53 protein-coding genes (1 of these 53 running past the window's edge) are annotated in these 57,671 nt (G+C 35.7%); 31 read left to right on the top strand and 22 right to left on the bottom strand.

Going from position 1 to position 57,671, the window contains the following annotated elements:
• From IV57_RS07470 to IV57_RS07460, 3 genes are all read left to right on the top strand, one after another.
• A protein-coding gene (locus IV57_RS07470) for a hypothetical protein (RefSeq protein WP_057880891.1) crosses the window boundary here: on the top strand, nucleotides 1-177 show its end. It extends 225 nt beyond the left edge of the window; the window shows 177 of its 402 coding nt (coding positions 226-402); the start codon falls outside the window, past its left edge; the stop codon is at nucleotides 175-177.
• A 79-nt stretch (nucleotides 178-256) separates the two neighbouring features.
• The gene (locus IV57_RS07465) at nucleotides 257-1,363 is read left to right on the top strand and encodes a low temperature requirement protein A (RefSeq protein WP_057880890.1); all 1,107 of its coding nucleotides are present in this window, start codon (nucleotides 257-259) and stop codon (nucleotides 1,361-1,363) included.
• An 84-nt stretch (nucleotides 1,364-1,447) separates the two neighbouring features.
• Nucleotides 1,448-1,837 (top strand): hypothetical protein, encoded by a 390-nt coding sequence (locus tag IV57_RS07460; RefSeq protein WP_057880889.1) that lies wholly within the window; start codon nucleotides 1,448-1,450, stop codon nucleotides 1,835-1,837.
• Between the two features lie 116 nt (nucleotides 1,838-1,953).
• Here the strand turns inward: IV57_RS07460 and IV57_RS07455 are convergent, their stop codons facing one another.
• The 6 genes from IV57_RS07455 to IV57_RS07430 all read right to left on the bottom strand — a co-directional run bounded on the left by IV57_RS07455 (nucleotide 1,954) and on the right by IV57_RS07430 (nucleotide 6,741).
• Nucleotides 1,954-2,703 (bottom strand): amino acid ABC transporter ATP-binding protein, encoded by a 750-nt coding sequence (locus tag IV57_RS07455; protein WP_057880888.1) that lies wholly within the window; start codon nucleotides 2,701-2,703, stop codon nucleotides 1,954-1,956.
• The gene (locus tag IV57_RS07450; RefSeq protein ID WP_057880887.1) at nucleotides 2,703-3,398 is read right to left on the bottom strand and encodes an amino acid ABC transporter permease; all 696 of its coding nucleotides are present in this window, start codon (nucleotides 3,396-3,398) and stop codon (nucleotides 2,703-2,705) included. Before IV57_RS07450 ends, IV57_RS07455 begins: the two co-directional genes overlap by 1 nt.
• 29 nt (nucleotides 3,399-3,427) lie before the next feature.
• Nucleotides 3,428-4,210: a transporter substrate-binding domain-containing protein gene (locus tag IV57_RS07445; RefSeq protein WP_057880886.1), complete on the bottom strand. Its 783-nt coding sequence runs from the start codon at nucleotides 4,208-4,210 to the stop codon at nucleotides 3,428-3,430.
• Nucleotides 4,211-4,286: 76 nt separating this feature from the next.
• Nucleotides 4,287-5,210 carry a cysteine synthase A gene (gene cysK / locus IV57_RS07440; protein ID WP_057880885.1) on the bottom strand — a complete coding sequence of 308 codons (924 nt, stop codon included), beginning with the start codon at nucleotides 5,208-5,210 and terminating at the stop codon, nucleotides 4,287-4,289.
• Between the two features lie 13 nt (nucleotides 5,211-5,223).
• Complete coding sequence (locus IV57_RS07435) at nucleotides 5,224-6,018, bottom strand: homoserine O-acetyltransferase/O-succinyltransferase family protein (RefSeq protein ID WP_057880884.1); 795 nt, start codon at nucleotides 6,016-6,018, stop codon at nucleotides 5,224-5,226.
• A gap of 261 nt (nucleotides 6,019-6,279) precedes the next feature.
• Nucleotides 6,280-6,741 (bottom strand): hypothetical protein, encoded by a 462-nt coding sequence (locus IV57_RS07430; RefSeq protein ID WP_057880883.1) that lies wholly within the window; start codon nucleotides 6,739-6,741, stop codon nucleotides 6,280-6,282.
• Between the two features lie 130 nt (nucleotides 6,742-6,871).
• Between IV57_RS07430 and IV57_RS07425 the strand changes: the two genes are divergently transcribed.
• From IV57_RS07425 to IV57_RS07405, 5 genes are all read left to right on the top strand, one after another.
• Nucleotides 6,872-8,224 carry a hemolysin family protein gene (locus tag IV57_RS07425; protein WP_057880882.1) on the top strand — a complete coding sequence of 451 codons (1,353 nt, stop codon included), beginning with the start codon at nucleotides 6,872-6,874 and terminating at the stop codon, nucleotides 8,222-8,224.
• 106 nt (nucleotides 8,225-8,330) lie between these two features.
• On the top strand, nucleotides 8,331-9,908 hold the full coding sequence (locus tag IV57_RS07420; RefSeq protein WP_057880881.1) for a peptide chain release factor 3: 1,578 nt from the start codon (nucleotides 8,331-8,333) through the stop codon (nucleotides 9,906-9,908).
• A 408-nt stretch (nucleotides 9,909-10,316) separates the two neighbouring features.
• Entirely contained in the window at nucleotides 10,317-11,330 is a 1,014-nt protein-coding gene (locus tag IV57_RS07415) for a glycoside hydrolase family 73 protein (protein WP_057880880.1), read from the top strand.
• Nucleotides 11,331-11,460: 130 nt separating this feature from the next.
• Nucleotides 11,461-12,798: a branched-chain amino acid transport system II carrier protein gene (brnQ, locus tag IV57_RS07410; RefSeq protein WP_057880879.1), complete on the top strand. Its 1,338-nt coding sequence runs from the start codon at nucleotides 11,461-11,463 to the stop codon at nucleotides 12,796-12,798.
• Nucleotides 12,799-12,802: 4 nt separating this feature from the next.
• Nucleotides 12,803-13,552 (top strand): HAD-IIB family hydrolase, encoded by a 750-nt coding sequence (locus tag IV57_RS07405; protein WP_057880878.1) that lies wholly within the window; start codon nucleotides 12,803-12,805, stop codon nucleotides 13,550-13,552.
• 51 nt (nucleotides 13,553-13,603) lie between these two features.
• Here the strand turns inward: IV57_RS07405 and IV57_RS07400 are convergent, their stop codons facing one another.
• On the bottom strand, nucleotides 13,604-14,548 hold the full coding sequence (locus IV57_RS07400) for a sugar-binding transcriptional regulator (RefSeq protein WP_057880877.1): 945 nt from the start codon (nucleotides 14,546-14,548) through the stop codon (nucleotides 13,604-13,606).
• Nucleotides 14,549-14,720: 172 nt separating this feature from the next.
• On the opposite strand from IV57_RS07400, the gene IV57_RS07395 reads away from it, so the two are divergent.
• From IV57_RS07395 to citG, 8 genes are read left to right on the top strand one after another with little or no spacing between them, the layout of a single operon-like run.
• Complete coding sequence (locus IV57_RS07395) at nucleotides 14,721-15,869, top strand: NAD(P)-dependent malic enzyme (protein ID WP_057880876.1); 1,149 nt, start codon at nucleotides 14,721-14,723, stop codon at nucleotides 15,867-15,869.
• A gap of 45 nt (nucleotides 15,870-15,914) precedes the next feature.
• A complete protein-coding gene (locus IV57_RS07390) occupies nucleotides 15,915-17,201 on the top strand; it encodes a 2-hydroxycarboxylate transporter family protein (protein ID WP_420806323.1) in 1,287 nt (428 codons plus the stop codon).
• Between the two features lie 11 nt (nucleotides 17,202-17,212).
• A complete protein-coding gene (gene citC / locus IV57_RS07385) occupies nucleotides 17,213-18,223 on the top strand; it encodes a [citrate (pro-3S)-lyase] ligase (protein WP_057880875.1) in 1,011 nt (336 codons plus the stop codon).
• A complete protein-coding gene (gene citD / locus IV57_RS07380; RefSeq protein WP_057880874.1) occupies nucleotides 18,213-18,506 on the top strand; it encodes a citrate lyase acyl carrier protein in 294 nt (97 codons plus the stop codon). Before citC ends, citD begins: the two co-directional genes overlap by 11 nt.
• Entirely contained in the window at nucleotides 18,506-19,408 is a 903-nt protein-coding gene (citE, locus tag IV57_RS07375; RefSeq protein ID WP_057880873.1) for a citrate (pro-3S)-lyase subunit beta, read from the top strand. The genes citD and citE overlap by 1 nt, the downstream gene beginning before the upstream one ends.
• A complete protein-coding gene (gene citF / locus IV57_RS07370) occupies nucleotides 19,398-20,939 on the top strand; it encodes a citrate lyase subunit alpha (RefSeq protein WP_057880872.1) in 1,542 nt (513 codons plus the stop codon). The genes citE and citF overlap by 11 nt, the downstream gene beginning before the upstream one ends.
• Nucleotides 20,940-20,949: 10 nt before the next feature.
• Nucleotides 20,950-21,492: a citrate lyase holo-[acyl-carrier protein] synthase gene (citX, locus tag IV57_RS07365; RefSeq protein WP_057880871.1), complete on the top strand. Its 543-nt coding sequence runs from the start codon at nucleotides 20,950-20,952 to the stop codon at nucleotides 21,490-21,492.
• Nucleotides 21,483-22,295, top strand: coding sequence for a triphosphoribosyl-dephospho-CoA synthase CitG (gene citG, locus IV57_RS07360; protein ID WP_057880870.1), 813 nt, complete (start codon nucleotides 21,483-21,485; stop codon nucleotides 22,293-22,295). Before citX ends, citG begins: the two co-directional genes overlap by 10 nt.
• Nucleotides 22,296-22,452: 157 nt before the next feature.
• Here citG and IV57_RS07355 read toward each other — a convergent pair whose 3' ends face one another.
• From IV57_RS07355 to IV57_RS07335, 5 genes are all read right to left on the bottom strand, one after another.
• On the bottom strand, nucleotides 22,453-23,208 hold the full coding sequence (locus IV57_RS07355; RefSeq protein WP_057880869.1) for an SLAP domain-containing protein: 756 nt from the start codon (nucleotides 23,206-23,208) through the stop codon (nucleotides 22,453-22,455).
• Between the two features lie 192 nt (nucleotides 23,209-23,400).
• Nucleotides 23,401-23,724, bottom strand: coding sequence for an SLAP domain-containing protein (locus IV57_RS07350; protein ID WP_057880868.1), 324 nt, complete (start codon nucleotides 23,722-23,724; stop codon nucleotides 23,401-23,403).
• A gap of 204 nt (nucleotides 23,725-23,928) precedes the next feature.
• Nucleotides 23,929-24,357 carry an SLAP domain-containing protein gene (locus tag IV57_RS07345; protein WP_057880867.1) on the bottom strand — a complete coding sequence of 143 codons (429 nt, stop codon included), beginning with the start codon at nucleotides 24,355-24,357 and terminating at the stop codon, nucleotides 23,929-23,931.
• Between the two features lie 201 nt (nucleotides 24,358-24,558).
• Nucleotides 24,559-27,594, bottom strand: a complete 3,036-nt coding sequence (locus IV57_RS07340; protein ID WP_057880866.1) for a SpaA isopeptide-forming pilin-related protein — start codon at nucleotides 27,592-27,594, stop codon at nucleotides 24,559-24,561.
• Nucleotides 27,595-27,975: 381 nt separating this feature from the next.
• Nucleotides 27,976-30,543: a YhgE/Pip domain-containing protein gene (locus IV57_RS07335; RefSeq protein ID WP_057880865.1), complete on the bottom strand. Its 2,568-nt coding sequence runs from the start codon at nucleotides 30,541-30,543 to the stop codon at nucleotides 27,976-27,978.
• Between the two features lie 150 nt (nucleotides 30,544-30,693).
• Here IV57_RS07335 and IV57_RS07330 point away from each other — a divergent pair, with 150 nt between their 5' ends.
• The 3 genes from IV57_RS07330 to IV57_RS07320 all read left to right on the top strand — a co-directional run bounded on the left by IV57_RS07330 (nucleotide 30,694) and on the right by IV57_RS07320 (nucleotide 33,896).
• Nucleotides 30,694-31,284 (top strand): TetR/AcrR family transcriptional regulator, encoded by a 591-nt coding sequence (locus IV57_RS07330; RefSeq protein WP_057880864.1) that lies wholly within the window; start codon nucleotides 30,694-30,696, stop codon nucleotides 31,282-31,284.
• A 158-nt stretch (nucleotides 31,285-31,442) separates the two neighbouring features.
• On the top strand, nucleotides 31,443-32,726 hold the full coding sequence (rpoN, locus tag IV57_RS07325) for an RNA polymerase factor sigma-54 (protein ID WP_057880863.1): 1,284 nt from the start codon (nucleotides 31,443-31,445) through the stop codon (nucleotides 32,724-32,726).
• Between the two features lie 240 nt (nucleotides 32,727-32,966).
• Nucleotides 32,967-33,896 (top strand): AEC family transporter, encoded by a 930-nt coding sequence (locus tag IV57_RS07320; RefSeq protein WP_057880862.1) that lies wholly within the window; start codon nucleotides 32,967-32,969, stop codon nucleotides 33,894-33,896.
• Between the two features lie 178 nt (nucleotides 33,897-34,074).
• On the opposite strand, the gene IV57_RS07315 is transcribed toward IV57_RS07320, so the two are convergent.
• Nucleotides 34,075-35,100 (bottom strand): MucBP domain-containing protein, encoded by a 1,026-nt coding sequence (locus IV57_RS07315; protein ID WP_057880861.1) that lies wholly within the window; start codon nucleotides 35,098-35,100, stop codon nucleotides 34,075-34,077.
• A gap of 312 nt (nucleotides 35,101-35,412) precedes the next feature.
• Here IV57_RS07315 and IV57_RS07310 point away from each other — a divergent pair, with 312 nt between their 5' ends.
• The gene (locus IV57_RS07310) at nucleotides 35,413-37,380 is read left to right on the top strand and encodes a hypothetical protein (RefSeq protein ID WP_057880860.1); all 1,968 of its coding nucleotides are present in this window, start codon (nucleotides 35,413-35,415) and stop codon (nucleotides 37,378-37,380) included.
• Nucleotides 37,381-37,467: 87 nt separating this feature from the next.
• Here the strand turns inward: IV57_RS07310 and IV57_RS07305 are convergent, their stop codons facing one another.
• Nucleotides 37,468-39,672: an ATP-dependent Clp protease ATP-binding subunit gene (locus IV57_RS07305; protein ID WP_057880859.1), complete on the bottom strand. Its 2,205-nt coding sequence runs from the start codon at nucleotides 39,670-39,672 to the stop codon at nucleotides 37,468-37,470.
• Nucleotides 39,673-39,998: 326 nt separating this feature from the next.
• Between IV57_RS07305 and IV57_RS07300 the strand changes: the two genes are divergently transcribed.
• Complete coding sequence (locus IV57_RS07300) at nucleotides 39,999-40,265, top strand: phosphocarrier protein HPr (protein WP_041500491.1); 267 nt, start codon at nucleotides 39,999-40,001, stop codon at nucleotides 40,263-40,265.
• The gene (ptsP, locus tag IV57_RS07295; protein WP_057880858.1) at nucleotides 40,265-41,986 is read left to right on the top strand and encodes a phosphoenolpyruvate--protein phosphotransferase; all 1,722 of its coding nucleotides are present in this window, start codon (nucleotides 40,265-40,267) and stop codon (nucleotides 41,984-41,986) included. The genes IV57_RS07300 and ptsP overlap by 1 nt, the downstream gene beginning before the upstream one ends.
• A gap of 87 nt (nucleotides 41,987-42,073) precedes the next feature.
• Here ptsP and IV57_RS07290 read toward each other — a convergent pair whose 3' ends face one another.
• Together IV57_RS07290 and IV57_RS07285 are read right to left on the bottom strand one after the other, a co-directional pair.
• Nucleotides 42,074-42,379: a type II toxin-antitoxin system RelE/ParE family toxin gene (locus tag IV57_RS07290; RefSeq protein WP_057880857.1), complete on the bottom strand. Its 306-nt coding sequence runs from the start codon at nucleotides 42,377-42,379 to the stop codon at nucleotides 42,074-42,076.
• Nucleotides 42,366-42,638, bottom strand: a complete 273-nt coding sequence (locus tag IV57_RS07285) for a plasmid mobilization protein (RefSeq protein WP_057880856.1) — start codon at nucleotides 42,636-42,638, stop codon at nucleotides 42,366-42,368. The genes IV57_RS07290 and IV57_RS07285 overlap by 14 nt, the downstream gene beginning before the upstream one ends.
• A gap of 155 nt (nucleotides 42,639-42,793) precedes the next feature.
• On the opposite strand from IV57_RS07285, the gene IV57_RS07280 reads away from it, so the two are divergent.
• The 5 genes from IV57_RS07280 (at nucleotide 42,794) to IV57_RS07260 (ending at nucleotide 46,383) form a co-directional block, all read left to right on the top strand.
• Nucleotides 42,794-43,129 (top strand): hypothetical protein, encoded by a 336-nt coding sequence (locus IV57_RS07280; RefSeq protein WP_057880855.1) that lies wholly within the window; start codon nucleotides 42,794-42,796, stop codon nucleotides 43,127-43,129.
• Nucleotides 43,130-43,196: 67 nt separating this feature from the next.
• The gene (locus IV57_RS07275; RefSeq protein WP_057880854.1) at nucleotides 43,197-43,547 is read left to right on the top strand and encodes a hypothetical protein; all 351 of its coding nucleotides are present in this window, start codon (nucleotides 43,197-43,199) and stop codon (nucleotides 43,545-43,547) included.
• Nucleotides 43,531-43,779: a hypothetical protein gene (locus tag IV57_RS07270; RefSeq protein ID WP_057880853.1), complete on the top strand. Its 249-nt coding sequence runs from the start codon at nucleotides 43,531-43,533 to the stop codon at nucleotides 43,777-43,779. Before IV57_RS07275 ends, IV57_RS07270 begins: the two co-directional genes overlap by 17 nt.
• Before the next feature lie 92 nt (nucleotides 43,780-43,871).
• Nucleotides 43,872-44,657, top strand: coding sequence for a YajG family lipoprotein (locus tag IV57_RS07265; protein ID WP_057880852.1), 786 nt, complete (start codon nucleotides 43,872-43,874; stop codon nucleotides 44,655-44,657).
• Between the two features lie 103 nt (nucleotides 44,658-44,760).
• Complete coding sequence (locus tag IV57_RS07260) at nucleotides 44,761-46,383, top strand: APC family permease (protein ID WP_057880851.1); 1,623 nt, start codon at nucleotides 44,761-44,763, stop codon at nucleotides 46,381-46,383.
• A gap of 903 nt (nucleotides 46,384-47,286) precedes the next feature.
• Here IV57_RS07260 and IV57_RS07255 read toward each other — a convergent pair.
• Nucleotides 47,287-48,117 carry a peptidoglycan recognition protein family protein gene (locus IV57_RS07255; RefSeq protein ID WP_236704338.1) on the bottom strand — a complete coding sequence of 277 codons (831 nt, stop codon included), beginning with the start codon at nucleotides 48,115-48,117 and terminating at the stop codon, nucleotides 47,287-47,289.
• 274 nt (nucleotides 48,118-48,391) lie between these two features.
• The gene (locus IV57_RS07250; protein WP_236704337.1) at nucleotides 48,392-49,108 is read right to left on the bottom strand and encodes a peptidoglycan recognition protein family protein; all 717 of its coding nucleotides are present in this window, start codon (nucleotides 49,106-49,108) and stop codon (nucleotides 48,392-48,394) included.
• Between the two features lie 426 nt (nucleotides 49,109-49,534).
• Here IV57_RS07250 and IV57_RS07245 point away from each other — a divergent pair, with 426 nt between their 5' ends.
• The 3 genes from IV57_RS07245 to IV57_RS07235 all read left to right on the top strand — a co-directional run bounded on the left by IV57_RS07245 (nucleotide 49,535) and on the right by IV57_RS07235 (nucleotide 50,946).
• Nucleotides 49,535-49,867: a hypothetical protein gene (locus tag IV57_RS07245; protein ID WP_057880849.1), complete on the top strand. Its 333-nt coding sequence runs from the start codon at nucleotides 49,535-49,537 to the stop codon at nucleotides 49,865-49,867.
• Nucleotides 49,868-49,932: 65 nt separating this feature from the next.
• Nucleotides 49,933-50,421, top strand: coding sequence for a hypothetical protein (locus IV57_RS07240; protein ID WP_057880848.1), 489 nt, complete (start codon nucleotides 49,933-49,935; stop codon nucleotides 50,419-50,421).
• Between the two features lie 33 nt (nucleotides 50,422-50,454).
• Nucleotides 50,455-50,946: a hypothetical protein gene (locus IV57_RS07235; RefSeq protein WP_057880847.1), complete on the top strand. Its 492-nt coding sequence runs from the start codon at nucleotides 50,455-50,457 to the stop codon at nucleotides 50,944-50,946.
• A 659-nt stretch (nucleotides 50,947-51,605) separates the two neighbouring features.
• Here the strand turns inward: IV57_RS07235 and IV57_RS07225 are convergent.
• The 4 genes from IV57_RS07225 to IV57_RS07210 form a co-directional block, all read right to left on the bottom strand.
• Nucleotides 51,606-52,889, bottom strand: coding sequence for an ArnT family glycosyltransferase (locus IV57_RS07225; RefSeq protein WP_236704336.1), 1,284 nt, complete (start codon nucleotides 52,887-52,889; stop codon nucleotides 51,606-51,608).
• 247 nt (nucleotides 52,890-53,136) lie between these two features.
• Nucleotides 53,137-54,294 (bottom strand): glycoside hydrolase family 73 protein, encoded by a 1,158-nt coding sequence (locus tag IV57_RS07220; protein ID WP_057880844.1) that lies wholly within the window; start codon nucleotides 54,292-54,294, stop codon nucleotides 53,137-53,139.
• Between the two features lie 139 nt (nucleotides 54,295-54,433).
• Nucleotides 54,434-55,189 (bottom strand): LytR/AlgR family response regulator transcription factor, encoded by a 756-nt coding sequence (locus IV57_RS07215; protein ID WP_057880843.1) that lies wholly within the window; start codon nucleotides 55,187-55,189, stop codon nucleotides 54,434-54,436.
• Entirely contained in the window at nucleotides 55,189-56,358 is a 1,170-nt protein-coding gene (locus IV57_RS07210) for a sensor histidine kinase (protein WP_162261217.1), read from the bottom strand. Before IV57_RS07210 ends, IV57_RS07215 begins: the two co-directional genes overlap by 1 nt.
• 391 nt (nucleotides 56,359-56,749) lie before the next feature.
• Here IV57_RS07210 and IV57_RS07205 point away from each other — a divergent pair, with 391 nt between their 5' ends.
• Nucleotides 56,750-57,586 carry a helix-turn-helix domain-containing protein gene (locus IV57_RS07205; RefSeq protein WP_057880841.1) on the top strand — a complete coding sequence of 279 codons (837 nt, stop codon included), beginning with the start codon at nucleotides 56,750-56,752 and terminating at the stop codon, nucleotides 57,584-57,586.
• The last annotated feature ends 85 nt before the right edge of the window (nucleotides 57,587-57,671 follow it).

Here is a 57,671-nt window from a genome sequence, read left to right as displayed (position 1 = left end):
TTAATTCAAGGCAAGATTCATGAGAGATTGGGGAATTGGGGGTATTCGATTGGTTTTGTAATGATACTGGGTTTACTTTACAAGGGCAATCAGACTTTAGGGATGTCCAATTTTAGTCTGGGGACTATTGCTTGGGTAATTATACTTGTTTTGATATGTTACAAAGAGATGGTTTAAGACAATGCTTTAATAAAACGATAACTGTCACAGTATAATATAATTAAAGTAATTATATGGGGATCGTGAGGGTTCAAAAATGAAAGTAATTCCAAAGAAGGTTCAGCTAACAGAGCTGTTCTATGACTTAGTATTTGTTTATGCCATTTCACAGGTAACGGGTTTGATTCATCATTTGCCAAAGGGAGCAACTTTTTTTCAACAATTTATTATATTTACGATTGTTATGGTCGTTTTTATTAATACTTGGATGGTGGAAACGGTTTTTACTAATCGCTATGGTAAGAATTCAATCGGCAATATCATGTTCTTCATGGTGGATATGGGGATTCTATTGTTCATGTCGAATAATTTTGTAGGCAATGTTCAGAACTGGTTTCAACCATTTACTATTGCGACAGCTTTTTTATCAGGAACATTGGTTTTACAGTATTTGTGGGTTCATTTAACAACGCACAATAAAAAAGATAAACGGATCTCCAAGCTATTTGTTTCTATTCTATTGTTGCGGACGGTTTTTCTCTTAATAGGTGCCTTATTGCCATTCAGATTTGGCGTCGTCGTAGCTTTGATCGGTATTCTATCAAGTTGGATCTTACCAGGAGTTTTTACCGAAAATATGAAGGGGCATCCAATCAATTTTCCACATTTATTAGAGAGATTAACTGCTTTAGTCATCATTACGATTGGTGAAACCATCGTGGATATAGCGCATTATTTTGATCTCAAGGATTTTAATGTCTATTCAATGTTTATCTTTGTAATTGTCTGTGCGTTATTTATGACTTATATTACACAGTTTGATCATTTCATTGATGAGAATAGGGCCAATGAAACCGGAAATCGTTTAATTTATTTACACTATCCGATTTTATTTGGAATCAGTTTGATCACGGTGTCTTTGAATTTCATTGAAGAAGAATCAATGTCGAAAACTTTTGCAGTAAATATCTTATATGCGGGGATCCTATTATTTTATGCTGGATTATGTTTGGCAGATTACTATAACAAGGCAGGGATTAGTAAAATATTGATAGTTCGAATCTGCTTTGTGGTTTCAACGATTGTGGGTTATTTGATTAGTTTAACAACACAATCATTTGAAATTATTGTATTAGCAACTGTTTTAGTAACGGTCATTAATTCATTTGTATTATCTTGGAGTATGGTCAAACAAACTAATTAAGTCGTAAACTTTACAATAAATTTATTAAAACTTTACATACGGTTGTTATCCTTATATTTGTCTGTTGTCAAAAGGAGGAAGCCAATGGAGTTTTATAATTTAGCGTCAGATTTTAGTTTATTATTAGCAATTCTGTTATCAACAAGTAAATCCGCACGGGTTTTTGATTATAAAGGTATAATTTCGTATTCATTTATTTTCGCTGCATTTTTAATTAGTTATGGCAAACCATGGCTGTGGTCAGGGTACAATGTTTGGTTGGCTCTGATCTTAGTGATTTTTTTAAATAATAGTTTTCAAGGTCGTGAGTTTATGGAGAGAATCAAATCATATCTTGGTCTGTGGCGTTATATGTTATCAATTTTTCTGTGTCTAGTAGCCATTCATATGATGTATGGAATTGCTCATCTCTTGATTCCAGCTTTAGTAATTTTAATTATGCTATTTTTAATTGCAACCAAAAGGGCCAATTAGCATTAAAGGCTTCTTTTTAAAAATGAGAAAAATATATTTTTAAATCAAAAATCCCGTATTAACTGATATATACTACTTCAGTCAATACGGGATTTTACTGATTTTTAGAGCAATAATTATTTTTCAGTATCGTTAAAAGTGATTCCGGATAGGAAATCTTTAATTCTAGTTGTAGGATGATTAAAAAATTCATCCGGAGTACCGTCAAAGAGGATATCGCCATCTTCAACAAAGATAATCTTGTCGGCAACTGAACGAGCAAATTCCATATTGTGGGTCACTAGAATCATTGATTGTCCCATTTTGCTCAAATCCTCAAGAATTAATAAAACTTGAGTTTCCAGTTCAGGATCTAAGGCACTAGTTGGTTCATCCAGAAGAACATACTCAGGATTCATGGCGACTGCACGACAGATAGAAACACGTTGTTGTTGTCCACCAGATAGTTGACTAGGATAACGATCTGCATATTCAGCCAAACCAACTTGGGCTAGATACTGACGAGCTTCTTGTTCAGTCTGTTTCTTGGGACGTTTAAGGACGGTAATTGGCGCCGTAGTGACATTCTGTAGCACGGTTAGATTTGGAAAAAGATTCCAGTTTTGAAAAACCATGCTAGTTTTTTTACGAATATCAAAACTTTGTTTCTTGGAAACTGGTTTTGAATAGTCTAAGGAAATATCACCAAAGTCAATTGTGCCACTCTCAGGTCTAACTAAAAGATCCAGTGATCGTAGTAAAGTTGATTTACCAGAACCAGATGGTCCTAAGATAACCGTAGTTTTTCCATCAGGGAAATCGACTGACAGATCCTTTAGAACTGTTTTATCATCATATGTTTTAACAACATTTTTTAATGTGATCATTAGGCTTCACTTCCTTTAACGTATCTTGAAGTTCTGCGTTCTAAGTAATGTTGGAGGAAAGTAAGTAAGGTACAGATCACAGCATATAGGAAAGCAGCCAATGAATACATTAATAATGGTTGATAATTTTTAGCGGTAATTTGTTGACTGACTTGAAACATTTCCAAAATTGTAATTGAACTGGCCAAAGAGGTATCCTTCACCAAACCAATAAAAGAATTGGATAGTGGTGGTAGAGCAATTCTAACAGCTTGTGGCAACACGATCTTCATCAATGTTTGTCTAGTCGTGAAGTTCAATGTATAAGCAGCATACCATTGATCCTGTGGAACTGACATCAAGGCTGAACGGATTGTTTCTGAGGCATAAGCTCCAGTGTTTAATGAAAATCCGATCACAGCGGCAAGAAATGGTGCCAATTCGATTCCCGCACTAGGAAGACCAAAGAAGATGATAAACAATTGAACTAGTAATGGAGTGGAACGGAACAACCAAACGTAGAAGTTAGCAATGGCACGAAGCACTAACCAAGGATAACGAACCAACTTATTTTCGCTTGGTTGAATGAATTTAATTAATGCAGTTAAAACGGCTAGAATCAATCCAAAGATGAATGAAATGATTGCCAACGGAATGGTATATTGCAACATTGCAGATATCATTTCCGGCAATGACGTGATGATTATATGCCACATGAATTAGAACCCCCTCAATGAGTTAATGATTATTTTTTAGTAATGTCTTCACCGAAGTACTTAACAGAAAGTTTCTTCATAGTACCATCTTTGAATAATTCGTTAGTAGCTTTGGTAACTTGTTTGCTTAATTTAGTTGATTTTTTATTGAAGATTGGAGCAATTTTTGAAGCAGCTAGCTTGTTTTCAGGAATAGTGATGTATTTAAGATCAGTACTCTTGTGATCTTTCTTCCATGTTAAGAAAGCTTCTTTAGAGTTGAAAGCACCCTTAACACGTCCTTGATCGATCATTGACATTGAAGTTTGGAAATCACTTGATGGAACTACATCAGCTTTAAATTTCTTAGCATCGTTAAAGTTGTCGGTACCAGTACCAGCAGCAATTTTTTGACCCTTGATGTCATCAACTGAGTTGATACCTGAACCATCTTTAGTAATGATAACTGATCTTGAGTAAATGTAAGGTGTTGAGAAGAGATATTGTTTCTCACGTGATGGATTCTCAGCAACGTTATTGATAACAACATCAAAGGTATTTGAGTTTAAACCAGCAATCAATGAATCCCACTTTGTAGGAACAAATTTAGCTTTCAAACCAAGTTTCTTAGCAACGGCCTTACCGTATTCAACTTCGAAACCGTCAAGCTTACCATTTTCACGGTATGAATATGGAGCATAAGTTCCCTCCAAACCAATTGTTAAGGTACCAGCAGTCTTAGTATCGCTAGCACTCTTGTTACTTGAGCAACCTGTTAGAACCAAGATTAAGGCCACAAGTGTAGTTAATATTAAAGCAATGCGCTTTTTCATTATATAAATCCCCCTATTAAAATTCATCATTTTCCATTTTCTCATAAATTAAAGATTGTTAGAAAGAATATGTCTCCTAAAATTTAAATAAATCAGTAGAAAGATATCTTTCCCCATTATCTGGTGCCACGGTAACGACGGCTTTGCCTTTACCAAGTTTCTTAGCAATTTCAATAGCACCAAAGATATTAGCACCTGATGAAATTCCAGGTAAAAATCCTTCCTTGTGGCTAACTTCTTGGGCCATTTTGATTGCTTGATCACTAGTTACTTCTATTATATCTGAATAAGCATTCTTATCGAGCGTATCTGGAATGAAACCGGCTGAGATACCTTGAATTTTGTGGGCACCAGTTTTGCCTTCTTTTAATAGAGGAGACTCCGCAGCCTCTAAGGCATAAACTTTCACATCTGGGTAAGCTTTAGTCAAAGCATGGCTAACACCTGTGAGGGTGCCACCAGTACCAACGCCGGCGACGAAACCATCAATTGGAGTGTCATCGAAAGCATCAACAATTTCTTTACCGGTTGTAGCTTCATGAATAGCAGGGTTAGCTGGATTTTGGAATTGCATGGGCATGAAATAACCATTCTCGTTGGAAAGATCAGTTGCACGTTTGATGGCACCACCCATACCTTCACTACCAGGTGTCAAAATTAATTCAGTTCCGTAGCCTTGCATCAACTTGCGACGTTCGATACTCATCGTTTCAGGCATAGTGATGATCAAATGGTAACCTTTAGCAGCAGCGACTAATGATAATCCGATCCCTGTGTTACCAGAAGTTGGTTCAACTAAAGTGTCACCGGGTTTGATCTTGCCAGCCTTTTCAGCGGATTCAATCATTGATAAAGCAATCCTGTCTTTAATAGAACTACCAGGATTAAAGAATTCCAATTTGACATAGACGTCAGCAGCACCTTCAGGTACGACCTTGTCTAACTTAACAATAGGTGTGTTTCCAATAAGTTCAGTAATATTTTGGGCAATTTTTGTCATAATAAATTTCTCCTTAGCAAGTAGTTAATTTATGTTCATTGACTGTTTGGAGCCAATTTTTGTAAAAATTTTCTTGAGTCTGTTTCCAAAAAAACATTGGTCTGTGATCGAGTGGTGAGTAGTAGTTGCTGGCAGGAAAAGCGCCATGAACTTTAGGACTATTCAATTCACGTTGATACTCTTTATCAAGACCATCTCGCTGATATTCTAAGTGAGAAAAGATAAAGGTTTGATGTTTTTGGGTTGATTCAACCAATGTCAGTAATCCGTTTTGACTGATTGAATTGACTTTGAGGGTAGGTTCGGATTCTAGCTGTTCATGATCCATCTCCGCAAAACGGGCGTGGGGAGCTGGAAAGTTATCACTGATATTTTTGAGTAAGGGTGTTTCAGCTAAAATCTGGTTTTGGAAAACGCCAAAGGCTTTGTGTGGTAGGATTTTTTTATCAATATCATATAAACGATTCAAGGCGGCCATGGCGCCCCAACAGACATAGAGTTGAGGGATGTTTAATTGATCCAGTAAATCGATCAGCTCATTGATTTCATCAAAGTATGAAACTTGAGGAAAATCTAATTTTTCAACGGGGCTGCCGGTAATGATAAAACCATCTAAGTCTTTTACTTCGCTTAAATCTAATGGCGACATGCTGTTGGTAATATCTGAATTAAGTTGCCGATTAAGATAACGAGTAGCTGAATAATAAAACTTTAATTCAACATTATCACCTAAAACATTTTGAAAGTTTTGCATAGTTTCTAGTTTGTTTTGCATTAAATTTAAGATACCAATTTTGATTTGTTCCACAAGTAACTCCTTTCTAAGTAGTTCTAAACACAAAAAAACGGAGCTGACTAATGTCAACTCCGTTTGATATTTATAGTTTTCACTACTTGATTATCAATTGAGTGGTATTAGGCATGTTGAAATAGCATAGTAATGTTCATTCATTACTACGCAACAACATGATTTAATTTGTTTTTGATTAAAGTTCATATTTAACATGTCCAATTCCTCCTGCAATTAAGTTGTCTAAAATTTACAATTAAATAATTAATAAGTCAAGCTTTATTTTTTCTTTTCGGTATAAATCGATAATGATTCAAATTCTAAGTATGAGGCTAGAGTTAGTGACAATACTAAGATCAAGACTAACCAACCGAGGGTCCTACCTAGGATGACTGTTAACGGCATAAATTTAGCAACTAGATAAATACTAGCCGTTGAAAGGCAGAAATCGACTAATAAATTAGCACTGATAACAAATCGACTTCTTTCCAAAATAAAGAAGTTGAGTAGCCCTTTGAGAACTTTTTGAGTGGAACTGCGATACATTATCAAAACGGGGCGTTGGGCGATAACCTTGACCGCAAACATACCAAATGCTCCGATAATTCCACCAACAACAATTCGCCACGTCAAAGCGTGAAGGACAAGTGAGTTATACGAGACCCCAATAATCGATAAGCAAAGGATGTAAGGGATGATAAAGAAGAATAGGTAAATCACAGCAATTTTTTTATTAGACATTTTTGAATACTCCCTATATACTGATAGTCTTATTTTAGCATTAAAAAGCTGTATTGTTGAATACATTAACACCTGTTATAATTGTTTTGTTTATATTCTAATTTTACTAATGAAAGAGAGTGCGAGTTAAATGAGTGGTGACCCTTCTGGAGCGTCGCTTTCCGGGCAGCTGATATTAATAATTGTTTTGACAATTTTAAATGCTTTTTTTGCAGCAGGCGAGATGGCGATTGTATCCGTGAATAAAACGTCGGTTGAAGAAAAGGCGAAAAAAAGTAAAAAGGCCAAGAAGATTCTACAATTGATCAATGAACCAAATAAGTTCTTATCAACGATCCAAGTGGCAATAACATTAGCAGGTTTCTTATCATCTGCAAGTGCTGCAATGACGTTGAGTGCAAGTTTGGAATCAGTGATTGGTAATTTTCATGGTAGCCGGGAAGTATCAGTAATAATCATAACGATAGTTTTATCGTTTATTACTTTAGTTTTAGGGGAATTGTATCCTAAAAGAATAGCGTTACAACGTCCATATGAAGTGGCAAGCTTTACACAACCATTGATTGGTTTGTTCAGTAAGATTCTTAGTCCCTTTGTTTGGTTGTTGAATGCCACAATCAATTTATTGATGAAAATCACACCAATTGATTTTGATAAAAAGGACCAACCAGTCACTAGAAATGAAATGATTGCGACTCTTAAGAAATCCAGAAATAACGGAACGATTAATTCTGATGAGTATCAAATGTTACAAGGAATTATTCGTTTTGGTGATAAAACTGCTCGAGAAATTATGGTTCCTAGAACCGATGCCTTTATGATCGATATCAATGATTCAGTCGATGAAAATATTGATGCTATCCTAGGACAACCATATTCTAGGATTCCAGTTTATGGTGCTGATAAAGATAATATTATTGGTATTATTCATATTAAGGATCTGCTAAAGAAATCTCGTGAAGTTGGTTTTGATAATATTAGTCTTAAATCAATTATGAAAGAACCATTGTTTGTTCAAGAAGGTACTAATATCGATGGTTTATTATTAAAAATGCGTAGTACTCAAACTCAAATATCAATGGTGGTTGATGAGTATGGTGGAATCGTTGGGTTAACCACAATTGAAGATATCTTAGAAGAAATTGTTGGTGAAATTGATGATGAATACGATCCAATAACCAAGAATTTCCAACGATTAGGTGCTAATAAGTTCTCAATTATTGGACGAATGACCATTGAAGATTTTGATGAATTATTTGAAGAAGAAATTCAAGTTGATGATGTTGATACAATTGCGGGTTATTTAATCATGAATCTTGGTGAAATACCTGACGCAAAACATCCGAAATCGTTTAAACTAGAGGATGGTATTATTATTACATCTGGAGAATTGAATGGCTCAAGAATTGAGAATGTTATTGTGACAGTTCCTGATGCCAAATTAAAGAATGTAACTACTAACATGTACAAAAAGGAATACTAGTCGTATTTCTTTTTTTTCGAGGAAAATTATGTTGTAAATATATTAATGAATTAGCTCGTATTTATGGAATTGATTATTTTCTAAATCTAGAAAGGAAACATGCAAAATGGATAAAAATGAATTAAAACAAGAAGTTAACAAACGTAGAACTTTTGCAATTATCTCTCACCCGGATGCTGGTAAAACTACTATTACAGAGCAAATGCTTTACTTTGGTGGGGTTATTCGTTCTGCCGGTACCGTTAAGGCTAAAAAATCTGGCCAATTTGCGACATCTGATTGGATGGAAATTGAAAAGAAACGTGGTATTTCCGTTACCAGTTCTGTTATGCAATTTCATTATCGTAACAAGGATATCAATATTCTGGATACTCCAGGACATGAGGATTTTTCTGAAGATACTTACCGGACTTTGATGGCAGTCGATGCTGCGGTCATGGTAATTGATTCTGCCAAGGGTATCGAACCACAGACCAAAAAACTTTTTAAAGTTGTTAAGAAACGTGGAATTCCTATCTTTACCTTTATGAACAAACTTGACCGTGATGGTCGTGATCCACTTGATTTGATTGCCGAATTAGAAGAATTACTAAATATTGAAGGTTGCGCCATGAACTGGCCTATCGGTATGGGTAAGGAACTAAAGGGTCTCTATGATATGCGTAACAATCGTTTGGAACTTTATCGTAAGGATGGCGATGATCGTTTCTTACCATTAAATGACGAAGGTAAGTTAGCTGAGCATAATCCAATTGAGGACGAAAGTGTTTACGACCAAGCCCTTGGTGAAGTTGAATTGGTAAAAGAAGCTGGTAATCAATTTGATCGTGATAAGATCATGGCTGGTAATCAAACTCCAGTTTTCTTCGGTTCAGCTTTGACAAACTTTGGTGTGGAGACATTCTTGAATAGTTTCTTAGATATGGCTCCAGCTCCAGCGGCACATAAAGAACAAGATAGTGATGAAATTGTTCAACCTGATGATCCAGAGTTCTCAGCCTTTGTCTTTAAGATTCAGGCTAATATGAATCCTAATCACCGTGATAGAATTGCTTTCGTCCGTATCTGTTCAGGTGAATTTGAGCGTGGAATCGACGTTACCTTACAGAGAACTGGGAAAGTCTTACGTTTGAATAATGCGACTGAATTTATGTCTGATCAAAGAGAAACTGTTAAAACCGCTGTGGCCGGTGATATTGTTGGATTATACGATACTGGTAATTTCCAAATTGGTGATACTATCTATACTGGTAAAAAGTCAGTTCAGTTTGAAGACTTACCACAATTTACTCCTGAAATGTTCATGGAAGTTCAGGCTAAGAACGTTATGAAGCAGAAGTCATTCCACAAAGGGATGCAACAATTGGTTCAAGAAGGTGCCGTTCAATTGTATAAGAAATATACAACTAACGACTATATCTTGGGTGCAGTTGGTCAACTTCAATTTGAAGTGTTCCAATTTAGAATGAAGAACGAATACAATTGTGATGTTGTGATGAATCCAATTGGATCAAGAATTGCTCGCTGGGTCGATCCAGAACAACTTGATCAATCAATGTCGTCAACTAGAAATATGTTAGTTAAGGATCTAGACGATAAACCATTGTTCTTGTTTGAGAATAGATTTGCCGAAAACTGGTTTGTAAGTAAGTATCCAGATGTTAAGTTAAGTTCAAAATTATAGGAAATCGCTGAATAGCGGTTTTTTTTATTGTAAAATTTTGATGGTAGTGTAAAAAAATCACAATAAAAGGAGGGTCAAAGTGAACATTCAACAGAACTCAGATAGTGTAATATAAGGGGATTCGTTTCAGAAATTGTAAAAATATAATTCTAACTACCGATTATTTTTTTGATTTATAAAAATAATATTTTTATAATCATTTACGGAAAATTATTGAAAATTAAGTTAAATTCCGTAATCAAGTATAAGAATTCTTTAAATTCTTAAGAAATTCTTTAAGTCAAGTAACAAAAAATTACAATTTATTTTCGAATGTTTAATTCTTGTTACAAATCGTGAGTTTTGTTGAAACTACTTTTTTTAAATAGTAGTCTATAAATAGATTATTTATTAAGGGGAAACCATTCTATGTCTAAAAAAAATCTAATCACTAGTGCCTTAGTACTTGGCACATTAGCTGCAACCGCTACTCCTTCAGTAGTATCAGCTGCAACAACTAACGATGCTCTTGATGCAACTGCATCACAAACAAGCACTGAACAAGTAAATAACAAATCACAAGATAATAATTCAAATGTAATTGCCGGATCAACTGTAAAAAAGGCTGATACAACTATTGCTAACTCAGCAACTGTTCAAGCAGCTAGTGAATCAGCAACTAATGCATCAAATACTACAGCCATTATTCAAGCTGCTTCAGGTATCACTGCTGCTCAACAACAACAATTTTTAAATGATGCTGTTCCAATGGCTAAAAAGGCCGCTGCACAATATGGTGTTTACACTTCTGTTATGTTGGCACAAGCTATTCTTGAAAGTGCATGGGGTACTTCAACTTTAGCTACACAAGGTCATAACTTATTTGGTATTAAGGGTGACTATAACGGGTCTTACGTAACAATGCCAACTTCAGAATGGAGCGCTTCACAAGGTTGGTATACAATCAATGCTAACTTCAGAAGTTACCCAAGTTACCTTGAATCATTCTCTGATAATGGTGATAAACTTCGTAACGGTGTTGCTTGGAACTCAAGTTTCTACAGTGGTACATGGAAAGAAAATACTAGCTCATACAAGGATGCAACTGCTTGGTTACAAGGTAGATACGCAACTGCTCCTAACTATGCTTCATCATTGAACAATTTGATTTCAACTTACAACTTGACTCAATATGATGGTGCTGACACACCTGAAACAAATGGTGGTTCACAAACAAACAGTAATACTATCAAGGTAAATTCTAAAACTAGTAATTTTGTAATGTTAGTATCATTCAAGGATGATGGTTCAACATCTCCAATTAGAGATCGTGCATTATCAAACAATACTGCTTGGTATACAGATCAAACTAAGACATATAATGGTCACACATATTACCGTGTTTCTACTTCTGAATGGGTAGAAGATACTTATTTAGCTTAGTAGTTTATTTTAAAGGGACGTTCTCATTAGAGAACGTCTTTTTTTGTTGTCTTTTTACACTAAACAGTTGTTCTCAAAGCGATACTCGCTTATTATATTTAGATGAACTTTACATGAGAGAGTGAAATTAATGAATGAAAAATTAACTTGGAAAAATTTATTTTTTATCGGTTCGATGTTATTCGGTTTGTTTTTTGGAGCTGGTAATCTGATTTTTCCTGTCTTTTTGGGTCAACAGGCGGGTAGGAATGTTTTTTACGCTATTATCGGACTATTGATTACTGGGGTAGGCTTACCACTACTCGGAGTCGCTAGTATGGGGATGACTGGTAGTAATAGTGTTTTCGATTTGGCAGGGAAAGTTAACCGACCATATGCCTATATTTTTACAATTTTGTTGTATTTAACCATGGGACCATTTTTTGCGATTCCACGATTAGCTACAATTTCCTTTCAATTAGGAGTAGCACCATTTGTGGGTAAGTCGCATCAAACTTTGATATTAGTGATTTTCTCAGCTATCTTCTTTATCGGAACCTTTCTATTGTCACGCAAGCCTAGCAAATTAATGGTTTATGTTGGTAAATGGCTGACACCGATATTTTTAGTTTTGTTGGGAATCTTAATTGTGGCGGCTTTTATTAAACCAATGGGTAGTTTGAATGTCCCACCCCATGGCCAATATGCTAAAAGTCCTGTTTTAACAGGATTTACTGAAGGTTACAATACGATGGATGCCTTAGCTTCATTGGCTTTTGGAGTGGTAGTAATTGATACTATCAAGTCTTTAGGCGTAAAACATCCTGGACAAATTGCGAAAGATACCATCAAATCAGGACTGATCAGTGTAATTTTGATGGGAATAATCTATGCTTTCTTGGCCCTTATCGGAACGATGAGCATTAACAAACTTCCTTTAGCAACTAATGGTGGAGTGACATTAGCTCAAGTTTTTAATTATTACTTTGGTTCTTTTGGGAGTTTGTTGTTGGCTTTGATTGCTATCATTGCCTGTCTCAAAACTTCGATTGGTCTAACTTCGGCTTTTGGAGAGACGGCTAAGGAAATGTTTCCTAAATTTAACTATCAAACAATTTTAATTGTTGCCGGAACGGTCTCATTCTTAGTTGCTAATATTGGTCTAACTAAATTGATCAATTATTCCACACCAGTTTTGATGTTCCTATATCCTTTAGCAATGGTGTTGATTATCATCGCTGTTTTCACGCCGGTGATTGGTGATTCCAAGTGGATTTTTGGCGTCACGACTTTATTCACCTTAATTCCTGCCCTATTTGCGGGAATTGAAGCTTTACCTAAAGCGTTAAAACAAAATGGTTTAGTTGAACAATTGTTAACGTGGAATAGTCATCTACCACTAGCTCAGATGAGTTTAGGGTGGGTAGTTCCAGCCTTGATAGGGTTAATAATTGGTTTTGGTATTAGTAAATTCAAAAAAACGGAGTGACAGGATGAAATATATTTTTGATATTGATGGAACGCTTAGTTTTAATGGAGTAACGATCGATCCAGTTATTAATTTAGCAATTAAAGAGCTACTGGCTGCAGGTAATGAAGTTATTTTTGCATCGGCCCGGCCAATTAGAGATCTATTGCCAATGATTCCTGAATTTGAAAGCCAAAAATTAATTGGCGCTAATGGCGCAATGATTTCGATCACTGAAACTATTGAAATTATTTCTGGGATTGATAAGCAAGATTTTGTCTATCTAAAAAATTTGATTACTCAATTTGATTTGGATTATATCGTCGACAGTAGTTGGAATTATTCTTCCAGAATTACTCAAAACAGTTTTATTGAAAAGATGATTGATCCAGGACATTTGGCAAAACAGATTGATCTTAATGAAATTACGGACCCCATTAAAACTATTTTCTTCAATGTTGAAGATAAGTTACAACAGCAGTTAATGTCGATTATTAAAAAAGACACAGCACTTTACCCAATTGGTTTAGCGGGTGAGGGAACAGTTGATATTACTGCCAAAAATATTAACAAATATTCTACGTTGGATAAGTTAGGTGTTAATGAATATATAGCCTTTGGAAATGACCGTAATGATTTTGAATTACTCGAACATGCGCAGACCAGTGTATGGATCAATAGTAAACCGAGTTTAAAACATTTTGGCGAACAGGTTGATTTGATTTGTGATCCTAAACCGGAACAAGTTGCATCTTTAATTAGAGGCTTTATATAAAGAAACAGGGTATCGAAATATAATTTCGATACCCTGTTTTTATGTGGAAAATTATAGTTCCGCTAACACTTTATTAGCAGTTGGTTCATTCAAAATAACATCGGTAAAGTAGTTTCCTTGTAATGCAGCATTCAAAGCTAACGATTTGAATTTATCGTTAACGATGGTGACACGAGTAGGGACTTCCAAAACCTTTTTGAAACTGATACCAAAAACCTTATCATCAGATTCACTGATTAATAGGTTACCGTCTTTATCAATTGGTCGTCCATAAACTAGGGCTGCAATTGAATTGGAGTTGACGTTAGGGAACAAGATGTTTTTACTGTCATGCCAAGAGTCAATACTGTTGATCGAATCGACTGTTCCAACACTGGTAAAAATCAAATCCAATTGTTGAGCAGTAGCCAGAGTTGGTTGAATAGCTGGTTCAAGTGCTAATAAACGGCGGACTTCTTTGTTAGTAATATATAGAGGAGCATCAATGGTTAAATATTTACCATTATATCTAGTAGCGACTTTTTGCACCATCCGCATAGTTCCTGCTAAGGAATTATGTTTACCATTTTCACCGATGAATTGCGTAAAAACCATATTGTCTTTAGCAGTAGTTTGGAAGGCATCAATTACGTGATAAATGGTGTCTCCCCATGTGAGACCGATTATTTTTTTGCCATCAATTAAATCTTGAAGGTACTTAGCTGCGAACGAATAAAAACGGTCATTTTCATGAGCAATGTCTTCGGTGTTTTTTAACACGTAGAAATTAGGATTGGGAAAGTGTTTTTTGAGTTTATTTTCCAGATCGTGACTTCGTGAAAACGGTGAGCTTATGTTGATTGTGACAATTTTTTTATCGACTGCTTCAGACAAGTATTTCGAGATTTTATAACGGCTGATTTTGTACTTTTTTGAGATGTCACCCAAGTTCAAATGGTTTAAATAATAGTCTTGAGCAAGATCTACTAATAATGAAGTGTTTTCTTCCTGAGCCATAAGTAAATCTCCTTTGTATATAAATTACCTTATTTATGTCGTAATTTCAATTTTAAAAGTTTGCGAACTTTGTGAAAGTATTTACATTTTTTAAAGAAAAAGGTATTATAGAAGTTGAAAAATGTTAAATAAAAACAATATTTTTTAAAAATTTAAAAAAGAGGCGACACCTATGGACATGGAATTAGTTAAAAAAATACATAAAGCTCATACGGGTGTTCTTCAAATCGATGGAGAACTACCAGTTTCAACAATGGAAGAGTTAGGTGAAGCCTATACACCTGGCGTTGCCGAGATTAGTAAGATTATTGCTAAGAACCATGATCTTGCTTCAGAGTACACAGTTAGTGGTAAGTTAGTTGCTATCATTACTGATGGTTCAGCAGTTTTAGGACTTGGAGATATCGGTCCCCAAGGTGGCTTGCCAGTTATCGAGGGTAAGGCTTTGTTGTATAAACGCTTAGCAAATGTGAATGCTATTCCACTTGCTTTAGATCAAGTCAATGTTGATGAATTTGTTCAAACCGTTGTGAATATCAGTAAGAGCTTTGCTGGAATTCACTTGGAAGATATCGCTGCTCCAAGATGTTTTGAAATTGAACAAAAATTAGCAGAAAAATTGGATATTCCAGTTTATCACGATGACCAAGAGGGAACAGCTATTGTTGTTCTAGCTGGTTTGATCAACGCTGCTAAAGTTGTTAACAAGAAACTTACAGATCTTAAAGTTGTCATCAATGGTGTCGGTGCTTCAGGTCTTGCTACTGCTGAATTATTATTCAAGAGTGGTATTAAAAATATTGTTTTAGTTGACCAAAAAGGCGTTATCAATAGTAAAGAAACCAGTCTAAATGATTACCAATATGACTTAATGAAACGTATTGATCTTGGCTCAGATGCCAAAACTTTGGCCGATGCTATGAAGGGTGCCGATGCTTTCGTTGGTCTCTCAGTTGGAAATCTAGTTACTAAAGAAATGGTTGAGTCAATGAACCAAGGAATCGTCTTTGCTTTATCAAACCCAATTCCTGAAATTGATCCAGAATTAGCTCACGAAGCCGGTGCTGCTGTAATTGCCACTGGTAGTTCACAACATCCCAACCAAGTTAATAATATTTTAGCTTTCCCCGGTCTCTTCAAAGGTTTGCTTGAAAATCATGTCGACCACTTCAGTTCTGAAATGGAAGCCAGTGTAGCTCAAGGTTTAGCTTCAATGATTTCAGATCCAAAGCCAGAAAAGATTGTTCCCGGAGTATTCGATAAGAACGTTGTTAAAACCGTTTCAGATGCAGTTACAAATTTTGTGAAAAATGAGGATTAAATCATGCAAATAAACTCTGTTCCTGATGGGGATCACCCCAAAAACATCTTTCAAAAATTTATGGCATTGAATGTTGGAATTGTTCCAATGCCACTTTATCTACTATTATTAGTTGCTTATGTTCTATTAACGGTTACTAACCAAATGCCCAATGACATGATCGGTGCCATCGGAATTATGACGTTATTTTCTTTCATTCTTGAAGAAGTGGGGAAACATATTCCCATTTTGAATTCCTTAGGTGGAAAAGTTTTAGTTGTTACATTTTTACCTTCATATTTGGTTTACATGAACTGGTTGCCAAAGAGTACGACTAAAGTTGTAAGTAGCTTTATGACTAATAACAACTTCTTGGCTGTTTTCATTGCACTCTTAATTGTTGGTAGTATTGCATCTATGAATCGGAAAACTTTGATTCAAGCTAGTATGCGAATCATTGTTGTTCTCTTGATCTGTGAAGTTGTTGGACCACTTGTCGGTATGGGAGTCGGTATGTTAATGGGACTTTCAGCCTACAAGTCATACTTCTTCATTGTTGCTCCAATCATGGCTGGTGGTGTTGGTGAAGGTGCTTTGCCATTGTCACTTGGATATGCAGCTATTATTTCTATGGGCCAACAAAATATCTTCGCTCAAATTTTACCCTGTGTTATGTTAGGTAGTTTAGTTGCTGTTATTGAAGCCGGTGTCTTAAAGAAAATCGGTGATGTTAAGCCTAATTTAACTGGTAATGGTCGTTTAGTTGAAACTGACGATGGCAATGATGAACTTGGTAGTTTGTCATCCAAGTCAGATACAGCTGACATTACTAAGATGTTAGTTTCTGGTATCTTAGCAATTACCCTTTACATGCTTGGTGTCTGGGTCAACAGTATCATCCATTTACCAGCTCCTATCGTTTTATTGATTGTTGTTATGGCTGGTAAGATGCTTGGTTGGATTCCTGATTCAATTCAAGAAGGTGGAAAGTCACTTTACAGTTTGACTGTTAAAGGTATTTCACCACTCTTACTATTCGGTGTTGGTGTGGCAATGACTCCTTGGAAATCATTGATCACAGTCTTCACTAATGTTCCAATGTTGATCACAATCTTCATTACCGTTACAGCTATTGTTGCGGCAGCTTTCTTCAGTGCTAAATTCTTAGGAATGTACCCAGTTGATACAGCTATTGCTGTTTCATGTTGTTCAGGTCAAGGTGGTACCGGTGCTTTAGCTATTCTTGCAGCCGGAGATCGGATGAACTTGATGCCTTTCGCTCAAGTTGCTGTTCGTCTTGGTGGTGCCATCACTGTTACCATGTCAATTTTCCTAATGAGATTCTTCGCTTAGGAGTTTAAATCTTGGATATAAGAACATTAAATTTAAAAGATCCATATTATTATCAACAATGGCAAGATTTGATTCAATCTGAAGGTCTTTTTATTGAAAATCTTGACGATATTACGGAAACGCTTGGTATTTATGAAGATGACAAGTTAGTTGCGACTGGTTCTTATTATGAGAACGTCTTGAAGTATTTGGCAATTGATCCAAAATTTCAGGGTGGCAATACTTTTAATCAGTTGGTTTCTACATTGATCAATGAGTTAGCCAATCAAAATATCTTTCATATCTTCGTTTTTACCAAACCACAATATCAACAAAGTTTCGTTTACTTAGGTTTTCAGGTCGTAGCTCAAACAGAATATTCAACTTTACTGGAAACTGGCGATTATTCAATTGAGCAATACATTGAAGAGTTACCGAAGGTTTCTGGGAAAAATATTTCGGCCATTGTTATGAATGCTAATCCCTTCACCTTGGGACATCGTTATTTAATTGAACAGGCCAGTAAAGTCAGTGATACTGTTTATGTCTTTGTCGTTGCGCAAGATTCTTCATTGTTCAAAACCTCAGAACGAATGGCTTTGATCAAAGCTGGAACCAAGGATTTGAAAAATGTTCAAGTCGTCAATGGTGGTCAGTACATGGTCAGCTTTGTCACCTTCCCTTCATACTTTATTAAGAGCAGAAGTGACGTGGCAATTTACCAGACCCAATTAGATGCCCAAGTATTCAAACGCATTGCTAAAGCTTTGAAGATCAGCAAACGTTTTGTTGGCGATGAACCGTATTCACCAACGACCGAGATCTATAACCAATCTATGCAAAAGATTTTGCCACCAGAGGTTGAGTTAGAAATACTCAATCGTAAGGCCATTGATACAGATATTATTAGTGCCACAAAGGTTCGCCGGGCCATAAGTGATTCTGATCTGGCAACCATTCAAAAGTATGTTCCTGAAACAACCTTTACGTTTATTAAAGATAATTTACAAACACTATTAAGGAGGATTAATGATGGAAATTAAGCACACAGCACTAGCCGGAACTTTGGAATCTAGTGATATTCAATTCACCCTTTCAAAGGGTACAGGGGTTGAAGTTAATCTCGACTCACAAGTAGAAAAACAATTTGGTAACCAAATCAGAAAAGTTATTACTGACTTATTGGCTGCTTACGATATCAAAGATGTCACAGTTCGTGCCGTTGATAAGGGTGCCTTGGACTGTACTATCAAAGCTCGTTTGATTGCTGCCATTCAACGTGCCACTGATACAAAGAATCAACCTAATTGGGAGGTACTTGGATAATGGAACGTTTACGTAGAACAATGATGTTTGTTCCTGGTAACAACCCAGCTATGATCAAGGATGCTGGTATCTATGGAGCAGATTCAATTATGTTTGATTTGGAAGATTCAGTTGCTTTGACTGAAAAAGATACTGCTAGAATGCTAGTCTTTGAAGCACTTCAAAACGTTGACTATGGCAAGTCAGAATTAGTTGTCAGAATCAATGGTCTTGATACAGAAATGGGTCGAGCTGATATCTTCGCAATGGTTAAAGCCGGTGTTCAAGTTATCCGTTTGCCTAAGACTGAAGATGCTCAAGATGTGATCGATACTGAAAAGGTTATCGAAGAAGCTGAAAAATTCTTTGGCATCGAAGTTGGTCGCACACACATGATGGCTGCTATCGAAAGTGCTGGTGGTGTCTTGAATGCTCCAGCTATTGCCAAAGCCTCTGATCGTTTGATCGGTATTGCTCTTGGTGCTGAAGATTATGTCACAATGATGAAGACTCGCAGATACCCAGATGGTGCCGAACTTGCTTTTGCTCGTAACATGATTTTACATGGTGCTCGTGCTGCTGGAATCGCCGCCTTTGATACTGTTTATTCAGATGTTGATAATACTGATGGTTTCAATCATGAAGTTGAAATTATTCATGAACTTGGTTTTGACGGTAAATCAGTTATTAATCCTCGTCAAATTCCACTAGTTAACGCAATTTATGCTCCAACTGAAAAAGAAATTAGAAATGCTAAAGACGTTCTTAACGCCATTGAAGAAGCTCACAAGAAGGGCTCAGGTGTTATCTCACTTCGCGGTAAGATGGTTGATAAACCAGTTGTTGCCCGTGCAGAAAGAACTATGGCTTTAGCTAAAGCTTCAAATTTAGTTGATGAGGATGGTAATATCTATGCTAAATAAAGTAAATCGTGAAATTCCCGATAATATTTTAAAAGATGATAACTACAAAACTTTTGAAACAACAGAAATTGGTAACCCTGAAACAACTTACGTCGCTCATAACGTCAAAGTTACTCAAGGTGATAACAAATTAGTTGATTCAATTCCTGATGTAATTGCTAAAACTGGTTTGAAGAATGGGATGACAATTTCATTCCATCACCATTTCCGTGAAGGTGACTTTGTCTTCAATATGGTTATGCAAGAAATCATTAATGAAGGTTTCCAAGACTTAACTCTTGCCCCAAGTTCATTAACTAATGTCATGAATGACATGGTTATCAAGGCTATCAAAGCCGGAACTGTTTCACACATCACTTCTTCTGGTATGCGTGGCGAATTGGGTGACTTCATTTCTCATGGTGGTTTAAAAGACCCAGTTGTTCTTCGTTCACATGGTAACCGTGCCCGTGCTATCGAAAACGGTGATATCAAGATCGATGTTGCCTTCTTAGGTGTACCAAACGCCGATGCACTTGGTAATGCTAATGCAATTCATGGTGATGCTGTCTTTGGTTCAATGGGTTACTCATTGATGGATGCTAAATATGCTGACAAGGTTGTCCTTTTGACAGATACGATCATGCCTTATCCCAACACTCCAGCAAGTATCAAACAGACTCAAGTTGACTATGTAGTTAAAGTTGCCAAAGTCGGTGATCCTGACAAAATTGGTTCAGGTGCTACTCGTTTCACTAAGGATCCTAAGGAATTAAAGATTGCTGAAATGGTTAACCAAGTAATTACTCATTCAGAATACTTTAAAGATGGCTTTAGTTTCCAAACTGGTTCTGGTGGGGCTGCACTTGCTGTCAGCCGTTACCTTAGAAAATCAATGATTGCTAAGAATATCAAAGCTTCATTCGCTTTAGGTGGAATTACTAAACCAACTGTTGATTTGCTTGAAGAAGGTCTTGTGGACAAGATTCTTGATGTACAAGATTTCGATAAGGGTGCTGCTGCAAGTATGGCTAACAACGAAAACCAACAAGAAATTGATTCTTCTTGGTACGCTGATCCATACAACAAGGGTGCTGCTGTAAATCAATTGGATGTATGTATTTTGTCAGCCTTGGAAATCGATACGAAATTTAATGTTAACGTTATGACTGGTTCTGATGGGGTCTTACGTGGTGCTATCGGTGGTCACCAAGATGCCGCTAACGCTAAGTTGACTATCATCTCAGCTCCACTTGTTCGTGGAAGAATTGCGACTGTTGTTAATGACGTGACAACTGTTGTTACACCAGGTGACAGTATTGATGTTCTTGTTACTGAGGTTGGTATCGCAATTAACCCTAAGAGAACTGATTTAATTGCTGCTTTGAAGAATGTTCCCGGAGTTCCTGTTTATACGATTGAAGAACTTCAAAAGCGTGCTGAAGCTGTTGTCGGTAAGCCAGAACCACTTGAATTTACTGACCGTCCAGTTGCTTTGATCGAATACCGTGATGGTACTTTGATCGATACAGTTAACCAAGTTAAAGACTAGGAGAAAGATTATGATTGAGGTATTTTCTGAGGGTATCGAACAAAGTATTACCCAAGTTTTAAAAAATCGTGATGCTCGTGTTATGGAGCAGCAATTACTTTTTAAAAAATTGGAAAATAACCAATCGTTGATCAATGCCAAGTTAAATATTCCCGGACCAATTAAAAATAATTATTATCTGAGCCAAGTGTTTAAACGCGGACTTAAACAGTTTTTAACGGGATATAAGGTGTCCTACCAATTGATTTGGGATATCGCAACTGGTCCAGAAGCCTTTGTAGTAATTAATGAAGCAACCAGTAGTGTTAAAGAAAACGCAATCAAGTTTGAGGATAATAACGAATTTGGTAGATTATTTGATATTGATGTTTTAATATATAGTAATGAATTACATCCGTTGAGCCGCAAGGACTTTGATCAACAACCACGTAAATGTCTGATTTGTGAGAAACCAGCCAAAGTTTGCGCACGAAGTCGAACGCATAGTGTGATCGAGATGCAAGGCTATATAAATAAACTAATAAATAATAACTTGGAGTTTTTATGGAATTAAGCACACATTTAGCAAACGCTGCATTGAAGGCACTATTGTACGAAGTAGATGTTCAACCCAAACCAGGGTTAGTTGATCCTGTAGATCACTCAACACATTTGGATATGGATGTCTTTACATTTATCGACAGTGCGGTGGCACTACAACCATACTTTAAACAATTCGCTCAAGCTGGAATTGATTTTGAGGGAGAGGATTTGACTGAGTTATTTAAGTCGATTCGTCCTATCGGAATCAAAGCTGAACAAACGATGTTTGAAGCTACTGGAGAGGTCAATACACATAAAGGGGCCATTTTCTCTTTAGGGATTTTACTGGCTGCCGGTGGATACGATAAGGATAATATTCGCACCGTTTCGATGAAGATGTTACGTGGTCTGACTGAGCATGATTTTCAAAACTTGGATCAAAAGACTAATTTAACGAATGGCGAAAGAATGTATCTCAAGTACGGTATCACAGGTATTCGTGGTGAAGCTGAAAAGGGCTATCCAGTTGTTTTTGAAAAATCATTACCATTTTTGAAAGCTCATTTTGGCAATGATTTTGGTAGTGTTTTACTAGATACCTTAATGATGATCGTGTCAGAATCTTATGATTCCAATGTGGTTAAACGTGGTAACTTAGAATCCTTAGAACATATTCAAAAGTATGCTGAAAATATCTTAGAGGTCGGGGGTTGTAGTGATCCTGAGGGCCGTGAGTTATTGGATGATATGAACAGTTATTGTAATGAAAATAACCTCAGCCTCGGTGGGAGTGCCGATTTATTGATCATTACGATCTATCTATTTTTGATTTAAAAATATTCTGGAGAGCGGTTTACTGCCGTTTTCCACAAAATATTGTTTTAATAACAAATAAAAATCCAATCTTAACTGGTAATGTAAACAGTTAAGATTGGATTTTTTTATTTAAAATTAATAACAAGTAGCGAGTTTGTTGTGGAAGACGGAAATTTTAACGGACATAATAGTCGTTAACATATTCATTGGTACTAACACGGTGATAGCCAACATTGTTAATTACTGTGTAATGATCAGTTGCCCAAGATGTGTAGGCAGGAAGATAACGTCCAGGGATAATTTGACCATATTGGTTAGATACTGGAGCAGCATAATTGGTCGTAATGGTGATGGTTTGTTTAGGTGCTGCTTGAACGGTGCTGTATAGATAAACGTCAGAGGCTTTAACATATTCGTTTGTAGAAACGCTGTAATAGGTTCCACTAGGAATATTATTTTGAATACCGACTTTCCAAGTTGTGTCTTGTGTTAAAGCATGAGATAGCACATTCCCATTCATATCATATAATTTGGCTTGGGGAGCAGTAATCTTGAGGTTATAATTACGCATCAAGATTTGTCCCATACCTTGATGGTTATTTTCAGCAATACCGGGTGTATTAATCAACAAGTTAACATCAGAGGCTCTAACGTACGCGTTAGTAGAAACACGGTAAAGATTACCAATGGCGGTACTTGCTTGAGAATCAACGTGCCAAGCAGTTCCTTGAGTTAAGCCTCTATCTAATGGTGTTCCGTTTTGAGCATAGAGTTGGGCTCTAGGGACAGTTATAGTTACCGTGGCATTAGTAATTGTAGAATTTACTTCAGCCTTAACTGTATTAGGGTTAATGATCGATGTAAATGTGGTAGCACTAGCACCGACAGCTAATAATGAGGCTATTAAAAGACTTTTTTGAACCATTCTCATATGTAAGTATCTCCTCAATTCTTTTTTATAACAGAGATAATTATAAGATATTGAATTGTAAAGATTGTTTTATTGATGTAAATTTTGTGTAAAGTGGCTGGTTAAATTTTTTTGAAGGTAGCAATATTTTATTGCAAAAAAATAGTCGACATATTAATTCATATCGACTATTTCAAGATTAAAATATTGAAATTATCCTTTAGTAACATCTGATGATTTGACGAATTCATCTTTGCCAACTTTGTAGTATGTGCAACCCTTGAGCTTGTTCTTCTCAGTTGTCTTACAAGTTTTGCCCTTAGTTACGCATTTGGAAGTCTTCTTACCAGTTTCAGTATAGACTTGAGCTTTAGCGACCTTGATTTTGATCTTGGTAGACTTGATCTTACTCAATTTTCCCTTAGTAGTGGCAGCTTGAACAGTAACGCCACTACCGATAATTGTTGGGATGCTCGTTACACCAGTACCGACAGCTAACAATGAAGCAAACAAAAGACTCTTTTGGATTAATTTCATAATTCATATCTCCAATACGTTATAAAAATTTGATAACCATTCGCTCATTAATATCTTGTTATCGAAATCATAATAACCTATCCGGAAGGATATTTGTTGTAGAGGGTATAGCCATATAGTATACCTTGAATTTTAAGTATCTATGGCATGAAAAAAGACCGATGCATTTTGGGGTATCGGTCTTTTTGGGGGAGGATTATAAATCTAAAGCCAACTGCTATCATGAGATTGGACTAGTTTATCCTTAGCAATTTTATAGTAGGTGCTGTTATCGAAACTAGCTTGGGTACCAATTTTACAAACAGTTCCTTTAGCCAGTTTGTGGTCGATTTCTTTACCTTTAAGATTATATAGTTTTGCTTTGGGAGTAGTAACTTCCAAACGATAATCATTTTCGGAATCAGTTTGAATCATATTGGCATCACTTTGAGTATCTTTATTTAATATCTCAACGTCACTAGCTTTGATAAATTTGTCTTTGGCAACTTTATAGTAAAAACCATTGGCAGTCATATTTTTGATGGTAGCAGCTTGAACAGTTACATTGCCATTGTTGATGGTGGGAATACTGGTTACCCCAGCACCAACGCCGATAATAGTAGCGAATAGAAGACTCTTTTGAAGTAATTTCATAATAGTTATCTCCTTTGAACGGAACATACATTATTAATACCCTGTTATCAAGAAACATAATAACTTATTACTTAATTAAAGTGTTATATGTTGTGTAGCCATTCCGTATATGAGGATAACAAAAAAATCTCCTTGCTAGTCAGGCGGTCGATGGGGATAGTCAAATTGGTAAGGGGATTAATTTTCACTTAGTTAAAAGGGTTAACTAAGTTTTTTAATCATATGTTTAAGGATTAAGAACATAGCTGTGAACAAACCAATGATCATCATAAACAAGCCACTTGTGTTGCCTGTTTGTGGTAATTTGCCTTCTTCACCAGATGATGAACTTGAACCAGGATTACCGATATTTCCGGTAGATGATCCACTACCGCCGCCAGGTAAAACAACGCCAGGTTCTGGAGTAGTAGGACCAGTAGTACCAGGAGTTCCGGTACCAGGAATCTCTGGATAGCTAGGAGGAATAACTTCACCAGGTTCTTCAGGTTCTACGACTGGAGGTTCTGGTGTAGGAGTTTCAGGTTCAACCGGAGGTTCAGGAGTAACAGGTGGTTCGGGTTTAACTGGAGGTTCGGGTTTAACTGGAGGTTCGGGTTTAACTGGAGGTTCGGGTTTAACTGGAGGTTCAGGTTTAACTGGAGGTTCGGGTTTTACAGGAGGCTCTGGTTTAACTGGAGGAACAATTTCACCAGGTCCTTCGGGTTCTTTCGTATCTTTAGCAGTTGCATTAGTATTTTGGTCTTCGGTAATTGTGAAATTAATAGGATCCTTATTAATTTCATAACCCTCAGGAGCTTTTGTTTCAACTAATGAATAATCACCAGCAGGTAAATCAGGAATAACAATTTTACCATTTTTATCTGTTGTTAGATTACTTTGAATAACTTTGCCCTTACTGTCTAATAGATCAAAGACGGCACCAGGTAAAGAATGGCCGGTTGCTTTATCAACCTTAGTTAAAGTAACAGAACCAGTACCTGGTTCAGGTTCGTCGATTAATTCAAAGTCTTTAGCAGTTACGTCGGTATTTTGATCTTCAGTAACTGTAAATTTGATGGAATCTTTGTTCAAATCGTAGCCATCAGGAGCCTTTGTTTCAACTAATGAGTAATCACCAGCAGGTAAATCAGGGATAACAAATTTACCATTTTCATCGGTTGTTAAATTGCTTTGAATAACTTTGCCATTGCTGTCTAATAAATCATAGATGGCACCAGGTAAAGACTCACCAGTCAATTCATCGACCTTAGTTAAGGTGACAGAACCAGTATGTGAAGTAACAGGTGGCTCAGGTTCAGGTGTAATAATTGGAGGTATTACAACGCCAGGTTCACCAGGTGTTTCACTATCTTCAACTTCTACAGAAGTATCATCGTCAGGTAAAACCACAACCTTGATAGGGTTATTGTTGATTTCATAACCATCGGGGGCTTTTGTTTCAACCAATGTATATTCACCAGCAGGTAACTTATCAATATTGATTTGACCATGTTCATCAGTAACTAGATCATGTTCAATAACTTTACCTTCGCTATCTAATAAATCAAAGACAGCACCAGGTAAAAGCTTATTGACCTTAGCATCAACCTTAGTCAAGATGATATTACCAGTTTTATCAGGAACATTAATGGCTGGGTCATTCATGGTAACAACAGTTGGTGTTGTTTGACCAGCAGTAATTGTGAAGTTGATAGGAGTCTTATTAGCTTCATAACCTGCGGCAGGTTGTGTTTCAACGAATGAATAGTCGCCAGATGGTAGATCTGAAACGGCAATTTCACCCGTAGCATCGGAAACTAATCCTTCTTTGATAATTTTACCAGTGCTATCTAGCAAATTGAAAGTAGCGCCAGGGATAGGATTACCATTTGCAGGGTCACGTTTCTTTAAAACTACCGATCCGAGTTGAGCAGGATCTTTTTGACTTAAAGTAAGATTCAAAGGTCCACCATCATCAGTTAATGTGAATTTGATAGGCGTTGGGTTCAATTCATAACCATCAGGAGCTTTAACTTCTGTTAATGTGTATGAGCCCATTGGAAGATTTTTGAGATTGATTTGACCATTTTCGTCAGTGGTTACATTGGTCATAATAACTGTACCAGTTTCATCATTAACTAATTTGTATTCAGCACCAGGCAATCCAGAACCAGTAACGGCATCAACTTTGGTAAATGAAACACTACCAACAGGTCTGCCTCCACCGGTACCACTGCCACCCCAAGATACTGAAGCTTCAGCATTGTAATCACCTTCACTTGAACCCATATTTGCGTGGTTAGTCCAAGTCGTAGTGCCGTCAGCGTTAGGTTTTACTTTAACTCTGTAATAGATATCAACTGCAGAGTCAATTGTTCCAGGGAAGGAAATCTTGATATTGTTGCCCTCAACAGTCACAACAGGATTCAACTGTTGACCATTGCTAATAAATTTACCATCTTGATAATAACCGGCATTAGCTGTCAATGAACCAGGAACATATTCTTGACCAGGACCAAGAATATCAGTAATAACGACGTTCTTTAGGGCATGTGAATTAGGATTGAACGCAAGGTTCCAAGTTAATTCATTAACATTGCCTGTGGGATCGTAACCAGCGACCCAGCCGCCTTTGTTGAACATCCAATTAGCACCATCGTTACCATTGTCAGTGACAGTACCTCTAGAGATAAGATGCAAAGTACCTTTACGATCAACGGAAGTATTTTCAAGTGCATCATTGAATGTGATCGTACCAGAAGTTTCCCCGGCTTTAATAACAGCTGTACCAATTACATTACCATTGGAATCTTTAATAGGAAAACTCAAATTACCAGGGGCTGCGACGCCATCAGGTAATTGAAAACTAGTCGTATCGCCAGCATTGATTTGAACGCCATCAGGAATAGACCAGTCGTAATTGATATCGTAGTCGAACCAAGCAAATAAATCATCACCTGGTTTAACAACGTTACCAGTTATATCAGTAACTGTAGCATCTGAACCATTTAATCCATTAACTTGGATTTCTTTGGCAGGAACCGCAGTATCAGTTTTTACTGGTGGAGTGGCTGTCGCTTGAGTTACTGGCGGTGCAACGGCTGATTTAGTTACAGGTGGAGAAACTGTTGCACTTGTAGCTGGAGGTTGCGTGGTGGTTGCTGCACCGACGATATTACCGTGGGGCATTAAGATGAACAGAAACGCTAGGAATAAACCAACCATAGATATAAAAAGTAGTGATTTCTTGATTTTCATTATAGATAATCTCCATTAGAGAACTTTCTTATAAGCTCATTTTTGTTTCAAGTAGTGTCATTAAAATCATTTATCGGAGATATTCCAGATTGCCAAACCTTAACAATTTGAAATTTGATTTTAAATTCATTTAATTGTAAAAAAACACAATAAGCTAATGGATTCCTTGTGAAATCCACCCTATGAATTGTTTTGAATTGCCCTTATACTTTTTTACAACTAGAGTATAAAACGAGAATTGAAAGAAGTTAAAAAATATGACCATTTATTATTTAATACCGTAGCAACAATGATTCTAATGTATACCAATTTTAAAATAGCCATAAAAATATCCTTAAACCATATCTAATGATTTAAGGATATTTATTTGTGAATTTATATCTAGGTCAAAGAATGCTCAGCACTTTCTTTAGTAAAATCGATTTCCTTGATATGTGTCTTTCTGCGGATGAAGAAGAGGATACTCATAAATGAAAAGACTAATGTTACTTCTAAGAGAATCATCATATCGGGAATAGCTGAATCACCGATCATTAAGGTTTGTCTTAAACCATCAACGGTATAACTCATTGGCAACCAAGGGTGAATTGCATTGAAGAAATGATTCGATGGTTGAATTGGATAAGTACCGGCAGAGCTCCCTAATTGAAAGACTAAGAGAATCATGCTTAGGAAAGACCCAACTTTTCCTAAAACCAAATTTAACCAGTAGACGATTGACATAAACGTTAATCCAGTCAAAAGTAACATGATAAATGTAGCGAAGGTTTGAACAGGTGCTAAGCCATCAATAGCACAAAGCAGAGCGAAGACAGCTAAGCTTTCACCGACAACAAAAGTGCCAGTAACAGTTGCTTTACTGGCCCACCAGGCGATACCAGTTTTAGGAAATTTTCTTGGGGTATAGATATCGAACATCAGATTAAAGGCTAGGGCTCCGACAAACAAGGAAACTGACAACATATATGGAGCCATCCCAGTACCATTGTTTGGTGCTGTGTCGCGCTCTTTATGTTTAGTAGTTGTTGGTTTAGCAATTTGATCATAAGTTAGATTGGTAGCCTTGATATTCGATTTTTGGGCACCAGCTGCTAATTGTTTAGCCAACGTATTGTTACCATCAGTAACTTGACCGATACCAGAACCCATTTGTGTAGATCCTGTCGCCAAGGTTTGAGCACCACTAGCAATTTGGTCAGCACCACTATTTAGTTGATTAGCACCGTTAGTAAGTTGTGAACCAGTGGTAACTAATTGAGAAATACCGGAATTCAGAGTATTAGCACCAGATGCTAACTGACCGACACCAGCAGTTAAACTTGGCATCTGTGTGTTCATAGAACTGATACCGGAGTTTAACGTATTGGCGCCGTTTGTAAGTGAAAAACTATTACTTGCCAATTGATTGGTACCGGCACTCAGTTGATTAGTTCCTTGTGCCAGTTTGGCTGTATAGGCATTGATAGCACCAATACCGGTATTCAATTGATTCATACCATTAGTGGCGGTTTCTAATTGCGTCGTTAGTTGTTCAGAACCAGCAGCTAGGTGGGCAATTGTAGTGGATAAATTAGTTTGAGAATCATTCAGTGAACCTTGAAGATTGTTGATTTGGTTTGTCATACTGGCTTGAGTGTTGGTTAGGTTATTAAGGTCGGTACTTAAGGCAGTTGCGGCCTGATTTAAACTGTCATCATTTGAATTAGTAACGGCTCCTAAAATAGCATCTTTTTGAGTGGCAGTTAGTCCTTGCTGATCAGCAACCTGAGCCACCTTAGTGGCGGTATTGGTACTATTATTATTTTGATTTGAAATTGCTTGCTGCAAGTTAGTTAAATCTGATTTAATGGCGGTTGCTTGGTTGGTATTATTGTTGGCCAATTGAGATTGGAGATTATCAATAGAACCAGCTAACTGTGCTGTACTGCCGTTCAGACCGGCACTGACTTTTTGTAGATTAGTAGTCAATTCTTGACTGGCTGTCTGTAATTGCCCTAAGCCAGTATTTAAAACAATGGAACTATTTGATAACTGATCAGTTCCACTAGTTAAAGTATTGGCACCAGAATTTAATGAACTGGCAGCGGAGTTAACTGAATCGACACCTGAGGCATAATTTTCAATACCAGATGTTAAAGAGTTGCTACCATTTGTCAGTTGGTCAACGCCACTAGCAAGTGTCATTGATTTGTTATTAAGCTGCTGAAGTCCATTTGTTAAGGTTTGTGAACCGTTAGCAACTTGATTGACTCCAGAAATATATTGATCCAGACCTTGATTTAGAGTTTTAGCACCATTAGAGAAGGTAAGGGAACTAGATGATAAGGTATTTAAACCAGTTGTTATTTGCTGATTAGCAGATTCAACTTTGGTATTTCCGACGGCAAGTTTTTTACTACCATTTGCAGCAGTTTTCATACCCTTAGAGACTTGTTTGATAGAGTTAAACATTGTTTTCGAGTAAGTCTTAGTAACTTGTTCCGAAACAGATTGAGCTGCTTGTTGAGCTGCTGAAGCGGTCATTTTGGAAGCTGTAAAGTTATGACCAGCACTCGTTTCGTAGTTTAAAACCATCTTTTTGGGTTGTTTATTTAATAATGTTGTTGCATTTTTAGAAAAATCTTTGGGGATGGTAATGATCATATAATACTTACCATCAGTCAGTCCCTTATTAGCAGCAGTTCTGGATTTCAAAACATGAAAATCCATGGCTTGGGATTTATCCAAATTCTTTGCTAGATCCTTTCCGATTTTTAATTCTGTACCTTGATAGCTAACGCTTTTATCGTTATTAACGACAGCTACGGGAAGATTCTTGAGTTCACCGTAAGGATCCCACATTGATTTTAGAAAAGTTACAGAATATATTGATGGAATAAAGATCATAACAGTAAACACAATCATGATCAGCTTGTGCTTGAGTAGGTATTTCCATTCTTCTTTAATCATTGCTTTACCTCTTTATAAAATATGTTATAGTTGGCGTGATAAATAATACACAGCTGTGGCTTAAATAATAAAGGCATCGTTAATTTAATTCCACAACATAAATACACAATGTGTGTAATATCTACAAAAATGAAAAAAGGATGAAAATTGATGAAAAAAATTGATCGACGAGTACAGAAGACTAATCAAGCGTTGCAATCAGCTTTCAGAAAACTCGCTAGCACGACGAGCTATCGTAATATTACGGTCAAAGAATTAACGGAAACGGCACGGATCAATCGTAAAACCTTTTATCTACACTATGATTCGATCGATGATTTCTCTAGTACCGTAGTAGATGAAATCTCCGATCAACTTTTACAATTGATCACTGAGAAACCTTTGGCGGAGAGTTTATCAAAACCAGGTTATGTCTTCGATAAAATATTTGACTTCTTTCAACAATCGCGGGAGTTTTATTCATTTATGATGACCTCGGTTGATTATAGTTTTTTAGCTCGAAAGGTTGAATCGAAGGTGGCAGAAGGTTTTGCCAAAGCCTTATATAAATCTTTTGATATTTCCAAATTGGATTCTTTTATCTGTGCTAGTTTTCTGATCAGAAATACATTGATGCTATTTAGAATTTACAATGGTGATCAAGTTAATCTGGATAAAAATGAATTTCGAGACCGATTGATCCGTTTAAATGCCAGTGGTCTGAGTTCATTTGTAGATGTGGTTAAAAATGTCCGAAAATAATTTTTTGAGAATAAATACAAATCAATAAAAAAGCGCTATCATTGTATTAGTTATTATATTGGAAACGTTTTTAAGACAACAGAAATGTGATGTCCTTTCGATATACAAATTGTCTTATGGGGTTCCGATTTATTAATTAATAGAGGGGAGGGAACCTGATGGAACTTAAACAAAGAGTTAATCAAAAACAAGTTCAAGGGTTGTCTTTAACGCAAGGAATGCGACAATCAATTTTAATTTTGCAATCGGATGCCATTGATTTGGCCGATTATTTAAGTGAGCAGAGTTTGGAAAATCCGTTATTCGATGTTCATGTGAATTTGGATATGCCATTTATTGATGATGACGAAACAAGTGCATCTTATCAAATCATGGATGATCAACAATCACTCTTTGAGTATTTGTTGGATCAAGTTCAGTTGACAATGCGTAAGACACCATTACGTGATTTAGTAGTTTATCTGATTGAACAGCTTGATCCCAATGGTTATTTAACATTATCTGATGAAGAGATTTTTGAAGAAGTGAAAGATATTACGCCAATTATGTTGCTGGATGCAAAGACGTTATTACATCAATTAGATCCTCCTGGGATCGGTGCAAGAGACTTGCAAGAATGTCTATACTTACAGGCTGAGGCCGATAATGCTGATAAAGCTGTTTTATCGATGTTGAGTGATAATTTTGAATTATTTACTAAACATGAATGGAAAAAATTGAAGCGGGCTTTGAAGTTATCGAACGTTGAATTACAAGATGATGTTAACTTTATTCAGTCACTTTCAGCTAATCCGGGACAACGCTATACTTCGCAAAATGAACAGTACGTTGTACCAGAACTACAAGTTAAAAAGAATAATGATAAATTGACTTTATCGGTAACTAAATATGGTCAACCACAATTGATTTTTGCTGAGGAAACTTATGATCGTTTGAAAGAATCAACAGATGAGGATGTCGAAAAATATATTCGCAGTAAATATAATCAATACAAGACTTTGGAATACAATTTACAACGTCGAATCGATACTGTTTCTATTATCGGTAAGTGTATTGTTAAGGCTCAATATAAGTTCTTTATGCAAGAAACGAATGCTTTGGAGCCATTGTTGATTCGTGATGTTGCCCAAAAACTACAAATGAGTGAGTCAACTGTTAGTCGGACAATCAATGGAAAATATATTCAAACTGATTTTGGTATTTTCGAATTGAAAGAATTCTTCTCCCGTCGTAGTAAAGTTACTGTGGGTAAGGAACAATCAGTTGATCAAGTGAAAACTAAAATTAAGGCTATGTTGAATGCTGAGGATAAAACTAAACCACTCAGTGATCAGGTTATCTCTGAAAAGCTAGTTGCTGATGGGCTACAAATTGCTCGTCGGACAGTTGCTAAGTATCGTGAGCAATTAGGATTTCCTGCAACAAGTCGTCGTAGGGTATAGTTTTTCTGTTACTTGCTAGTCAGTCAAAAATAATTTGATGATATTAAATTTGTTTAAAATAATGATAAAAGGCTATACCAATTTTGACTTGGTATAGCCTTTTATCATCGATATATTTTAAAAACAAAAAAATGAATATTTAATCAGAGCAAGCTCAATTGTGCCAGCTCTTTTCTGGTCAGGCTTTCTTTTTGGCATGAAATATTTGTATAATGGGTTAACTAAAGGGGAGTACATCATATGAATATTGGACAACTGATTAACCAAATTGTTTTGATGTTCTGTTTAATGCTAGTAGGAGTTTTGATCAACAAGTTAAAATTTATGCATGCACAGACATCAAGTGATTTAACTAACGTCTTGTTATATATAGTTTCGCCTTGTTTGATCGTGAATGCCTTTGAACAGCCGTATTCAGGAAATCGGATCAAACAATTTTTATTAGCAATTGTGGGAGTATTTATTCTCTATATTATTGAAATTATTGTTGCTAAATTGATTTTTGGACGTTTGCAGAATAAAAATCTCCGAAGAATCACTCAGTATGGCAGTATTTATTCTAATGCCGGATTTATGGGGATACCTTTGATCAGTGCCTTATTTGGTTCTGAAGGAGTTTTCTTCGCTGTCGTATCATTGGCAGCCTTTAATATCTTCAGTTGGACACAGGGGGTATCACTGTTTCAGGATAATGATAATGGAACAGTTGAGAAAACCGATTGGCGGGAAGTATTGTTTAATCCTAATATTGTCGCCATTTTTATCGGAATTATTATTTTTGTCTTTTCAATCAAAATTCCAGGTATTCCAAACCAAGTTATTAAATATGTCGGTTCGATCAATACACCATTGTCAATGATCGTGATCGGGAATAGTTTGGCTAATATTAAATTTAGCCGGGATATGTTGAACAAAGAAATTGGTTTGACGATCTTACTGCGTAATTTAATCTTTCCTATAATAGGCATCGTTATTTTGAAATTAGTTGGTGTTTCTGGAATAGCATTCTACACGACAATCGTAATGGCTGCTTGTCCAGCTGCAGGGTTGGTAGTCTTGTTTACTTTGCAAGCAGAAGGAGATACAGCACCAGCAATTTCGTTGATGAGTTTATCAACTATTTTGAGTTTAATTACGATTCCATTAGTTTTTGCTTTGGGAAATATTTAAGAAACTTGTTAGCGTAAAAAATCCACGCCTGTTAAGCTGTTTCTATCAAGATATCCATTGCCTAATGGCAAAAAAAATCACACTACATTATTGTTTAGGAATCCTAGGGGATGAACAACAATAATATGGTGTGATTTTTTGATTTAGAATTTTTAACCGAATTTTAGGAAAAAGCATTTTATAGATTTAAATATTTACTTTCAATATAATACCCATCGTCAAGTTCAGCCCAAACACTGTAATTGTCTAGTTGAACGATTTTTTTAACAAAAACTTCTTGTTCGCCACGATAGCGTTGATTATCCATGTCGCCGTAAGGTGTCTTCCAAGCAGTAATATATTGGTCAGAATAGTACATTACTTTGACTGAACGGTTGATATCCATACTGTCAATAACTGAGTAAGTGTAGCTAATATTACTGGCAGTTTCAGCCAAGGGGCTCTTCAACATTTCTTGACGAGTAGAGATTTGCTTGATGATCTTAGGTTTAATACTTTCAGTACTAGGAATCCAAGTATTTCCACCAAGATTGTACCAAACAGTATTGTTATAAGTTTCCTGTACAGCACGGTAAGCTTTCCAGGTTGTACCATAAGGCAAAGTCTTTTCAAGTGGAACCTTATTTAATGGCTGGTTATAAACTTTAACATTGTTATTTGTTTCGATAAATAAATTTTTATCTATTTTATAATCTCTAATTGGTAAAACGTTATAAACATATTCTTGCTCTTGGACCTTTTGTGTGAATTGACCATTAGCTTTTTTGGGCGAATGGATCAAGAAGTGGTTGGCTTCGTCTAAAGGTTTAGTATCGAATTTGCGATTTAACTCACCAATCAAATACTGTGGATCGGAAATTAAATTACCATCAGTATTACGGTGATAAACGATCACAGGAGCTGATAATTGACTAGCATAAACTAGATAAATTCCGTCAGAATTAGGGATGAATGTTTGTTGAAAGTTAGTAACAGATGACAAAACATATCCTGGTATTTCTTTCCAAGGAATATCTAACTTATCTAGATAATGGCCCTTGATCGTAGTTGGTTGGGTGATATCTTTGCCTAAAGAATCAACGTAATGGACCTTGATATTGATATCATCGCGAGCTATTTTTCTTACTTTAGGTGTGAGTACATCATTTTCCATAGTTCTTTCCCCGTTATGGGAAAAGTGCTTGGTTGCATCTTTCTTTCCCATAATAATTCCCTTCTAGCATTTAAATTAATGTAAGTCTACCATGAAAGAATTATTAAAATTCCCTTTATATAGGTATCTTAATGATATTTAAAGGAAAAATAATAAAGAGTAAAGGAAATTTTAAACATTACAAATCGTAAATAATTGGTTTGATTGATAGTTAATATTTGGATAATCCTGAGTCACTATGTCAAATAATTTGTTTCATAAAATGAATCGCGTTATAAAAAATAATGTTGCCAAAAATGAGCTAATAGACAATTTGTATTGTGATATAATTTTCCTACTAATTAAGATGAAAGAGGTTACATCATGAGGAAGCTAAACAAACGTTGGCTCTTGATTCTTGTTTTTATTTCTCTTTTGTCAGCTTCAGCCTTCAATCGGAGATACAAACAAGTTAAGGCTGGAGAAGCCAAAACGACTGAAGTTACACCATATAAAAAACCTAGTGGGAATGCGACTAGATTCTTAGGTATTTGGCTTAGTAGTGGATATATTTTACAACCAGAACAAACAACCTATATTGAAGCAGGAAAATTTAAATCAATTTATTCAGAGGCTGGACGGTCAATGGCAGTCCAGTGGGCAACAGCATTTCATAACAAGAAGTATCAGTGGTATCAATCAACTGATGGAAAAACCTGGGGAGAGGTTCCCAAAAATGATAATGGAAAAAATAAGAATTTAAAGGTTGAACCCAAAGAAGCAGGGACAACTTATTATCAATTGGATACTTATTGGAAATCACCAACTGGATGGACAACAGCCTCACATTTATATTCAAATGTAGCGACAGTTCACGCGGTTCCAGAGCCGGTTGATGCACAAGAAGTTAAAGTTACGACAGATGATGATTATTTATATAATTCGCCCAATGAGATTGTCTCCAATGAAACATATGCTCATGCAATTCCCACCCCAGCTAATTTTACAGGTGATGTTTCTTGGAGCATTGATAATACTAATTTAGCCACGATCGATAAAGAATCCGGTTTAATTACCGCTAACACCAAGGGACTTTCTGGAAAGGTTATGGTAACAGCAACAATGCATAATCCTGTGGGAGCAGATATTACGGGTGAAAAGGAAGTTACTATCGGTGGTGGTCTGGATGATCAGACTGTTAAAGCTGGTAAAACTGCTGCTTTTGATTTGCGAGGGAATATCGGTGATTTAGATGAGGAAGGCGAGGATACTAATTATTCAGTTGAGTGGTATAAAGAAGATCCTATTACTCATGTGCGAGGGAAGATAACGACTACCGATCCACATGATTTGTCGTACACTACGCCTAAAACAACCTTAGATGATGATGGAACGTTATATTCAGCTACTATTAAAGTTAAATACAGTGGTAAAAATTATTCCTACACCACAAATGATGCTTTGTTACACGTTACACCTGTCGGCGGACCTGACATTGAAATGACTAACTCTTTAACTAACAATACTTTTAATGACGGAAGTAACTCAAGTACGATGTTATTTGGTGTAAATAATAATGATGTGATCACTTATAACGATACGGTAACTAATAAGAGTACATCTGGTACCTTATCGGATGCTAAGTATGTTTTGCCACTGCGAGTTGGTACAAGAGTCACTAGTGTAAAAGTTGATGGTGAGGATGTTAATTCAGATAATTATGAGATGAAACATAATTATGCAACTGGAAGTAATGATTTAATTATTTCAGGGTTAAACTTCAAGATAAATGACAGCCATCAGATTGAAGTTGAAACGATGGTTTCAGGGATCACGGCTCGAGAAAGTTTCCGATTGATTCCCTATATTTATGGAACATCAGATAGTGATGATTCTACTTATCAAAAGGTTGGAGATGATGAAATAATCAACTATACAACAGATACTGCCGTGATCAAGCAAGTACAAGATATTGATTATGGAACAATCAACGGTATCAGTTCCGCAAAAACACTTACTCGTCAAGCTGAACTGAATCTACCTAACAATGTTGTGGAAGTTGAGGATATGCGGAGAAACAAAAAGCCGGTTAAAATTGTCGTTGTCCAAGATGGGGCACTTCAAACTGCTAACGGAGATGTCTTTGCAGGGCAATTGAGATATTACGATAATGGTCATTATAAGAATTTGGATGAAGGACCAGTCGCTGTTACTGAAACGCAAGCCGATGAAGAATTGATTTCACTTGGTTGGGATGAGGATAATGGAATTCTGTTATTTCTAGAATCTAAGTGGAATGTAGCAGGGACATATTCAACTACTTTGAATTGGTCAATTGAAGATAGTATTTGACCAAGTGCTCTTTCTCTGAATCAAGAGTAAGGATAAAAAAAAGGCTGAAAACATTAAGTTTTCAGCCTTTTTAGTAAGCACCACTATCTATTGTTCAGTATCAGGTGCACTATACTTAGAAATTTTAATTTCACCTTTGTCGACATGAGCCTCAAGCTCTTTTTCCTTAGGATTGTCTAAGAAGTAGTCGGCAACTTTATCTTCAATTTGTTCTTCGATCACACGACGGAGTGGACGGGCACCCATCTTAGGATTGAAGCCTAAATCAACTAATTTATTTTTGGCATCTTTAGTAACATGAATTGTTAAACCTTGGTCAGCAATCATTTTGTTAGTATCTGCTAACATTAAATCAACGATTTTGAGTAGGTTAGCCTTCGTTAATGAATTAAATTCGACGATTCCGTCAAATCTGTTCAAGAATTCTGGTTTGAAGAATTCTGATAAACGATTCATAACTGAATTAGTTGTACCATTTGATTCAGCACCGAAACCAACATTTGCTTCTTGCAAACCTTGTCCAGCATTGGAAGTCATGATAATAATTGTATCTTTGAAACTAACAGTTCTACCTTGTGAGTCAGTCAAACGACCATCATCGAGAATCTGCAAGAACATATGCATAACATCGGGATGAGCCTTTTCGATTTCATCTAGCAAAATCAAACTGTATGGATTACGACGAACCTGCTCAGTTAATTGACCAGCTTCTTCATAACCAACGTACCCTGGAGGTGAACCAATCAACTTAGAAACTGAATGTTTTTCCATGTACTCAGACATGTCGAAACGAATCATTGAGTCCTCGGAACCAAAGAGTTCACGGGCAAGTTGTTTAGCAAGTTCAGTTTTACCAACACCAGTAGGTCCAACAAATAGGAAGGAACCAATTGGACGACCAGACTTGTTAAATCCGACTCTGTTACGACGAATAGCTTTGGCAACATCACCAACAGCCTTGTCTTGACCAATAATGTGACCCTTCAAGTCTGATTCCAAGTTCTTCAATTGAGCTTGTTCATTAGATTGAAGTTCACCAACTGGAATATTAGTTTTCTCTTCAATAATCTTTTGAATTGCTTTGTCTGTAACAATATTTTGATCAGCAGGTTCATCCTTAGTGCTGTTCTTCATATCTTGGAACTTGGTAACTTGATCACGATAATAAGCAGCTTTTTCGTAATCTTCATTACGAAGGGCAGCTTGTTTTTGAACTTCAGCATCAGAAATCTTGTTATCAAGATCGGCAACGTCTACATGGTTGATCTGTAAATTCTTCTTTGAACCAGCTTCATCAATCAAATCAATGGCCTTATCAGGTAAGAATCTATCTTGAATGTAACGAGCCGATAATTCAGCAGCAGCTTTAATTGCTTCATTAGAATACTTTACGTGATGATAATCTTCATATTTAGGTTGAAGGCCCTTCAAGATTTGAATAGTTTCTTCAACAGTGGGTTCGTTAACTTGAACGGGTTGGAGACGACGTTCAAGAGCAGAATCCTTTTCAATGGTCCGGTATTCATTCAAAGTAGTTGCACCAACAAGTTGAAGTTCGCCACGGGCTAGGGCAGGTTTTAAAACATTACCAGCGTCCATACCGCCTTCAGCATTACCAGCACCAACAATTTCGTGAATCTCATCAATGAAGAGGATAATGTCTTTATTCTTTTGTAATTCGTTGATCAATTGTTGCATTCTTTGTTCGAATTGACCACGTACGCCAGTACCTTGAACCAATGAAACAACGTCCAAACGTACGACACGTTTATTTTGTAGTTTGTCGGGGACATCGCCATCAACGATCTTTTGTGCAAGACCTTCAACAACAGCAGTCTTACCAACACCTGCTTCACCAATTAGAACAGGGTTGTTCTTAGTTCTTCTATTTAATATTTCAATTACACGGTTGATTTCCTTATCACGACCAATGACAGGATCGATCTGACCTTTTTTTGCAAGAGCAGTTAGGTCGACACCATATTGATCTAAGACTCCGTTACCCTTAGGACGACGGCCATTATTTCCATTACCGTTACCAGTTTGAGTTTGGGGACCTTGTTGCTCGAAAGCATCATTAGGTTGTTGTCCGCCATTTAAAGCGTTGAACAGGTCTTCGAAACTTGAAAATCCACCATTTGGATTTTGTGCCATATTATTCATACCTTCGTTAGCTTGATTTCTTAACTTTTGATAACAGTCTTGGCAGAGGTTTATTTCTGTTCTTTGACCATTAACACTTGTATATAAATGAATAGTTGCTTCATTCTTATTACAATTCTGACATAACATTCGCACCCCACCTTTCCTTGATCATCAGGATACAACGGTAGTATATAATTAGCACTCTCTTAATGCAAGTGCTAAGTCTTGAAACTTTAGTTTTTTATCATTTTAATAGTAGAAAAAATAATCTTTACAAATTTTTATGAAAAAGTTTGATAATATAAACGCTTTCAGGCTCAAGGGGTGTAAGCGTTAAACGTCTTATCGCAGTTGGCTTATCTCAACTTTTTTTGGTTAAAACACTTGTGAAAATCAGAAGTTAATGGTAAATTAATTAGTGAATATTTGTAGTGATACTACAGAATTTTATATTATATGGTGAGGTATTTATTATGGAAAAGAAAGAATTTCACATTATTGCAGAAACAGGTATCCACGCACGTCCAGCTACTATGCTAGTACAAGCAGCAAGTAAATTTAGCTCAGATATCAACATTGAATTCTCTGGTAAATCAGTTAACTTGAAGTCAATCATGGGTGTTATGTCACTTGGTGTTGGCCAAGGTGCTGACGTTACAATTACAGCCGATGGTGACGATGCTGCTGATGCAGTTGCAGCTATTGCAGATACAATGACAAAGGAAGGATTGGCAGAATAATGGTTAAAACTATTAAGGGAATTGCAGCTAGTGATGGTATCGCTACTGCAGAAGCATACCTTTTAGTTCAACCAGATTTGTCTTTCACTAAGAAAAGTGTTTCAGATGCTGACGCAGAAGTTAGTCGTCTTAAGGACGCTATTTCAACATCAGATGATGAGTTAACAAAAATCAGAGATATCGCTAAGGTATCTCTTGGTGAAGAAGAAGCTCAAGTTTTTGATGCTCATAAGATGATTTTGGCTGATCCAGAATTTACGGGTGCAGTTGAACAACAAGTTAAGGATCAAAGCGTTAATGCTGAACAAGCATTACATGACGTATCTGAAAACTTTATTTCTATTTTTGAAGGTATGACAGACAATCCATACATGCAAGAAAGAGCCGCCGATGTTCGTGACGTTACAAAACGTGTCATGGCACATCTACTAGACGTTAAGCTACCAAACCCAGCTTTGATCGACCATGATGTCGTTATCATTGCTCATGATTTAACACCTAGTGATACAGCTCAATTAAACAGCTATGTTAAAGGATTTGTAACTGATATCGGTGGTCGTACAGCCCACTCAGCTATTATGGCACGTTCACTTGAACTACCTGCTGTTGTTGGTACTGATACAATCACAACTGACGTCAAAGAAGGCGACAAGGTTATCGTTGATGGTTTAAACGGTGCTGCTATTGTTGATCCTTCAGAGGATGATGTCAAACATTATACTGAATTGGCAAAGAAATTTGCTGATGAAAAAGCCGAATGGGAAAAATTGAAGAATGAATCATCAGTTACTGCTGATGGTAAACATTTTGATATTGCTGCTAATATCGGTACACCTGACGATCTTCAAGCTGTTATTGATAACGGTGCTGAAGGTGTTGGTTTGTATCGTACAGAATTCCTATATATGCAATCAGAGAGTCTTCCTACCGAAGATGATCAATTCAAGGCTTACAAAGCTGTTCTTGAAGGCATGAAAGGTAAGCCAGTCGTTGTCCGTACTATGGATATCGGTGGTGACAAGCATTTACCATACTTGCCACTTCCTGAGGAAATGAACCCATTCTTGGGTTACCGTGCTATCCGTATCAGTTTGGATAGACAAGAAATCTTCAGAACTCAACTAAGAGCATTGCTTCGTGCATCTGCTTTTGGTAACTTGCGTATCATGTTCCCTATGATCGGTACATTACAAGAATTCAGAGATGCTAAGAAAGTCTTTACAGAAGAAAAGGCCAAATTAGTAGCTGACGGTGTTAAGGTTTCTGACGACATTCAATTAGGAATGATGATGGAAGTTCCAGCCGCTGCAGTTCTTGCAGACCAATTTGCTAAGGAAGTTGATTTCTTTAGTATTGGTACTAACGATTTGATTCAATACACTATGGCTGCTGATCGTGGTAACGAACACGTTTCATACCTATATCAACCATACAACCCTTCAATTTTGAGATTGATCAAGCACGTTATTGAATCAGCTCATAAAGAAGGCAAGTGGGCTGGTATGTGTGGTGAAGCTGCCGGTGATAACACAATGCTTCCATTGCTTTTGAGCATGGGTCTTGATGAATACTCAATGAGTGCTACATCAGTTCTCCGTGTTAGAAGTTTGATGAAGAAGTTAAGCACAGAAGATCTTGCTAGTTTAGCTGATCGTGCTGTTAACGAATCAATCACTAACGAAGACAATATTAAACTTGTTGAAGAATACTTGAACAAGTAATTAAGCGTTAAAAAAAGACTTGCATAATTTTATGCAGGTCTTTTTTTAACGATAAGGTTACTAAATAAAATATTGAAACTAGATCTTTTAGCCTTTGAGAATATCATGATCTTCGGTTGAAACTAAGGTTAATATTAATTCTCCATGATCATATTTATAAATTACAATCCAACCATCGTATGAGGCACCATAATTTCCATATCTTGCGGGGTGAAATTCACGATAACCATTCCAACCCCCCTTGAGATTGTGATCCTTTATTTTTACAAGTGTCTTCTTGTCACCAGATATAATGGCGATAACACAATTTCTAATTAATGAAACTGGAAAATGTTTCTTTTCTAGTTTTTTAAAATTTCGGGTAAAAGATTTAGTTTGTTTAATCTTTACCATTTAAATTTTTCCACCAGTCATCTACGGAATCAAAACTATCTACTTGACCAGATTCAGCCTCTTTTTTTGCTTTCTTTGATTCAGGAGTATCTAAGAAACTAACGAGCTTAACCTCATTATTAGCGGCTTTAATTAGTGATAGTCGTATATATTCGGAAACTGTTAAACCTTGTTTTGCCAAGTTTTCCTTTGCACGATTACTTATGTCAGTTGTGACACGTGTGGAAATAGTTTTGTTTTTTATTGTTGTCATTGTCATATTATTATCTCCTGTGTTTACCATCGTATTACATTATTGGTGGAACGTCAATTTACATACCCTCTATTATTCAAATTACGTACTCAATAATTTATTTTCATGAAAGATAACAATTTGAATCCATGATATATTATTCACAAAAGAAGGAGAAAGCAATGAAGAATAAACGGCTTAGAAATGCTATTTTAGCTTATATATTACCAATGTTAATACTGATACTTTTGAATTTGTACAATAGCTTCCAACCAGTAATGAGGATATATTATTTGGAACCAATAATGATCTTACTACTGTCACTTTTAACTGCGTTTACAAGTATTAAGGATAATATAACTTTGATAATTTACTTCTTTGTTTTCTATGCTTTTGTTCGGTTGAATAACCTCAATGGTAACTGGAATGCCCAGATATTTGCAGCGGTGTGTGGAATTGTGGGAACAATTGTAACCTATTACACTGGCAAATATATTCTAAAAGGTAGGCAAGATTAGACTTTTGGTCAGATTTGGAAACTATGTTAGGCTATTATAAGAGATTCAATGAGGGAGAGGGAACCAAGTGAAAAATCGAGTCATTCGTAATTTTTTAATTTTTGTATTTTTTTGGATATTGATTATCATGGGTCAAAATATCTTTCAACACAAAGCAATCTTCAGCAATTTTCCATGGGAGATCTTATTGATTTTCCTACTATCACTGATCTTGGTGGTGACCAATCTGAGTCAAAGGGCTGCCTTTGGTATCTATTTTGTAGTTTTCTTTATTTTCATGTTGTTAACAGGCGGTTACTATAATTGGACGTCATTGATTATTTTTGCTTTGATGTCAGTCTTTATGTCAGTTATTACTTACTTTATCGGAATTCAATTTCGTAAGGGAGAACATTTGAAAAATGATAACTTATCGTAATTCTTTTAAGAAAGCAGCCATACTTACTTTAGCGGTGATGATATTAAACATTTTACGAAAATTGATTTTTCAGATAGGTGAGGTTAAGAAACTCCAACAAGGATTTCTAACATCACCACAGCAACCAATGATTATTGGAATTGTATTACTGACCGCAGTTGTTTTGTGGTTGGTCATCTCCCTGATTTTGGGAACAATCTATTACCTATACAAAAGAATTCGAGAATCTTAATGACAGTTTGTCAGTTTAAGGTTCTTTTTTTATATCTCGATTGGATTGCTCCGTGATACACTTATGATTATGAAAAGGGAGGATATATTTAGATGAAAAAAATAGTTTTAATAGTAACCTTCTTGAGTATTTTTTTGTTGACTGGCTGTAGTAATCAGACTGAACAGGCCGCCAAACAAGCAAAAATTGAGCAGCAACGGAATAAACAAATTAAACAGAATCGTCAAGTTTGGAATAAAAAGGTTGTGGCAGCCAAAAATGTCGATCAACCTAATTATCAAAAATATATTACTAATGTCCCTAGTGGCTATAAAGACGAAAATATGTCTTTAGGTTTATTGAAGAATGGCAATCAAGCTGTGGTCAAAGCACAGGTTGTCAATTTGCAACCAGAGATGGGACGGCTTTTTACCCCAGAAACCAAAGCTACAATCTATATTGAGCAAGTGATCAGCGGTGATAAAGCATTACAAGGTAAAACGACTAAGACTGAGTTTTCAGGAGGATTGTCCAAAGCCAGAGATTATTTCAATAGTTTTGAAGGGGAATATGTCGGTAAGGATTATGGGGTCAAGAATCCCAAGCAAGTCATTTACACAACCAATCCAACTGTACCAATGCCTAAGATTGGTCAGAAAATGATTATTGGTATTAAAAAATACCATCCAGAGACCAAAGACCGTGAGAAACTTTATCAAAAGTATGGTTTAACAACGCAAAATTCCTATACCATCAACAATCCTGAAGTTACTTATTGGGTGGAGAAGGCTGGTAAATTTAAGCTAAATAATCCGGCCTTTTATCAGAAACAGAATAAGAATAAATATCCCAAATTATTTAAAGTGACAAAGGAATTGAATAATAAATACGGAAAGTGATTTTATTCTTTTCAAAAATTAAAAAAATTACGGTATATTATCAATAATAAGAGTAAAATTAAAAATTGTGCTTTATAACAATTATTTTATTTAGGGGCTTATTATGGAAACTTTAGAACCAAAAAAGAACTATATAAGCTGGCCTATTCTCGCTTTAATGGATTTTGTTACCGTAATTGGTTTTGATGATTTAACTTATAATTTTCAAAACCAAGGTATGGGCGTTATTACCTCTTGGATTATCATGCTATTTTTATACGTTATTCCATATTCATTAATGGTTGGGCAATTAGGTTCAGTTTTTAATCATGAAGGTGGGGGACTTACTTCATGGGTCAGAGGAACGAGTGGTGAATTCCTCGGATATTTCACAGCTTGGACTTACTGGGCTGCATCAATTCCGTATGTTGTTGATACTGCCAATTCAATCGTCGTTGGATTAGGCTGGGCTTACTCCGGTAATGCTGGACTTCAAGAACATATGTCAAATGGGTGGTTTGCCTTTTGGACATTGGTGACATTTATTGTCTTTATCTTTGTACAATCTCGTTTCAAGCGTTCACTAGAAGTATTAAGTACTATTGGTGGAATTGCCATGTTTGGAATGACTGTCTTATTTGTTTTGATGACCTTTGCGGGTCTGGCTGCTGGTGGTCACATCGCTACGCAACCGATGAATATTCACACAATTATTCCTAAGTTTGATCTGCATTATTTAACAACCATTGGTTTGTTGATCTATGCAGTTAATGGTGCTGAATTGATTGCACCATTCGTTACTAAGATGCGCCATCCTAAGCGAGAATTTCCCAAAGCTATGATTATGTTGGCTGTTATGACAGCTTTCTTGACTATTTTTGGATCATTTTCATTAGGTGTTTTCTTTAATGGTTATCACTTACCAAATGATTTGAAGATGAATGGTTCATACTATGCTTTTCAAGCTTTAGGTAAGCAATATCATATGGGTAACACGTTGATGTATATCTTTGCTTGGACAGAAGTTTTTTATCTAGCTGCTTTATTGGCTGTTTTACTTGATGCCATGACCAGAATGTTGATTTCTGATACTGGTGCCAAATATATGCCGAAAGTATTGAGCAAAAAGAATGCTAATGGTTTGCCAGTTAATGGTTATCTATTAACCTGTGGATTGAGTGCTTTTATCATGATGCTAGGTATTTTCTTGCCAAGTATGAATGATATTTTCAATTGGCTCTTGAATCTTAATGGGATTATTTCACCCGGTGTTACTTGTTGGATTTTCTTTGCTTTTATTAAAATTAGACAAGATAGTAAAAAGTTCCCATCAGATTATGTTTATATCAAAAATGATAAATTAGCGCTAACCGTTGGTTGGTGGTGTCTGATCGTCACTGCTTTGGCAACTATCTTTGGTATTGGACCCCAAGATGTTGGTTTTGGAACATCAACCTGGTGGTATGAATTAGTTATTAACTTTGTTGCCATTATCGTGTTAATCGGTTTAGGAGCAGTCTTGCCATACGTTACTCGTCGTGAGAATCGTAGTACAACCGGTTCAGCCTTTACTCGCTTGCAATGGAGTGGTATCTTAGCTGCTATTTTCCTAACGATTATTGGTGATCTTTATCTGGGCGGTTCAAACTATGAACACAATATCGTATCCATTGTTACAATTAGTGTTCTTGGAGTTGCCTTGGTTATTATTTTTGGTTGGAAAGAGTTTAATTTAAAAGAAAACTAGGCAGTTGTTCTATTATCAAGTTCAGTTAGAGCGTAAAGTAACAGAGTTATTATTGTAGTTCCGCTCTCCGCAAGGAAGAAAAAATTGGTTGGAACATAGCGGGCACAACTTGGAGCCTCTTTCCAAGAGTCTTCAAGCTTGGCCTTTTCCTAATCCGGCAAAAACCGCCGAATAAGGAAAACTTCGCTATTGAACCATTTTTTCTTCCTTGCTCCGAGCTAGGGTTTTGTTTTAATCCTATACAATTGATACCTACTCTTTATGTTACTGACTTTAAATAAATTTTTAATATTCAAATTTATCTCAAAGTTCATTTATTCTAAGGACCAATAAAAGCCCGTATTGACTGAAATAAGGTTCTTTCTGATGTTTGGTTAAAAATTCCGTCTTCCACAACAAAGCCGATTTGGCTGGAACGCAGTAGGCCGACTTGAAGCCGATGAAATTCACATCGTCTCCAAGCTCGACCTCATTCTAAGCAATAAATTGCTAAGAATGATTTTACTGCTGAGCCAATCGGCTTTGTTGTTCCAGACTAGATAACTGGTTGATCGTTATTAATTTTAGATAAAAATCACACTATATTATTGTGAATCCCTTAATTGAGAAGTCATAAATAATATAGTGTGATTTATTTATTTGGAGATGTAGCCCACTTAATAACCGAACTTGAGTAAGAGCCGAAATAATCAGTTAATACGGGCTTTTAATTTGAAATAGATATTTTTTCATTAATAAAGCTTAAAAATCAAAGCGTTATTTAGTTTGGAATAAAAATCGGAAATAGGTTCAGTCGTGCCCGCAGCGTTCCAACCTATTTCCGATTTTTGTGGAAGACGGAAATACAAGTATACTTTCGTTCTAACTGAACTTGAGTAGAAACCTTTTTTCGTCGATATATTTTTAAATCTTATAGGTCTCAGCAACCCATTCGTTGCTGGCAACTCGATGATAGGTTACACCATTGTAATCTTTTGATTGATCAGTGTACCAAGCAGAATTGTTAGCTAAACCATGATCACGCAAGGAAATCATTTGACCGTCACCTGAGAAAGCAACTAAAGGAACGTAAATTGCATTATTATTCTTAACTCGGATGACATTCTTAGATTCACCGTAGATATTGCCATAGGTTTTTTGATTATTATAATAGTAAGAAATTAAATCATTAAACTGATCCATGTTATACCCCCAAATATCGAAGTAATGGACGGGATCAGTATGATTTGTTTCATGCCACATGCCACTGGTTTGTTGGTGAGATAGAACGGTTTGACCAGGAACATCTGGTAAATTATATTGAATCAATTTGGATGCGATATAGTTGGCATCATTGGCTAATGAACGGGCAAAAGCATCGTAAGAATTGACCCGACAAAGTTCAACTTGAACGTAACGTGAATTGGCAGTGGGACCAGCACCCCAAACGGCATAATCGGTACTGTGAATGTTGATTACGTTAGTATCGTCTACGAAAGCATGGACATAAGTTTGGAGCGTAGGCCATTGTGCATTAAAACGTGCCACGAACTGTTCAGCATTGACGTTAGCTTCAGAAGTTTCGTGAACGACGACACCTTCAGGATGACCAACACCATAACGATAAGGTGTCCAAATGTTGAATGTACCTTGACGATATTGAGTTGTAGCTGGTTGAATTTTATTGGAAATGATGTAGTCATTGATTGAATCAGCCTTGATGGTTTTGACATTGGTAATTAATGAAAATAACAATATGAAAAATGTAACTAGAAATAATTTTTTCCCTTTGATAATAAATACCCCCTTATTAACCCAATTATAAGAGTAGCACAAGCATTCAATCGGAATGGTTACAGAATGGTTACAGAAAAAATGCTGGACCTGTGATTGTCGTCTAACATTCCCAAATAAATCTGAAATAAAACGTAATTTTCGATCTAACTAAAAATATTCCGTCAATTCAATATGCGAATTGGCGGAATATTTTTGTTGATGTTCAAAATTAATTGTGTTTTATTTTAGACGTTTAAATCTTATAAGTTTCAGCGACCCATTCAGAAGTAGAAACTCGATGATAAGTAATACCATCGGCTGAACGTGTTTGATCGGTGTACCAAGGCGTATTGTTAGCCAAAGCACGATCCATGATCTTGGCAGTTGTGCCGTCATTTTTAAAGGTTACTAATGGAACAAAAGTGCCATGGGCATTATTGACCCGAATAATATGATCATTGGGATTAGTTTGTCCAGGATCAGGAGTAGGCGTTGTTGGTGCAGGTGTTCCGTAAACGTTACCAGAAGTCTTCAAGTTATTGTAATACATGGAGATCAACTGGTTAAATTGAGTCATGTCATAACCCCAGGCAGCAAAGTAACTGTCAGGATCAGCATGATTGGTTTCGCCAAACATAGGCCAAGTTTCTTTGTGAGATAGAACTGTTTGATGAGGAACATCAGGTAAGTTGTATTGAATTAATTTGCGAGCTACATAATTGGCATCATTAGCCAATGAACGGGCAAAAGCATCATATGAATTAACCCGGCAAAGTTCAACTTGAATGTAACGTGAATTGGCAGTAGGACCAGCGCCCCAAACCATGTAGTCACTACTGTGAATATTGAGAGCTTTTTGGTCATCAACGAAGGCGTGGACATAAGTCTGAAGTCTGGGCCAATTGTTATTAAAACTTTTGACAAATTGTTCGGCGTTAACATTGGGTGTAGCAGTTTCATGAACAATCACACCTTCAGGACGACCGACACCGTGACGGTAGCCTTGCCAAACGTTGAAAGTACCTTGACGATATTCGATTGTAGCTGGTTGAAATTTATTTTGAACGATATAATCATTGATCTGTGAATCAGCTTTGACAGTCTTAGTCTGATTAAGACTAGTAATGGTAGTAAGTAGTACTAAGAATGTCAGAATGAATAGGTTTTTCTTCTTGATAGTATTCTCCCCCTTATTAGTGCTATTTCAGCATAACATGTGTCTAGACCAATGCTGTTTACAGACCAACATCATTTGAGTTGCAATTGAATGACATGAAAATATAAATAAAAATAGCGAAATACTTATAAGTGTTTATAAATATCCTGCAATACTATTAATTTAATCTCTTGGTAGTATAATTGATTTTGAGAGAAATTAATTGAGAGTTGGGGAAATATGTCAAAAATTAAACTTAGTATTATATTGGTCATTGCGGCCATCGCATTCTTAACTGTGGGAGTTTTGAGTGAAAATTCAGTCGATGAATTACAGAGTACAGTCTGGCAAGTTAATGATAGTCCCAAGAAATTAGAATTTACGAAAAAAAGAATTTACGTTGAGGCCAGTGATAAAAGCTATGATTATCAGCTGTCACATGAAAATGATTTAGAAATTAAGAATGGTCTTTATGCAGGACGTTATCAAGTAAAAAAAGATGCTAAAAATTTTCGATTGGTACCCTTGAATAAGCAGCAGGCAGAGATCAAACTAACTAGGGAAAATAATTAAGCGATTTTAGTTCATGCCCCAGAAGTATTATAATAATTATGAAAAGATATTAAGGGGGATTTAACATGAAAAAAATATTAAGTTATTTAGTCTTATCATTGGGACTATTATTTGGTTTGAACGCAGCCGTCAGTAATACAACCACTGCTAAAGCAGATACAACTTTACCAGCTGGTTATGATTTCGCTGTAACTAACACAACTAATTTACTTGACAATAATGGTAATCAGACTGCCACTGTTTTGCAAGCTGGAACTGATTGGAAAGTTTTTGGTGAACTTTATCATGGTGATGAAACTGTTTATCAAGTGTCTCCAAATGGATTTGTGAATGAAAATAGTGGTTATTTATACCAACCAAAGTCACAAAATGTTAGAGTTTCTAGCAGAATTATGGCCAGACTTTACACATCAAAAGGTGAATTACTTGGTGAACGTGCTTTAGGAAAAGGTACACTTTGGTACTCTGACAGAACTATCGTTGTTGATAAAGTAAGTTATTATCGTGTATCTACTGATGAATGGGCTATGATTGGTGCCGTTAATCCAGAATAATTAGTTTTAAAAAGAATGCCAGGGGGATTTAATATGAAAAAAATATTAGGCTATTTAGTCCTATCACTAGGATTATTATTAGGCTTGAACGCTGCTACAAGCAACACTGTTCAAGCTGATACAGTTTCACCATTGCCAAATGATACTTATGACTTTGCGGTAACGACAACGTCTAATTTATTAGATGGTTATGGTAACCAATTGCCAACAACTGTACAGGCTGGAACTGATTGGAAAGTCTTCGGGGAATTTAATCATTCTGATGATACATTTTTCCGAGTAGCTCCGGAGGCATTTATAAATGCTAAAAATGGTTATCTTTACCAACCAATGAGTCAAAACGTTCGAGTTTATGATAATGAAATAGCTCGTCTTTATACAAATAAGGGTGAACTACTTGGTCAACGTGCTTTAGGAAAGGGTACACTTTGGTATTCTGACAGAATGATCATTGTTGATAAAATGACATATTATCGTGTTTCTACCAGTGAATGGGCTTCTATCGGTAACGTTGTACCAGAATAATGAAGATAAAAATGCACTCCGCTAATTAAGGCTTTTACTTTAGTTCGGTTAAAGTGGGAGTTTACTTGTATTTCCGTCTTCCACAAAAATTGGAAATAGGTTGGAACGCTGCGGACACGACTTGAAGCCTCTTGTACCAAGAGTCTCCAAGCTTGGTCTTATTCTAAGCCAGCACAAATCGCTGACTAAAAATAATATCGCAGCTGAACCTATTTCCAATTTTTATTCCAGACTAAATAACGCTTTGGTCTTTAAGTTTTATTAATGAAAAATTCTTTACTTCAAATCAAAAGCCCTGTATTAACTGATTGCTTCAGTTAATGCGGGGCTTTACTAATTTTTGGAGTAAATGAATTCTAAGATAAATTTGAATATTAAAAATTTATTTAAAATCAGTAACATCCAGAGTAGTTTTCGATTATATAAGATTGAAACTAAAACACCAGCTCGGAGTAAGGAAGAAAAAATGGTTCAATAGCGAAGTTTTCCTTATTCGGCGGTTTTTGCTGGATTAGGAAAAGGCCAAGCTTGAAGACTTTTGGAACAAAAGGCTCCAAGTTGTGCCCGCTATGTTCCAACCAATTTTTTCTTCCTTGCGGAGAGCGGAACCATAATAATAACTCCATTAATTCACGCTCTAACTGAACTTGAGTAAGGATTTAATTAAAGCGCAATGTATTTTTTTGACCAATTTTTAAATAGCTAAAACTGTTAATAGTGTTATATAAACCAAGACTACCTACGATAGATAAGATTGGTAAAAATTCAATTCGATAACGTCCTTGAACTTCGATTACCAGTTGGACAACTGCGAAAGCTAATAAAGGTAAGAGCAATAGATAGAGGTTGTTACTGAACTTGGCCTTGAAGAGAGCTAGTGAACCGATCCAAGAGAAGATGATCAACATGATCGAACCAGCATAAGCTAGGTAGTTGATCAGGTCGACGGTTTTAGCAGAATGGTTGAGTCCGAAACTGGTAAAATCAGTTGCCATTGTTCGAGTGGACCAAAGGACTTGAGTTTTATTAACGAATAGCTTGAACCAAGCATGGTGTTGATTTAAAAAATCAATTTCAGAATGCAATTTGGTTTGTTCAACGGGGTTCATTTGGGCACGACTCTTATTGGCATCAATCAATTTGTCCATGTCTGATGAATAAGTTCCGTTGGATTGATAATTAAGACCAGTTACAAATTTCCATTCGGGGTCATTGTTTGATAGCCCATAGTTGTTAATACCAGTAGCTTTAATACCCCAACCGGCTAAACTAAAGAGGATAAAATAAACGGCCAAGGATATCATGATTTTTCCAATTCGATGGTAATCTTTATTTTTTAACAGTAGATAACAGATAGTAAAAACAACGATACCAGCAATGATAACTGGTCCAATCGGACGGATCAGACAACCTGCTGCTAAAGTAATGCCGGCTAAAATATAATAACGTGATTTATCCTGCATCAGGAGATAGAAGGTTATTAGGTAGAGTAGTGAACCAAGGTATTGGTTACTAGCTTGACTGTTCAAAGCAAACCAATCTAGGTCGACCATTAACAAAAGTACCGATAGACGAGCAAGTTTGATATTATCAAATATCTTAATAACTAGTAGGTAAGTGAATAGTAAAATCAAAGCTTGATAAATAACATTCAAGAATTGAATCACAAAAATTTTATAGCCGAATAGTTTGACGACACTGAGAATATAAACCATAAATCCGGTTTGATAAGCATACTTAGAGAAGTAGTCGTTGTCAGTTTGATAGAGTTTATCGCCGACAAAGAATCCCGGTACCCGATCCCAGAAGTTACCAAAGTCACTGATTTGAGTATTAGGTACATGCAAGATCCAAGTTGTTCCAACAATCATGAAGACCAGCATTAAGGATGTAATCACGATTATATTGATCCGACGATTGTCAGTAGAAATTTGCATCAACATGTAGCCAGCTACAAGGATCAATGCTAGAAAAATGATGAGCAGTAGGGCATTACGAAGAGAATTTTGAAATAAAAAGTTTTGATAATAGAACAGGAGCATTAATAAAAAGGTCGCTGTAGTGAAGATAGCGAGACAGATTAAAATGGTTTTGCTGATAATTGATTGAAGTTTGTCGATGATTTTTCTCCTTAAATAACAAAACCAGTCTAAATAAATCAGACTGGTTTTTTATTTTGCAGTTATTTAATTATTTACCGTTACCGAATTGAGTAAATTCCTTAGGAACATATTCATCAGTGGCAATCTTGTACATGATTTGACCATTAATAGTAGCGGCACCGTCTGTCTTCCAAACTGAACCGGTCTTAAGAACTGAATTACTACCACCAATAGATGAGCCATCTAAGTGATAACCTAAGACACCGTAACCTTGGGTATAGTTGATCGTTACAGTGCCGTCAGCACCGATAGTAGTGTATTTCAAAGGAATATATTCGTCAGTGGATACCTGGAGCATCTCTTCACCGTTAATAACCTTTGTTCCAGCAGTTCTCCATTTTGTACCATGAAGGAATGTTTGGTTACTACCACCGATAGAATTACCCTCAGAGTTGTAAGCTAATACACCATAGTTTTGAACGTATTGAATAGTAATAACTGATTCATCAACAGCATTGTGTGGAAAATCAGTTGTATTAAATGCTTCTTGATCCCAACTAGTTAAACCATCAGAAACAATAATATTGTTTAGAGATGCTGCATAATTAACTGCAGTAGCATAACCATCAGCTTTAACCCTTGCGGTTGCAGTTTGATAATTCTTAACCCCAACTAAGTTGCTATATCTAGGTGCTGTACCTAATAGAGCGTTGTGATCTTCGATACTTTCTTTGAATGAAGGATATGTTCTAAAAGTGGCGTTAACATAATAAACATTTCCGTTAGCATCTTGTTCAGCAGTTCTCCATGATTGTCCAGGAGTTCCTTTGATACCAAAAAGGTTGTTGAATGGATATTGTGATAGACCACTAGTACCATTACCAGATTCCAAAACAGCTTGAGCAGCTGTTAGTGATGGTAGAATCTTGTACTTAGTCCAGCCCTCCATAGCACCGGCTTTGATTTCTGATAAGAAATCTGAATCGGCAAGTGAAGGCATTTCCCATGATTTTAGATTAAATCCAGTATCATAAAAACCAGGTCCCATTTCTTTATTAGTTGAAACGGAAATTTTATCATCCGCTTTACTGGTATTAGCATTACTATTCTTGTCAGTAGCAGAAATGGAAGTAGTTGCGTTATCTTCAGCTACTGTAGCAGCATTAACAGAAGTTGTAGCAACTGTTGTTCCTAGAGTTAATCCAACTAAAACAAGTGAGCTATATAATCTTACTTTTTTATTCATAGATATTTAATCCCCTTTTCAAAATTACATTAATTATACTATCATATTATATTTTATAATAAAAGGGTATTATTTGAATACTTTTAAAATATACAAAAACAACCATTTCTCATTTGAGAAGTGGTTGTTTTGTGTAAAGTTATAGTTGTTGTGAACAATGTTTCCTTAGTAGAACTAATTTTCTACGAGATATATCACTGGCCGTACCATCTTTAAAGTTGATTTTAAAGGCATGATCATCTAGTGAAGCAATATTATTCAAGTTTACTAGTAAACTCTTATGAGCACGATAAAAGTTCTTATATTGGCTCTCAATTGATTTTAAACTACTAGGGAATTCAATGATTTCATTTTCAGAATGTAAAAAAACATTGTGCGTATTTTCTGATGATTCAAAATAATCAATTTTATTTAAATTGAATTTATACAATCTTTGACCAATATAAAACTTAAATTCTGCCTCAGCTTGTTTAGAAGAGGGCTCAAGACGTTTAATAGCAATATCTAAATCTTTATTAAGCCTCTCTTCAATCACTTTAATGCCATTTTCTTTTGCGATGTAGTCCAATGGCTCGACTTTTCTATCAAAAATCATGGTCATTAGTTCTTCGTGAGTAGTGATGAAGACAATTTTAGATTCCAGGTCACATTTTCGTATCTGAGTGGCAAGATCAATCCCCTTAATCTTTGAATCAGGAAACTCGATATCTAATAAATAAAAGGTTAAATCATCTGAGTGACTTTCAAGATAAATATTTACATCCTTCGGATTTGCCGTAGATAAAATGATTTTCATTTCGATAGTCGGACGTTCTTTGATATAGTTTTTGATAATGAGTTGATAGTAGTTTCGTAATTCATCATTATCTTCGCAGATTACGATATTTAATAACATTAAGCTTCCCCCAGAACAGTAAGAATGATTGTAAAGAATTTGTCATCGATTTTTGTTTGTAAAAGCATTTTTGAATTAGCATCAATCATCTTCTTAACAGTTGATAATCCTAAACCACTATGATTATTCTTAGTCGTATAACCGTTGTTATATATTTTACCCAAATCAATATCTGATTTATTAGCAATACTATTTTTTACAATAAATTCTATATGATCATCAAAAGATACTAAGGCAAAATCTAATTCGGGATTATCTGTTTGTGAGCAAGCGTCAATTGCATTATCAAGTAAGATACCTAGTATTCTAGTTACTTCAACGGAAAACTCTTTAGGTATTGAAGTGTTTTGTTCTATTTCAAAATTTGTTTTAATATTTTTATCTTTAGCAAGCATTAACTTGGTGATGATGATTCCTCGTATTAGTTCGTCATTCATATGATATAAATTACTGTTTTCGACAGTTAAATTTGAATCAATATTAGTATCAGCATATTTAAGCAGTTTTTGAATAGCATCATTGTTTACATTATTTGAATTTAGTGAAGTTGACAATGAAAGTAGAAAGTTTTTATAGTCGTGTTTAAATCTTCTTAATTCATTATTCTTTCGCTCTAATTCTTTGATATAAGTATTTCTTTCCATAATTTGTTTTTTTTCAGTATTTATTTTTATTTCTTTTAAATGACTTAAAATTAAAAACACTGTTCCAATAACGACAAATATGATTATGGTCATAGATAGTATTAATATTGTTTTTAAATATGACAGCCTTAAATCCAGATGTTTAAACATTAACATTAAATAACCATAACTAATCAGTATGATTAAGGAGGATATTAATGAAATTGTTTTAATTGTTTTATCGTAAAAATTAAATATATTAAATTTTTTACTTAAAATAGATTTGTATAAAATAGTGGCTATAATACTCAATAAAAAATTTATTATGATTGCTAAAAATGTTGGTAATAGGAAATTGGAATTACTTGAAGATGATTCACCAAATTTAAATGAATTAAATGCAGTACTGTATGATATGTTTTTAGCTATAGAATTGGTGATAAATAGGAATATGAAATAAAAAAGTTTGTAAGATAAAGAGTATTTTGTTTTTTTTAAAAAAAGTATTGTAGTAAAAAAAACGGCTATTAAACTTATTCCGTCCATATGATAGTCTAATATACTAAATATTATACTCACTAAGATTGATAATAATATGTTCTTTTTTGTTAATGTTCTAGGTATTAGTATGAAAAGAATAATAAAAAAAATCATGGTATTCATTATATTTAGTGAATACCATGATGAATCAGGTAATGTTAACAATATGTTTACCTCTTTAATTCTTATAATATATTAACGATGCTTTGCACCGTCAAAAATTGAAATTAGCATTGAATAAATATCCATTATTATATTCTCCATTATCATTTAGTTAGTTCAACATGATAATAGCATATTTTTTATATAAATATCTTGATACTGATGCAATGGGTTAATTATACCCCCAAGTGGTATAATTATAACAATTCATAATATCAAATAATGAGGTAAAAGAATGTTCTTAGGATCAGTTGTCTATGATAAAAGGCGTAGCTTAAACTTAACTCAGAGTGGTTTGGCTGATGGTGTCTGTAACCAGAATACCATCAGTAAAATGGAGAAGCACAATATGACTCCCCAGATTGATGTGCTTATTAAAATCTGTCATCGATTGGATTTGTCCTTAAACGATGTCTTCAGTGACTTTTCTAGCGATAATAAGCAAGAACAGATCTTTGTTTTAGATTCAATTGAGGAAAATGTCTTATTGAATGAATTGATTGAGGTTGATGATAAATTGTCTTTGGTGAAGAATTCTATCAATAATAAAGATGCAGCTCAATTCGATTTCATTCAAGGTTTAGTTGAATTTAAACGGAATAATTTTGAGAAATGCTCGTTTAATTTGGACAAGGTTTTACAAGAAACTAAGTCTGATAATGACAACATTTATACTCTGATGGCATATTTGCTCAAGGGAATGGTCTATTCGGCTCAGAAACACGCTGAGATGTCGGGTTATTATTTTAACATTGTCAATGATTCCTTAACTGAAAACTTGAATGTCGCTAATGCCAATAGTTTGGAAATATTGTATCTCTGTAAATTGTTGGGTAAATCGTATCTACAACTAGAACAATATTCCCAAGCTATGACTATTTCTAAACGTGGAATTGAATTTGCCAATGATAATCATGTTTCTTACTTTATTGATGAACTTAACTTTACAGTGGCTTTAGCAATTAAAGACGATGCCAAAGAGGTTCAAAGATATCGTAATATTGCTTATTACTGTGCTGATTTGTTGGGTCACACTGAATTACAAACTGAAATTACTAAGAAATTAAACTAACCGAGTCCAATTTGGTTAGTTTTTTTGTTTTTTAACAATTAATTAAGATTCTTATGGCGAATTTTATAATCAAGTTAGCCACTTT

The sequence above is a fragment of the Companilactobacillus kimchiensis genome (genome assembly GCF_001438805.1).
GTDB lineage: Bacteria > Bacillota > Bacilli > Lactobacillales > Lactobacillaceae > Companilactobacillus > Companilactobacillus kimchiensis.
The sequence above is the reverse complement of the archived record's forward strand: the minus strand, read 5'-3'. Positions and strand labels throughout refer to the sequence as shown.

Excerpts from the sequence above, each read along its gene's own strand:
- ptsP (WP_057880858.1), top strand. The coding sequence starts at position 40,265 with ATGGTTAAAACTATTAAGGGAATTGCAGCTAGTGATGGTATCGCTACT.
- IV57_RS07270 (WP_057880853.1), top strand. The coding sequence starts at position 43,531 with ATGATAACTTATCGTAATTCTTTTAAGAAAGCAGCCATACTTACTTTA.
- IV57_RS07300 (WP_041500491.1), top strand. The coding sequence starts at position 39,999 with ATGGAAAAGAAAGAATTTCACATTATTGCAGAAACAGGTATCCACGCA.
- IV57_RS07355 (WP_057880869.1), bottom strand. The coding sequence starts at position 23,208 with ATGAGAATGGTTCAAAAAAGTCTTTTAATAGCCTCATTATTAGCTGTC.
- IV57_RS07310 (WP_057880860.1), top strand. The coding sequence starts at position 35,413 with ATGAGGAAGCTAAACAAACGTTGGCTCTTGATTCTTGTTTTTATTTCT.
- IV57_RS07445 (WP_057880886.1), bottom strand. The coding sequence starts at position 4,210 with ATGAAAAAGCGCATTGCTTTAATATTAACTACACTTGTGGCCTTAATC.
- IV57_RS07460 (WP_057880889.1), top strand. The coding sequence starts at position 1,448 with ATGGAGTTTTATAATTTAGCGTCAGATTTTAGTTTATTATTAGCAATT.
- citX (WP_057880871.1), top strand. The coding sequence starts at position 20,950 with ATGATTGAGGTATTTTCTGAGGGTATCGAACAAAGTATTACCCAAGTT.
- IV57_RS07220 (WP_057880844.1), bottom strand. The coding sequence starts at position 54,294 with ATGAATAAAAAAGTAAGATTATATAGCTCACTTGTTTTAGTTGGATTA.
- IV57_RS07425 (WP_057880882.1), top strand. The coding sequence starts at position 6,872 with ATGAGTGGTGACCCTTCTGGAGCGTCGCTTTCCGGGCAGCTGATATTA.
- IV57_RS07215 (WP_057880843.1), bottom strand. The coding sequence starts at position 55,189 with ATGTTATTAAATATCGTAATCTGCGAAGATAATGATGAATTACGAAAC.
- IV57_RS07465 (WP_057880890.1), top strand. The coding sequence starts at position 257 with ATGAAAGTAATTCCAAAGAAGGTTCAGCTAACAGAGCTGTTCTATGAC.
- IV57_RS07225 (WP_236704336.1), bottom strand. The coding sequence starts at position 52,889 with ATGTTGATGCAAATTTCTACTGACAATCGTCGGATCAATATAATCGTG.
- IV57_RS07405 (WP_057880878.1), top strand. The coding sequence starts at position 12,803 with ATGAAATATATTTTTGATATTGATGGAACGCTTAGTTTTAATGGAGTA.
- citE (WP_057880873.1), top strand. The coding sequence starts at position 18,506 with ATGGAACGTTTACGTAGAACAATGATGTTTGTTCCTGGTAACAACCCA.
- IV57_RS07265 (WP_057880852.1), top strand. The coding sequence starts at position 43,872 with ATGAAAAAAATAGTTTTAATAGTAACCTTCTTGAGTATTTTTTTGTTG.
- IV57_RS07320 (WP_057880862.1), top strand. The coding sequence starts at position 32,967 with ATGAATATTGGACAACTGATTAACCAAATTGTTTTGATGTTCTGTTTA.
- IV57_RS07350 (WP_057880868.1), bottom strand. The coding sequence starts at position 23,724 with ATGAAATTAATCCAAAAGAGTCTTTTGTTTGCTTCATTGTTAGCTGTC.
- IV57_RS07420 (WP_057880881.1), top strand. The coding sequence starts at position 8,331 with ATGGATAAAAATGAATTAAAACAAGAAGTTAACAAACGTAGAACTTTT.
- IV57_RS07205 (WP_057880841.1), top strand. The coding sequence starts at position 56,750 with ATGTTCTTAGGATCAGTTGTCTATGATAAAAGGCGTAGCTTAAACTTA.
- IV57_RS07430 (WP_057880883.1), bottom strand. The coding sequence starts at position 6,741 with ATGTCTAATAAAAAAATTGCTGTGATTTACCTATTCTTCTTTATCATC.
- IV57_RS07395 (WP_057880876.1), top strand. The coding sequence starts at position 14,721 with ATGGACATGGAATTAGTTAAAAAAATACATAAAGCTCATACGGGTGTT.
- IV57_RS07280 (WP_057880855.1), top strand. The coding sequence starts at position 42,794 with ATGAAGAATAAACGGCTTAGAAATGCTATTTTAGCTTATATATTACCA.
- citG (WP_057880870.1), top strand. The coding sequence starts at position 21,483 with ATGGAATTAAGCACACATTTAGCAAACGCTGCATTGAAGGCACTATTG.
- IV57_RS07345 (WP_057880867.1), bottom strand. The coding sequence starts at position 24,357 with ATGAAATTACTTCAAAAGAGTCTTCTATTCGCTACTATTATCGGCGTT.
- IV57_RS07400 (WP_057880877.1), bottom strand. The coding sequence starts at position 14,548 with ATGGCTCAGGAAGAAAACACTTCATTATTAGTAGATCTTGCTCAAGAC.
- IV57_RS07210 (WP_162261217.1), bottom strand. The coding sequence starts at position 56,358 with ATGGACGGAATAAGTTTAATAGCCGTTTTTTTTACTACAATACTTTTT.
- citF (WP_057880872.1), top strand. The coding sequence starts at position 19,398 with ATGCTAAATAAAGTAAATCGTGAAATTCCCGATAATATTTTAAAAGAT.
- rpoN (WP_057880863.1), top strand. The coding sequence starts at position 31,443 with ATGGAACTTAAACAAAGAGTTAATCAAAAACAAGTTCAAGGGTTGTCT.
- IV57_RS07415 (WP_057880880.1), top strand. The coding sequence starts at position 10,317 with ATGTCTAAAAAAAATCTAATCACTAGTGCCTTAGTACTTGGCACATTA.
- IV57_RS07240 (WP_057880848.1), top strand. The coding sequence starts at position 49,933 with ATGAAAAAAATATTAAGTTATTTAGTCTTATCATTGGGACTATTATTT.
- IV57_RS07260 (WP_057880851.1), top strand. The coding sequence starts at position 44,761 with ATGGAAACTTTAGAACCAAAAAAGAACTATATAAGCTGGCCTATTCTC.
- citD (WP_057880874.1), top strand. The coding sequence starts at position 18,213 with ATGGAAATTAAGCACACAGCACTAGCCGGAACTTTGGAATCTAGTGAT.
- IV57_RS07340 (WP_057880866.1), bottom strand. The coding sequence starts at position 27,594 with ATGAAAATCAAGAAATCACTACTTTTTATATCTATGGTTGGTTTATTC.
- IV57_RS07235 (WP_057880847.1), top strand. The coding sequence starts at position 50,455 with ATGAAAAAAATATTAGGCTATTTAGTCCTATCACTAGGATTATTATTA.
- IV57_RS07245 (WP_057880849.1), top strand. The coding sequence starts at position 49,535 with ATGTCAAAAATTAAACTTAGTATTATATTGGTCATTGCGGCCATCGCA.
- IV57_RS07290 (WP_057880857.1), bottom strand. The coding sequence starts at position 42,379 with ATGGTAAAGATTAAACAAACTAAATCTTTTACCCGAAATTTTAAAAAA.
- IV57_RS07330 (WP_057880864.1), top strand. The coding sequence starts at position 30,694 with ATGAAAAAAATTGATCGACGAGTACAGAAGACTAATCAAGCGTTGCAA.
- IV57_RS07455 (WP_057880888.1), bottom strand. The coding sequence starts at position 2,703 with ATGATCACATTAAAAAATGTTGTTAAAACATATGATGATAAAACAGTT.
- cysK (WP_057880885.1), bottom strand. The coding sequence starts at position 5,210 with ATGACAAAAATTGCCCAAAATATTACTGAACTTATTGGAAACACACCT.
- brnQ (WP_057880879.1), top strand. The coding sequence starts at position 11,461 with ATGAATGAAAAATTAACTTGGAAAAATTTATTTTTTATCGGTTCGATG.
- IV57_RS07305 (WP_057880859.1), bottom strand. The coding sequence starts at position 39,672 with ATGTTATGTCAGAATTGTAATAAGAATGAAGCAACTATTCATTTATAT.
- IV57_RS07335 (WP_057880865.1), bottom strand. The coding sequence starts at position 30,543 with ATGATTAAAGAAGAATGGAAATACCTACTCAAGCACAAGCTGATCATG.
- IV57_RS07315 (WP_057880861.1), bottom strand. The coding sequence starts at position 35,100 with ATGGGAAAGAAAGATGCAACCAAGCACTTTTCCCATAACGGGGAAAGA.
- IV57_RS07450 (WP_057880887.1), bottom strand. The coding sequence starts at position 3,398 with ATGTGGCATATAATCATCACGTCATTGCCGGAAATGATATCTGCAATG.
- IV57_RS07285 (WP_057880856.1), bottom strand. The coding sequence starts at position 42,638 with ATGACAATGACAACAATAAAAAACAAAACTATTTCCACACGTGTCACA.